This window comes from Commensalibacter sp. Nvir (assembly GCF_963921845.1).
Taxonomy (GTDB): domain Bacteria; phylum Pseudomonadota; class Alphaproteobacteria; order Acetobacterales; family Acetobacteraceae; genus Commensalibacter.
Window position 1 is genome coordinate 1 of the sequence record NZ_CAWUGZ010000080.1, and the last position, 40,982, is coordinate 40,982.

General features: G+C 36.3%; 35 protein-coding genes. 16 read left to right on the forward strand and 19 right to left on the reverse strand.

The window, feature by feature from the left end:
* Positions 1-232 precede the first annotated feature (232 nt).
* The 4 genes from gmk to AABE15_RS05430 are packed head-to-tail and all read left to right on the forward strand — an operon-like array spanning position 233 to position 5,074.
* Entirely contained in the window at positions 233-862 is a 630-nt protein-coding gene (gene gmk, locus AABE15_RS05415; protein ID WP_338330266.1) for a guanylate kinase, read from the forward strand.
* A gap of 27 nt (positions 863-889) precedes the next feature.
* Positions 890-2,341, forward strand: coding sequence for a D-glycero-beta-D-manno-heptose-7-phosphate kinase (gene rfaE1 / locus AABE15_RS05420; RefSeq protein ID WP_338330267.1), 1,452 nt, complete (start codon positions 890-892; stop codon positions 2,339-2,341).
* A gap of 14 nt (positions 2,342-2,355) precedes the next feature.
* The gene (locus tag AABE15_RS05425; protein WP_338330268.1) at positions 2,356-3,582 is read left to right on the forward strand and encodes an AGE family epimerase/isomerase; all 1,227 of its coding nucleotides are present in this window, start codon (positions 2,356-2,358) and stop codon (positions 3,580-3,582) included.
* Positions 3,572-5,074 (forward strand): replicative DNA helicase, encoded by a 1,503-nt coding sequence (locus AABE15_RS05430; RefSeq protein WP_338330269.1) that lies wholly within the window; start codon positions 3,572-3,574, stop codon positions 5,072-5,074. Before AABE15_RS05425 ends, AABE15_RS05430 begins: the two co-directional genes overlap by 11 nt.
* 586 nt (positions 5,075-5,660) lie before the next feature.
* Here the strand turns inward: AABE15_RS05430 and purH are convergent.
* The 13 genes from purH to AABE15_RS05495 all read right to left on the reverse strand — a co-directional run bounded on the left by purH (position 5,661) and on the right by AABE15_RS05495 (position 20,230).
* Positions 5,661-7,235, reverse strand: a complete 1,575-nt coding sequence (gene purH, locus AABE15_RS05435; RefSeq protein ID WP_338330270.1) for a bifunctional phosphoribosylaminoimidazolecarboxamide formyltransferase/IMP cyclohydrolase — start codon at positions 7,233-7,235, stop codon at positions 5,661-5,663.
* A gap of 44 nt (positions 7,236-7,279) precedes the next feature.
* On the reverse strand, positions 7,280-8,215 hold the full coding sequence (rapZ, locus tag AABE15_RS05440) for an RNase adapter RapZ (protein WP_338330271.1): 936 nt from the start codon (positions 8,213-8,215) through the stop codon (positions 7,280-7,282).
* 75 nt (positions 8,216-8,290) lie between these two features.
* Positions 8,291-9,109: a metal ABC transporter permease gene (locus AABE15_RS05445; protein WP_338330272.1), complete on the reverse strand. Its 819-nt coding sequence runs from the start codon at positions 9,107-9,109 to the stop codon at positions 8,291-8,293.
* Between the two features lie 85 nt (positions 9,110-9,194).
* Positions 9,195-9,950, reverse strand: coding sequence for an ATP-binding cassette domain-containing protein (locus AABE15_RS05450; RefSeq protein WP_338330273.1), 756 nt, complete (start codon positions 9,948-9,950; stop codon positions 9,195-9,197).
* Positions 9,947-10,828: a metal ABC transporter solute-binding protein, Zn/Mn family gene (locus AABE15_RS05455; protein WP_338330274.1), complete on the reverse strand. Its 882-nt coding sequence runs from the start codon at positions 10,826-10,828 to the stop codon at positions 9,947-9,949. Before AABE15_RS05455 ends, AABE15_RS05450 begins: the two co-directional genes overlap by 4 nt.
* Positions 10,829-11,080: 252 nt before the next feature.
* A complete protein-coding gene (locus AABE15_RS05460; protein WP_338330275.1) occupies positions 11,081-12,034 on the reverse strand; it encodes an FAD-binding protein in 954 nt (317 codons plus the stop codon).
* Positions 12,035-12,036: 2 nt separating this feature from the next.
* Positions 12,037-12,786 carry an electron transfer flavoprotein subunit beta/FixA family protein gene (locus tag AABE15_RS05465; protein ID WP_338330276.1) on the reverse strand — a complete coding sequence of 250 codons (750 nt, stop codon included), beginning with the start codon at positions 12,784-12,786 and terminating at the stop codon, positions 12,037-12,039.
* A gap of 32 nt (positions 12,787-12,818) precedes the next feature.
* Positions 12,819-14,456 carry an electron transfer flavoprotein-ubiquinone oxidoreductase gene (locus AABE15_RS05470; protein ID WP_338330277.1) on the reverse strand — a complete coding sequence of 546 codons (1,638 nt, stop codon included), beginning with the start codon at positions 14,454-14,456 and terminating at the stop codon, positions 12,819-12,821.
* A gap of 105 nt (positions 14,457-14,561) precedes the next feature.
* Entirely contained in the window at positions 14,562-15,221 is a 660-nt protein-coding gene (locus tag AABE15_RS05475; protein WP_338330278.1) for a 2OG-Fe(II) oxygenase, read from the reverse strand.
* A 14-nt stretch (positions 15,222-15,235) separates the two neighbouring features.
* A complete protein-coding gene (gene hemN, locus AABE15_RS05480; RefSeq protein WP_338330279.1) occupies positions 15,236-16,597 on the reverse strand; it encodes an oxygen-independent coproporphyrinogen III oxidase in 1,362 nt (453 codons plus the stop codon).
* A gap of 16 nt (positions 16,598-16,613) precedes the next feature.
* Positions 16,614-17,417 (reverse strand): OmpW family outer membrane protein, encoded by an 804-nt coding sequence (locus AABE15_RS05485; protein WP_338330280.1) that lies wholly within the window; start codon positions 17,415-17,417, stop codon positions 16,614-16,616.
* A gap of 272 nt (positions 17,418-17,689) precedes the next feature.
* Positions 17,690-19,402, reverse strand: a complete 1,713-nt coding sequence (locus AABE15_RS05490) for an ATP-binding protein (RefSeq protein ID WP_408870253.1) — start codon at positions 19,400-19,402, stop codon at positions 17,690-17,692.
* A 114-nt stretch (positions 19,403-19,516) separates the two neighbouring features.
* On the reverse strand, positions 19,517-20,230 hold the full coding sequence (locus tag AABE15_RS05495) for a response regulator transcription factor (protein ID WP_338330282.1): 714 nt from the start codon (positions 20,228-20,230) through the stop codon (positions 19,517-19,519).
* 276 nt (positions 20,231-20,506) lie between these two features.
* On the opposite strand from AABE15_RS05495, the gene AABE15_RS05500 reads away from it, so the two are divergent.
* From AABE15_RS05500 to AABE15_RS05525, 6 genes are all read left to right on the forward strand, one after another.
* Positions 20,507-21,139 carry a nucleotide exchange factor GrpE gene (locus AABE15_RS05500; protein WP_338330283.1) on the forward strand — a complete coding sequence of 211 codons (633 nt, stop codon included), beginning with the start codon at positions 20,507-20,509 and terminating at the stop codon, positions 21,137-21,139.
* A gap of 227 nt (positions 21,140-21,366) precedes the next feature.
* A complete protein-coding gene (gene dnaK / locus AABE15_RS05505) occupies positions 21,367-23,280 on the forward strand; it encodes a molecular chaperone DnaK (protein ID WP_338330284.1) in 1,914 nt (637 codons plus the stop codon).
* Between the two features lie 134 nt (positions 23,281-23,414).
* On the forward strand, positions 23,415-24,542 hold the full coding sequence (gene dnaJ / locus AABE15_RS05510; RefSeq protein ID WP_338330285.1) for a molecular chaperone DnaJ: 1,128 nt from the start codon (positions 23,415-23,417) through the stop codon (positions 24,540-24,542).
* Positions 24,543-24,571: 29 nt separating this feature from the next.
* Positions 24,572-25,363: a 4-hydroxy-tetrahydrodipicolinate reductase gene (gene dapB / locus AABE15_RS05515; protein WP_338330286.1), complete on the forward strand. Its 792-nt coding sequence runs from the start codon at positions 24,572-24,574 to the stop codon at positions 25,361-25,363.
* 92 nt (positions 25,364-25,455) lie between these two features.
* Positions 25,456-26,643 carry a methionine adenosyltransferase gene (gene metK, locus AABE15_RS05520; RefSeq protein WP_338330287.1) on the forward strand — a complete coding sequence of 396 codons (1,188 nt, stop codon included), beginning with the start codon at positions 25,456-25,458 and terminating at the stop codon, positions 26,641-26,643.
* Between the two features lie 3 nt (positions 26,644-26,646).
* On the forward strand, positions 26,647-27,405 hold the full coding sequence (locus AABE15_RS05525) for a tRNA (guanine(46)-N(7))-methyltransferase TrmB (RefSeq protein WP_338330288.1): 759 nt from the start codon (positions 26,647-26,649) through the stop codon (positions 27,403-27,405).
* Here the strand turns inward: AABE15_RS05525 and AABE15_RS05530 are convergent.
* Both AABE15_RS05530 and AABE15_RS09260 read right to left on the reverse strand, forming a co-directional pair.
* Positions 27,398-27,979 (reverse strand): DedA family protein, encoded by a 582-nt coding sequence (locus AABE15_RS05530; RefSeq protein WP_338330289.1) that lies wholly within the window; start codon positions 27,977-27,979, stop codon positions 27,398-27,400. The genes AABE15_RS05525 and AABE15_RS05530 overlap by 8 nt on opposite strands.
* 1,049 nt (positions 27,980-29,028) lie before the next feature.
* The gene (locus AABE15_RS09260) at positions 29,029-29,157 is read right to left on the reverse strand and encodes a DUF333 domain-containing protein (RefSeq protein ID WP_408870254.1); all 129 of its coding nucleotides are present in this window, start codon (positions 29,155-29,157) and stop codon (positions 29,029-29,031) included.
* On the opposite strand from AABE15_RS09260, the gene AABE15_RS05535 reads away from it, so the two are divergent.
* On the forward strand, positions 29,102-29,326 hold the full coding sequence (locus AABE15_RS05535) for a hypothetical protein (RefSeq protein WP_338330290.1): 225 nt from the start codon (positions 29,102-29,104) through the stop codon (positions 29,324-29,326). The two genes, AABE15_RS09260 and AABE15_RS05535, sit on opposite strands and share 56 nt — an antisense overlap.
* A gap of 15 nt (positions 29,327-29,341) precedes the next feature.
* On the opposite strand, the gene AABE15_RS05540 is transcribed toward AABE15_RS05535, so the two are convergent.
* Together AABE15_RS05540 and AABE15_RS05545 are read right to left on the reverse strand one after the other, a co-directional pair.
* Positions 29,342-30,247, reverse strand: coding sequence for a glycosyltransferase (locus tag AABE15_RS05540; protein ID WP_338330291.1), 906 nt, complete (start codon positions 30,245-30,247; stop codon positions 29,342-29,344).
* A gap of 196 nt (positions 30,248-30,443) precedes the next feature.
* The gene (locus AABE15_RS05545; protein ID WP_338330292.1) at positions 30,444-31,751 is read right to left on the reverse strand and encodes an MFS transporter; all 1,308 of its coding nucleotides are present in this window, start codon (positions 31,749-31,751) and stop codon (positions 30,444-30,446) included.
* A 284-nt stretch (positions 31,752-32,035) separates the two neighbouring features.
* On the opposite strand from AABE15_RS05545, the gene AABE15_RS05550 reads away from it, so the two are divergent.
* The 3 genes from AABE15_RS05550 to AABE15_RS05560 are packed head-to-tail and all read left to right on the forward strand — an operon-like array spanning position 32,036 to position 35,093.
* Positions 32,036-32,812 carry an L-iditol 2-dehydrogenase gene (locus tag AABE15_RS05550; RefSeq protein WP_338330293.1) on the forward strand — a complete coding sequence of 259 codons (777 nt, stop codon included), beginning with the start codon at positions 32,036-32,038 and terminating at the stop codon, positions 32,810-32,812.
* A gap of 2 nt (positions 32,813-32,814) precedes the next feature.
* Positions 32,815-33,750, forward strand: coding sequence for a sugar kinase (locus tag AABE15_RS05555; protein WP_338330294.1), 936 nt, complete (start codon positions 32,815-32,817; stop codon positions 33,748-33,750).
* A 26-nt stretch (positions 33,751-33,776) separates the two neighbouring features.
* Positions 33,777-35,093 carry a D-tagatose-bisphosphate aldolase, class II, non-catalytic subunit gene (locus tag AABE15_RS05560; RefSeq protein ID WP_338330295.1) on the forward strand — a complete coding sequence of 439 codons (1,317 nt, stop codon included), beginning with the start codon at positions 33,777-33,779 and terminating at the stop codon, positions 35,091-35,093.
* A gap of 167 nt (positions 35,094-35,260) precedes the next feature.
* Here AABE15_RS05560 and dalD read toward each other — a convergent pair whose 3' ends face one another.
* Complete coding sequence (gene dalD, locus AABE15_RS05565; protein ID WP_338330296.1) at positions 35,261-36,640, reverse strand: D-arabinitol 4-dehydrogenase; 1,380 nt, start codon at positions 36,638-36,640, stop codon at positions 35,261-35,263.
* A gap of 618 nt (positions 36,641-37,258) precedes the next feature.
* On the opposite strand from dalD, the gene AABE15_RS05570 reads away from it, so the two are divergent.
* Entirely contained in the window at positions 37,259-37,993 is a 735-nt protein-coding gene (locus tag AABE15_RS05570; RefSeq protein WP_338330297.1) for a helix-turn-helix domain-containing protein, read from the forward strand.
* Positions 37,994-38,493: 500 nt separating this feature from the next.
* On the forward strand, positions 38,494-39,753 hold the full coding sequence (dctA, locus tag AABE15_RS05575) for a C4-dicarboxylate transporter DctA (RefSeq protein WP_338330298.1): 1,260 nt from the start codon (positions 38,494-38,496) through the stop codon (positions 39,751-39,753).
* Between the two features lie 490 nt (positions 39,754-40,243).
* On the opposite strand, the gene AABE15_RS05580 is transcribed toward dctA, so the two are convergent.
* A complete protein-coding gene (locus AABE15_RS05580; protein ID WP_338330299.1) occupies positions 40,244-40,810 on the reverse strand; it encodes a hypothetical protein in 567 nt (188 codons plus the stop codon).
* Between the last annotated feature and the right edge of the window lie 172 nt (positions 40,811-40,982).

A 40,982-nucleotide genomic window follows, 5' to 3' on the forward strand; every position in this document is an offset into this window, starting at 1 on the left:
AACGTTGGTTTTTTAGAGAATGTTTACCCATCTATGGTATTAAATTCGATAGGATTTAGTAATTTATTTGTAAATTATTATGGTTTTTCGTTTGTGAAAAAATTGTATTTAATGTTGATCTTTTTTATAAAATTATTTCGTAGCTAATTGCTAATATAAGTATTTTCTTTATTTTGACGATATCAAAAAAATTTCAAATAATAATAACTTTGCTCTGTAAAAGGATTTGACAATGTCTTTAATTAAAACAAACCCTGTTCAGTTTAGTCAAAGACGGGGAATATGTTTTGTTCTTTCTGCTCCATCTGGAGCGGGTAAATCGACCATTGCCAATGCATTAAGAGCCTCCCAAAAAAATTTATTTCCGTCAGTATCTGTAACAACGCGTTCTCCTAGGCCAGGGGAAAAAAATGGTGTACATTACCATTTTTTAACAAAGGAGAAATTTGAGAAACAGTCAACAAATGGTGAGTTGCTTGAATGGGCGACGGTTTTTGGAAAAAGTTACGGTACTCCTAGGGGACCTGTTGAAAAGCAACTGTCTGAGGGTAAAGATATTGTGTTTGATATTGATTGGCAAGGACATCAATTGATACGAAATGCCCTTCCTAATGATGTGGTAGGAATTTTTATCTTACCCCCTTCTATTGAAGAGTTAGAACGCCGTTTACGTAGTCGAGCCTTAGACAATGGTGAAGAAATTGATAAACGTATGTCCTTAGCAATACATGAAATATCTCATTGGAATGAATTTGATTACATTATTGTTAATAATCGTTTGGATGAAGCAATTGCGCAAGCAGAAGCTATTTTAACTAGCGAACGTTTGAAAACTTCGAGACAACAATTAAAAAATGTATAAGAGGCTTGAGCAATGAAAGCTGGGGCGATGAATTTTTCCCATATAACTATTCTGTGTATAGGTGATATCATGCTTGACCGTTATATTTATGCTCAAGTACAACGCATATCTCCTGAAGCTCCCGTCCCTATTTTAAAGTTGACCCATACGAAAGAAATGGTAGGGGGTGCGGGTAATGTAACTAATAATATTTTATCCTTGGGCGGTAAGGTTATTATTGTTGGATTGGTAGGTGAAGATAGTAATGCAGAGAAAATTAAGACGTTGATGGAGAAACAACGTATTAGTACTCATCATCTTATCTCATCTTCGCAACGTCCCACAATTTGTAAATCAAGGTTTATTGCGGCGAGTCAACAAGTTATACGGGCAGATGAAGAAAACCTTATAGCACTCAACCAACAAGAAATAAAAAAAATATTAGTCCATATTGACCAAACTATTTCTTTGGCTAATGCTGTTATTGTATCCGATTATAATAAAGGAATGTGCCATCCAACAGTTATTCATTATATAATTAAAAAAGCTAAAGAGCTTGATATACCGGTTTTTGTGGATCCTAAATCAAAAGATTTTTCTCTTTATAAATATGCTACATGCATTACACCTAATTTAAAAGAAGCGATGGCGGTTATCCAAAGACCTCTTGTCATTGAAAAAGATTTTGAACAAGCAGGCCAACAATTGTTAAAAATCACTCAAGGACAGGCAGTTTTAATTACACGTTCAGAAAAAGGAATGACATTAATTGAGCGTGATAAGCCAGCAATGACTATACCTTCTCGTGCTCGAGAAATTTATGATGTTTCCGGGGCAGGGGATACCGTCATTGCAGCTTTAAGTTTAAGTTATGCATCAGGCTATAGTTTTACAGAAGCGGTGCACATAGCTAACGCAGCCGCTGGTGTCGTGGTTGGTAAAGCTGGCACCTCTACAGCGACTATAAAAGAAGTTATAGCAGAACTGCAAGCGCAGCAGGAACATAGTGTTCATACGGTTTTATCTCCTGAGCTTTTTTCTTTGAATGAAGTTATTGAACAAATTAACACGTGGAGGAACCAAAATTTAAAAATTGGTTTTACGAATGGATGTTTTGATATTTTGCATCCAGGTCATGTTGATCTTTTAAAAATTGCTCGTGATCATTGTGATCGGTTAATTGTTGCTTTAAATACCGATAAAAGCGTGCAACTCCTCAAATCAGCTAAAAGACCTATTAACACCCTTTCAAATAGAGCACAAATTATCGCGGCTGTGCGTTATGTTGACTGTGTAGTTTCTTTTGACGAAGAAACCCCTTTTAATTTAATAGCTGCTCTTAAGCCAGACGTTTTAATTAAAGGGGCTGATTATTTTGGGAAAAAAGTCATTGGTAGAGAGATTGTCGAGAAAAATGGTGGTAAAGTCATACTAGCTGATTTAAAGAAAGGTTTTTCTACCACTTCAATTATTGATAAAATCAAATGTCAATGTATTTGAATGCATAAAATAGTATGATGAAATACCCCTCTTATGTAATTAGGAAATATGAGCAATTTTCACATTGGTTATTTAATTATGCTTTTCCTTATTGGGGAGAAATAGGATGCGACGGCCCAAAAAATAATCCTCATCTATGGGGAGCTCATGAGCAATTAAAATTAGATGGAAGTCCAGACTTTCCAGGCTATAAACGGATGCGTGTGCAGGCTAGACAGCTTTATAGTTTTACACAAGCTGCAATGTTAGGTTGGTCCCAGGGTAATAAAATTGCCGAGTATCTTTATCAATTTATAAAAAAAGGATTGATAGGAGAGGGGCAGTGGGCAAAAACCTTGACACGAGAAGGTCAGGTTTTAGATAATTCTTCCGATTTATATGATTTGGCTTTTATTATTTTTTCGTTGTCTTGGTATGCACGTCTCAGTGGGGATATTGAACCTATACGAAAAGCTAGACAAACGGTACGTTGGATAAAACAATATATGGCTTGTCCTAGAGGAGGTTTTAAAAACGTTTATCCGAGCGTTCAAGGGTATAGGCAGCAAAATCCACATATGCATTTACTCGAAGCAGCATTAGCGTTATACGAAACAACACAATGTGAAAAGGATTTGCAATTGATCGACGATTTGGTTCGGTTATTTTGCACTGTTTTTTTTGATAGACGTACGAATATTGTGCATGAATATTATGAAGAAGATTGGCGACTTCCCCCTTCTCATCTTAAAATTAATATTGAACCTGGGCATCAATATGAGTGGATATGGTTGCTTTCAGAGTGTGAACGTCTAACAGGCAAAAACCATTTCAAAGAAATTCAATTATTATATTCATTTAATATGCGACATGCAATTGATGTAATAACAGGACTAGTGTGTGATGAAGTTTCAGTAGATGGCATTATAACAAATAAATCCTCTCGTTTGTGGGTACAAACGGAAGCAATACGCGCATCAAGTCTAATGAGGGATGAAAAAAGTCATATTCATTTGACAAAGATCATCCATAATCTGTTAAATCGCTATTTTGTTTGTTGCCCAAAAGGCACTTGGCAGGATCAATTGGACGAAAATTGTGCTTACAAAAATAAAATAATTCCTACAAGTTCTTTTTATCATATTGTAAGTAGTTATGCACAATTGCATCAGTCAATAACTTATCCACGTTATCCACAGCTTTCCCCACAATACACAGCCCCTTTAACGATTAAAAATGATATAATAAATTGTGAATATTAAAGAATCGAGTTCAGAACATTCCCCTTTATTAGGTTTATCCCAGCGTTTGCCTCCTAGTAATATACAGGCAGAACAATCTTTGCTGGGTGCTTTAATGACCAATAATAAAGCTTATGATAAAGTTTCAGATTTTTTATTGGGCGAACATTTTGCAGATCCTGTTAACAAAATAATTTACGAAGCTATTGTTAAGCGTATTGATGCAGGGCAAATTGCCGATGCAGTGACCTTAAAAGCTGAATTTGAACATTCCGGTGTATTGGACGAAGTTGGTGGTATCACCTATCTTGCACATCTATTACAATCCATGGTGGGTATTATTAATGCCAGAGATTATGGTAAAGCCATTCATGATTCGTGGGTTAGAAGGCAGCTCATTGATATAGGTGAGGATATTGTTAACGGTGCATTTCAATCCAATACAACGTCAACAGGTACTGATCAAATTACGATTGGAGAAGAAAAGCTTTTTCAACTTGCGACGCACAAAGGGCAAGAAAATGGTTTTGTTCCTTTTGAGAATGCCTTAGCTGAGGCCATTAATATCGCTAACCGAGCGTTTATGAATTCCAGTGGTGTCGCGGGATTGACCACCGGATTAAGAGATTTAGACAAAAGGACAGGCGGTCTGCATTCTTCCGACTTAGTGATTCTTGCGGGTCGTCCTGCTATGGGGAAAACGGCTTTAGCGACTAAAATTGCTTTTAATGCAGCTCGGTCCATTCTGCGAGCAACAGATGAGCAAGTCGATAATACTAAACTTGCGGGAACCGTTGCATTTTTTTCTTTAGAAATGTCTGCCGAACAGCTGGCTACACGTCTTTTATCAGAAGAATCAAGAGTTTCTAGTGAGCGAATTCGTAGAGGCGAAATAGGTCAAAAAGATTTTGATCGTTTCGTGCAAGTAAGTCGAGAATTATCTAAGATTCCTTTATATATTGACGATACCCCCGCTATTAGTCTTTCCGTTATGCGGACAAGATGTCGACGATTATTAAGGACCAAAGGCTTAAAATTAGTTGTGGTGGATTACCTTCAGCTTATGCGCCCTTCTTTAGGGAGTAGGCCAGAAAGTCGTGTTCTTGAAATTTCTCAAATTACCCAAGGATTAAAAGCACTTGCTAAAGAATTTGAGATACCTGTGATTGCGCTCTCACAACTGTCTCGCCAAGTTGAAAGTCGTGAAGACAAACGTCCTCAGCTTGCTGATTTGCGTGAATCGGGATCAATTGAACAAGATGCAGATTCTGTCATGTTTGTTTATCGTGATGAATATTATTTGCAACAAAGAATGCCAAAACCTATTGCTTTTGACGGTGAAGATAAATATCGTATTGCCCTTGAAAAATGGCAGTCTGACATGAACAGGGTTCATAATAAAGCAGAATTAATTTTAGAAAAGCAGCGTCACGGTCCAACGTGTAAAATTGATCTATTTTTCGAAGGTGAGTTTACTCGTTTTAGTGATCTTGATAATGTGCATGATTATTAACAATAGATAGGGATTATTTTATTGTTAATCGGTGTTAAGAATACACATTATTAATTTTTAGTAATAAAAATAATCAAGTGACGCCTTCTATTTTTATAGTGAAAATACGATAACAAATACGGATATTTTTCCCTGAAAAATTTATCTTACATTCTTATGAGGTCAGAAGATGGCCATCTTCTTATCATGATTGATAGAGATTGTTAACAACGAGTATCCTCCGTTACTATCTTGAAAATATAGTCTTAATTTTAATTTCAGTATTGGGGTGGAATAAAAAGCAATATGGTTTTTTAAATCGGTTTAATTTTTTCTTAGTTGTAGTTTTGGCTTTAAGGCGATTTTAAAGTGTGAATAACCTTGAAGATTAGAATAAATTATCTGCTTTACACAATTATAATTAATTTTTGGCACACACTTGCGATAAAAATCTGCACTAGAGCTTGATTGTCATTGATGGTTAAGTATTCGATTGTGCAAAAATTAAAACATTGCTCAATTTACGACTTTAGCCTGTGAAAATTATGGTGTTACGAAGGCTATAATTACGCAAGAAAAGCAATGTCTTTAAAAGGAAATTTAAAGTTTAATGTCGAAAGTGACGCATAGAGGTAAATATCATAGCAATTCCTGCTCGGTTTGCTGCATCTATTACTTCATCGTCGCGCATAGAGCCGCCAGGTTGTATAACTGCAGTTGCGCCTGCTTTGATAGCAGCTTCTAATCCATCAGCAAAGGGGAAAAATGCATCTGAAGCAACAACGCTGCCTTGACTTAAGGAGCTTGTTAATTTAGCAGCTTTTGTAGCCTCATCGCTTTTGTGCGCTGCAATGCGAGAGGAGTCAATTCGACTCATTTGTCCAGCACCAATACCTACGGTTGCTTTATTTTTTACGTAAACGATTGCGTTAGATTTAACATGCTTGGCCACGCGAAAAGCAAAAATCAGATCCTTCATTTCTTGTTGATTTGGTTGTCTTTTAGTTACCACTCTAAATTCTGAAGGCCTTCCATTATCGCGATTTTGCACCAGAAAGCCGCCAGACAAAGATTTTATGGTTATTCCTTCAGCTAGAGGGTTGGGCATCCCCTTGGTTTCTAATACACGTAGATTTTTTTTCTTTGATAAAATTGTCAGAGCTTCAGCTTCGATTGTGGGGGCAATGATGACTTCGCTGAAGATTTGAATAATTTTTTCTGCCGATTCAGGATCTAACGGCCTATTTATGGCAATTATACCGCCGAAGGCAGACACGGGATCGCAACGTAATGCCAGATCCCAAGCTTTGGAAATTGAATCTGCACTTGCTACACCGCAAGGATTAGCGTGTTTAACAATAACAACAGAAGGTTCATCAAATTCAGCAACGGCCTCAAATGCAGCATCGGTGTCGTTGAAATTGTTGTAGGAAAGTTCTTTGCCTTGTAATTGTTTGGCAGTTGCTATTCCAATGCGATGATCGGTTCCCGTATAAAAAGCAGCTTTTTGATGAGGGTTTTCCCCATAACGTAACATTTGTTTACGTTGTCCAGAACATACGAAAGTTTCTGGAAACAATTCATCTTGCTCTTTTGCAAACCAATTAGTAATGGCGGCATCGTAAGCTGCCGTTTTTGCATAAGCAATCTTTGCCCATGATTGACGTTGTTCAAGAGTTGATCCACTGGTTACGGAAAAATTGTTTATAAATAATGTATATTGAGAGACATCGGTTAGTACGGCGACGTGACGGTAGTTTTTGGAAGCAGCTCTTATTAAGGCGGGACCACCAATATCAATATTTTCAATAATTTTTTCTTTATCTGCTCCGGCGTTAACCGTTGCTTCAAAAGGATATAAATTAACGCATAAAAGATCAATGGGGAGAATATGATGTTTTTTCATTTGCTCTTGATGAGCAGGTAAGTCTCTACGACCTAATAATCCTCCATGGATTTGTGGAACTAACGTTTTAACTCTACCGTCTAAAATTTCTGGAAAACCAGTAAAGTCAGAAACCTCAATAACTGGGAATCCTGCTGCTTTGATAACGGTAGCTGTACCTCCTGTAGAAAGAATTTCTACATTTTTATTAATTAATGCTTTTACTAATCCTATAAGTCCCGTTTTGTCAGAGACTGAAATTAGGGCGCGGTGAATAGGTGTGGTCTTTTGATCCATTAGATATATTTCCTGAAATTGGTATAAATAGAACGATCTTAATTTTAAGGATGAGCTAGCCAACGCCAGTTTTGAATTCCTTGTTTTGCTAGCTCACGATGCATAATTAATACGGACGTTGGTTTTTGGGTTTTTCGCGGACAAATAAGACGTTTTGCCAAATCTTCAATAATGGTGACGGATCGGTGTCTGCCGCCCGAGCAACCTACCGCAATGGTCGCATATTTTTTTCCTTCAAGAACGAAACGAGGAAATACCAATTGCATCATTTGTTCTATTTGATCAACATATTTTTTATAATCAGGATCTTTTTCAACATAATTTTGAACTGTTTTGTCTAAGCCCGTTAATGACGAAAGTTCTGGTATATAATATGGATTATGCAAAAAACGTGCATCGAAGATCATATCGGCTTCTCTAGGAATACCACTAGGGAAAGCAAAGGACATTAAGGTTAGCGTAAAGCAATTTTTGTTTATGTTATTATCTTGTGAATATCGTGTTTCAACGAGAAGGCGTAATTCTGATAAAGGTAACTCAGAAGTGTCAATGACCAAATCAGCAACTTGTTTAAGAGGTGTCATCAAATATTTTTCATTTTTGATACCTTCTTTTACGGTACCTCCTTCTGCCATGGGATGTCTTCGTCGGGTTGCAGTGTATCGTCTAAGAAGGACATCTGTTTCAGCAGTCGTATAAATAAGTTGAATTTGTAACGAAGGGTCTGATTTTAGTCTAGCCAATAATGCGATAACTGAATCAACATTGAAACCGCTTGTTCTTGAATCGATGCCAATAGCAATGGAACCTTCGATTTTATTAACAATATCGTTAATAACTTGTAAAGGAGCATTATCAATTAATTCGTATCCCAAGTCTTCTAATACACGCAATATAGAAGTTCTGCCTGCTCCGGATAAACCTGTCACGAATATAACGTGTCGTTTGGAAGGTATTTTATTTTCAGTTAAATCTTGCATTCAACATTAGATCATTTTTTTATAAATTGAATAGTTTCTTTCATCTTAAGTAGGATCACTGCTTTATTCAAGGGTCTAGTTTTGAGGAGAAGACATTTCAAACCAAACAAGGGTCTTAATCAGTAAAAATGATGAGATATAAATAGAAAAACTTAAAAAACTTATCCAAAAAGAGACGGGCCAATCGGTGAACCATGCAAGTGCAATGCCTCCCCATGCTTCAAGCAGAGCAAACAGAATTGACAATAAAATTCCTTTATAAATTGTTTTGCAAGAATGTATTGCTACAGCAGCAGGTCCTATCATTAAAGAAAAAGTTAGTAAAATTCCAGTAACTTGGACACAAGCTGCAGTTACACAAGCAACCAGTCCTAGAAAAATGACACTTATTAATTTTAAAGAAAGCCCTTTTGCTTCAGCCAAGTCGGGTTGAAGAGAAGAAAATAATAAGGGTCTAGTAAGAAAGAACATAACACCGTAACAAAAAATACTCAAAAAAGCTAAGCTATATAAAGTTTTTTGATCAACAGCGAATATATTGCCAAAAAGCAAACTGGTTATTTGCGCTGCATATCGTGTATAAAAATGCAGAAATAAAAGTCCTAATCCCATGGAAGCAGATAAAACCAAGCCAATGGCTATGTCTTTATTTTTCAGTTCTGGACCAATTATTCCAATAAGTATTCCTGCCATTAGGCTAAATATCAAAAGTCCTATCAAAGGGGATATGCCCATAAGGCTTGCCCCCGTTGCTCCAGCGAAACCGACATGCGACAAGGCGTGGCCAGCAAAGGCTTCTCTTCTTAAAAGAAGAAAATAACCTATAGGTCCAGTGATAAGGGCTACAATACCAGAAGCCATAAAAGCGATGCGCATAAATTCAAGAGAAAACATTTTTAAACTAACTTTCTATTTAAATTTATGGTTTCAAAATAATTAACCTTAGCCGCAAGATGATAAAGGGTGATTTTATTTAAAATCAGAAGGAAGGTATAACAAAGAGGTTTTCTTTAGTACGAATAACGTTTAAAGGAAACTCATATAAATCGCTTAGGACAGAAGAAGTCATTATCGAGTCAATCGTACCTAAAACAGCACGTTTATTGCCTATGCAAAGCACGTAATCTATAATGGGTAAAAGAGGATTTAGATCGTGTGTTGCTAATAATACACTCAGCGAGCGTTGTCGTTGTATGGTTTTGATGGAATTTAAGATGGATAAAGTCCATTTGGGATCAAGATTGCTAAAGGGTTCGTCCAATATAATTAATTTTGGGTTTTCTATTAAAGCTTGGGCTAATAATAATCTTTGTCTTTGTCCACCAGAGAGTTCTTCTAAAGGTTTTTCTGCTAATTTTTTGGCTTGGAGTTGATCCAGGGCTTCGTCAATTCGGCTGCTGTCCTGCTTGTTAAGAAAAGGTAATCCAAATTTATAACCTCGAATACCAGCGGAAAGAAAATTTCTCCCAGTTAAACGAAACGTATTAATGTCTCTTGCTTGGGGTATGTAACCAATGAATTGGCGTGCTTTTGAGGGACTTAAACCAAAGACATTCAGCTGTCCTTGATGGATAGGTATAATACCCATAATTGTTTTTATGAAGGTGGTTTTCCCTGAACCATTGGGGCCAAAGATACCAATAAATTGGTTTTTTCCAATTTCTAAATTAAGTTGTGAAAGAATGAGCTTTGAGCCACGTTTAATGTCGAGATCATGACATTCGATGACGTTCATTTGGAATTTTTTTTCAAAACATTTTCCACTTCATCGAGTACTTGGTTCATCCAACTTTGGTAAGTTAGAGAGGCTGGCATTAATTCTGAAACACCAATAACCGGAATGTTAGTTTGTTCGGCCAGTTTCTTTAACTGTTCAGTGGCAGGTGTAACGACTTGGTTATTATAAAACAAAATTTTAACTGAGTGGGATTTAAGATCTTGTTGGAATTGAGCCATCTGTTTAGCCGTAGGTTCTCCATTATTCATAACGGTCCATTGATAAGGCTCTTCTTTTACAATAAAACCGAGCTGTTTAGCCATCAATCCAAATACAGGTTCAGTGGCAGCAATTGGAACTTTAGAAGAGAAAGATTTGATTTTTTTTATACGCTCATTTAATTGTACAAGTTGATTTATAAAGTTGCTGTGTTGTTTGGTAAAAAAAGATTTATGTTCAGGTTGTAACGTTTTATATATGAGGGTGAGTTGGTTAGATAGAGCCTCAATACTGGCAATATTGTACCATAAATGGGGATTCCCTCCATCTTTATCCTTTAAAAGTTGTTGAACAGAAATAACGTGTTTTTGTTTAACATTGTATTTATTTAATAAGCGGTCTATCCAAGAATCATACCCTAATCCGTTTTTAATTATAACTTCGGCTTGGGAAAGGGTTTTCCCTACATTAGGTGTCAATTCAAATAAATGAGGATCTTCATCCGGATTATTTAAAATTATATCAATCTGTACGTGTTGACCACCAAGTTGTTGAGCAACGTTTCCATACATATTCTCCGCTGCAACGACTTGTATTATGCTAGCGTTGGCATATATCGGGGCAAATAAACCGCTAAAAAGGACAATCGTTAAAAGTAAAAAATGATTTAATTTCATTGAAATTACTTCAGCTTTAAAAAACTAATAGAGATTGCTTAGAAGTACCATGCTCCAGTAATCATTAGCCCTAAGAGCATAATAAGCCCTAAGTGAAGTATAATTAGCCATTTGATGGTTATAACGGGTGTGTAAAATTTATCTTTTGGTAATTCCAGTTCCCATTTCATTTATATTCTCACAATTGGTTTCGATAGTAAAAGGCTAACAAAAGAAGTGGCTAATTACAATGGAAACTTTTGGGTAAAAAAATCAAATTCTGTTTTTAAGGCCTTCTTCTAACCTAGGTAATATTTCAAATATATCACCAACAATGCCGTAGTCTGAAGCTTTAAAGATAGGGGCGTCAGGGTCTTTATTAATGGCCACAACAATTTTACTATCTTTCATTCCAGCTAAATGCTGTGTAGCTCCTGAAAGAGCAACGGCGATGTAAAGTTCTGGTGCAACGATTTTACCTGTTTGCCCGACTTGAAAATCATTGCTCACAAATCCAGAGTCAACCGCTGCTCTTGATGCACCAATAGCAGCATTTAACAGGTCAGCTATTTTTTCTAGTAAGGTAAAATTATCGCTGCTTTGCATCCCTCTTCCTCCCGAGATAATTATTTTAGCAGCTTCCAATTCAGGCCTATTGGATTGAGATAATTTTAAATTAAGGAAAATAGATTTTTGATTTTCAGGTAGCGGAGAAGGTAAAGTAACTTCTTTTATTTCTGCATTTCCACCTATAGTTTTTATAGGAGTAAAGGCTATTCCTCTTATAGATAAAAGTTTTTTCTTATCCTTTGAGCATACGGTGGCCAGCAAACTTCCTGCATAAATTGGTCTGACAAACGTAGATTTATCAATAATTTTGGTTACTTCAGAAATGGGTTGAACGTCGAGTAATCCAGCCAATCGAGGTAAAATATTTTTACCTTCTGCGTTAGCCGGTGCTAAAATAAATTCGTAGTCACTTGCTAAAGAAGCCATCAAATTGGCTACAGATTCTGCTTGCATGTGTGCAAAAGAAGGATCTTTTGCCGCTAAAACTCTACGCACACCGTTTAAATGGATGGCTTGGTCTAAGCGTTCGTTTAATGTTTCCCCGACAAGCAGAACATCTACTTCCTTTTCAAGCTGCAAGGCAGCGGTGATAGTTGAAAGGCTGGTAGAACGAAGTGTGTTTCCTTGCTCATAACTTAGTAATACTAACGCAGCCATATCTAGATCACCTTTGCTTCATTTTGTAATTTATCTATCAGTTCTTCTACAGAATTGACAATTACTCCTTCCCTAATGGGTGAAGATTCATCGAGTCTCTGTATATATAAACGCGGGGTAATATCTACTCCTAATTCTGCCAGAACAAAAGTTTCAACTGGCTTTTTTCGTGCTTTCATAATATTGGGTAAAGACGCATAACGTGGCTCATTTAAACGTAAATCTGTCGTTACAATAGCAGGCAGAGGAAGTTTTAGAGTTTCTTGTCCGTCGTCAATTTCCCTAATAATTTCTACGTAGTTTGAATAAAGCTCCAGCTTACTGACAAAAGTACCTTGAGGCCATCCTAGTCTTGCCGCCAAAATTTGCCCTGTTGCATTCATATCGTCGTCAGAAGCTTGTTTGCCCATTAGCACTAAGTTAGGTTTTTCTTTTATGACAAAATATTCTAAGACTTTGGCAACGGCTAAGGATTCTAGCGTATGTTCCGTACTGACCAAAATAGCTTTATCTGCCCCCATGGCCAATGCCGTGCGCAGTGTATCTTGAGATTTTGGTTCACCAATGGAGATCGCTACAATTTCGTCAACTTTTCCTTGTTCTTTAAGCTGAACAGCTTCTTCAATTGCATTTTCATCAAAAGGATTCATGGACATTTTAATGCCACTAATTTCAACACCCGAATGGTCTGTTTTGATAAGAGGTTTAATGTTCGAATCAACAACCCGTTTTACCGGAACCAATATTTTCATAAGTGTTTTTTCCGTTACCAATATTTTTAAGTTTACATTCCACTGGAATAGTTTGGTCCACTTCCGCCTTCTGGAGTTTCCCAGTCTATGTTTTGTGTGGGGTCTTTAATATCACAACTTTTACAATGAATGCAATTTTGTGAGTTAATTTGTAATTTAGGCTCATTATTGTCCATAAGCACCTCATAAACGCCTGCAGGACAGTATCGTGTTTCGGGTGCTTTAAAAACGTTCCAATTTACTGTTTTCCAAATTAAAGAATTTCGAAGTTTTAGATGAACAGGTTGAGTATCTCTATGGTCAATATTAGATAAAAATATAGAAGAAGTTTTATCAAAGGTGAGTTGATCATCAGGTTTTTTATATAAGGGTTTGTCGCATAAAGAAGCAGCTTTTAGCTTTTCATAATCTTCTAAACGATTATGCAACGTCCAGGGAACTTTTCCTCGAACCATTGAGTCAAACCCTGCATATAGGGTTGCTGCTTTGGTTCCAAATTTGGCAAAGGCGGGTCGAATATTACGCACTTGGTGCAATTCATGCCAAATCCATGAGTAGCGTATGCGCAAACAGTAGGAAATAGGTTCTATTTCCTGTGTTATTAATGCCTCTGCAATGGTCTCAGCAGCCAGCATTCCTGACTTCATCGCCGTATGAGTCCCTTTTATTTTCGGTACATTTAAAAAACCAGCAGCGTCACCAATAAGCAGCCCTCCCGGAAACGTTAGCTTGGGTATAGATTGTAAGCCCCCTTCTGACAAAGCACGGGCAGAAAAACCTATACGTCTCCCACCAATAATATGTTTCTTAATTACAGGATGTTTTTTTGCTCTTTGCATTTCTTCAAAAGGTGAAAGCCAAGGGTTTTTGTAATCTAAACCTAGAACAAATCCAAAAGAAACTAGGTTTTTACCAAAATGATAGAGCCAAGATCCCCCATACGTATGATCATCTAAAGGCCATCCAAAACTATGTTGTATATATCCAGGCATATGCTTGTTAGGAGGAATTTCCCATAATTCTTTAATTCCTAAGCCATAAGTTTGAGGATCCACATTAGAGCGTAAAGCATAATGTTTAAATAGTTTTTTAGTAAGTGAACCGCGACATCCTTCTGCAAATAATGTATATTTTGCTCTTAATTCTACTCCTGGGACATAATTAGATTCTTGGTTTCCGTCTTTGTTAACGCCCATATCTCCTGTAATAATGCCTTTGACACAGTTTTTTTCAATAATGACTTCTTGTCCAGCGAAACCAGGATAGATTTCAACGCCCAAATTTTCAGCTTCTAAAGCCAGCCAACGGCACAAATCCCCTAAACTAACGACAAAATTACCATTATTATTCATTTGTGGCATAAGGGATTTAAGAATTGGAATCGAAATAGATTTGTTGTCGTTTAACAAATAAAACATACGTTCATGGTGAACAGGTGTTTGAAAAACATCCGATTTTTTTTTCCAGTTATCAATAAGTTCATTCAAAGCAGTGGGTTCTAAAATAGCACCAGAAACAATATGGGCACCTATTTCTGATGCTTTTTCAATTAGACAAATTTGAGCAGAGGGTGTTAATTGTTTTAAACGAATTGCTGCACTTAATCCTGCTGGGCCAGCCCCGACAATTAGCACGTCAAATTCCATTTGCTCACGCTTGGTATCGCTCATTTTTTCTTTACCCTATTTAAATGGCATTGGTATAAATTGTCTTTAGTGATTATATTCGGCTTTATGAAGTGCTTTGCTATCGTTAAAGTTCAATTATGTTTAAAATTATTTAATAGGAAAAGCGAGTTCATTTTTTGCACGCCATGTAGAATCGACATAATTCATGATTAAAGTACGTCTTATTCCGTTCATAGGACGTTTTTGGTAACCATGCCAAGTATCTTTAGCAGGTATAAATAAAAATCCAGAATTAAATTTTCCAGAGCTCCTACCAAGTGATTCTCCTTGGGGATTCATAATATCGGTTCCCCAAGATTCCGCATCTTTTGCAGTAGATAAAGAAATAAGAAAGGTAAGTTTTTTTGCTTGTACATCCGTATGTGGCTCTAGCCAAAACCCTTCTTTATCGTGACAGAGTTCAAGACGAACTGAAGTATTATTTAAATTAGAACCTGTTACTTGAGCAAATAAAGTTCTAATACTTTTCATTTCAAAAACATTTGCCAGCAATGAAAATTGTAGACTATTTTGTTGCGTCTCAGGCGTGATGAAAACGCGATGCTGGTTATTATTTTCTCTTTTACCCTGCGTATTTCCAGCAATTGATTTCTCGTTTGGTTTCCATTGAACGAGTGCATTGCACAATTCTTCGGGGAAAACGTTATCCATTGACCAATGTGCATAAGGGGTACGGGTTATTTTAGCATGAGAGATAGCATGTTGAAGCTGAGTTTCAACATTTTTTAATTGTGTTGCTTTTTCCATTTCAAAATATCCGTTTAAATAGCCTGAGCATGGCGATGAGGCGATGACTGGTAATACACATCAAAAATATTGGCTATATTTCTCAGAAAGGGGCGCCCTTGCTCAGTAACTTTAATTTTATAATAATCTCGTAATATCAAACCATCTTCTTCAAATGATACTAAGTTTAACAGATCGTTGTCGAATATATTTTTAGGACGTTTGAATTTTTTGGCGAGTATTTCTAGATCAACGTATAAATCGCACATTAAATGTTCAATAACAGACCATCGTAATAAATCTTCTATAGTGCGACTAACCCCTTTAGCTATAGGAAGCCCTTCTAGCCTCATGGCTTTTTGATACGCTGCAGCCGAAAGTTGATTTTGCACTATTCCTTTAGGTAATATGGATACAGAAGAGGCCCCAATGCCAAGCAAAGCCACTGCATTATCTATAGTATATCCTTGGAAATTTCGATGTAGTTTTCCCTCTTTGGCAGCTTTGCTCATACTATCATGAGGTAAGGCATAGTGATCAAGGCCGATGATCTGATAATTGGCTATTCTTAAAAGGTCATCTATCAATTGCCTTTGTTTAAAACGTTCTAAGGTATCGGGTAGAATTTCGCCGTTTAACAAATTTTGTCTTTTATGTTTCCAGGGCACATGCGCGTAACCAAATACAGCAAGTCGGTCTGGTTTTAGACGAATAATGGATTGTATAGTTTCGGATAAACTTTTGCAAGTTTGGTTGGGTAAACCATAAATGAGATCAATGTTAATAGAGGTAATATTTTGTTTTCTAGCAATTTCGATACAATTGGAGGTCATAGCCAGGCTTTGTACTCGTCCACAAGCTTCCTGTACCTTTGGATCAAGATCTTGTACTCCGATACTTATTCGGGTAAATCCAAGTTGGTTTAGTAGTAATATATATTGAGAAGAAGCGTGTCTTGGATCCAATTCAATGGAAATGTCGGCATTTTTTTCGATGTTGAAATACTGCCTAATAGTATTCATTATTTTTGTAATCGTAATAGGCGGTAAGGTTGTTGGTGTACCCCCACCAAAATGAATAAAGCCAACACGCCGTCTACTTTTGAGTAATGCTTTTAAACGGTAAAGTTCGTCACATAAAAGCTCACCATAAGCAATGCGTAAAGCTTCCTTATGAATTACTTGAGTGTTGCAAGCGCAAAATTTACATAATTCGTCACAAAAAGGGACATGCAGATATAATGAAACAGCCTCATTATCTTGAAGAGTTTGTAACCATTTTTTGTATGTATCAAAGCCAACCGATTCTGTAAATTGGACAGCGGTAGGATAGCTTGTATAGCGCGGGACGTTTCTTTCGTACCGCGCAAGACGGTTAAAAGAAACAGCCTGTTTCATCCCGAACTCCGCAAAATTAGAAACGATATCCGATACCTGCACTGACAGTGGTGGGATTTAAAGAGGTGCGAGCATCAATTCTATTAGGACTATCATTAATATGTGCACGTTCATTTAACAACATTTGTTTTGCATCAACATTAAAAAACCAATTACCAATAACTTGATAGTCAAAACCAATATTGAAAGAGGGACCTGCCGTTGTTTCTAGTCCTAGCTTTTGTACTGCGCCGCCACCTGGAGAGACATGATGCCAAAAAGCAACAGTAAGGCCAATTCCCGCATAAGGATTAAAAGCTTTATGAGGTAAAAAATGCCATTGCGCAGTAAGCGTTGGAGGTAATATCCAGCTGTTACCGACGTTAACGTCACCCAACGTTGTATTTTTGGCAGTAATTTTATGCTTTGTGCTGGCTGCGATGATTTCAAAAGCTAAATTGTCTGTTACGAAATAATTTGCGCTTAATTCCGGCATAACACGGTTAGAGGCCGTAATATGACCACCAATACTTGTTTTGCTGCTTGTGTTATTGGGAATAACTCCTAATGCGCTTAAACGGATAATAAAATCACCTTTACTCAAACCTATTTTGGTAACGCCAGGACACGTTTGAAAAATACTACAGTGTTTTTTAGGAGAAAAAGGTTGTTGAGTAGAAACGTAAACCTTTCCTGGTGCTTGGTTCGTAACTGTATTATTTGTTGCTGTAATGTGATTAGGATTGGGAACTAAAATAACGTTTGCAGGGGTTTGAGCGTAAACACTGGTTGAATATACCGTAAATGCATAGAGTGCAAAACTACTTAATAAATTTTTCATTATGAGAAAACCTTGAATTTATTTCATTAAAGGAATCTTAATATTTTTTCAGAAAATTGATTAAAAACGCTTAAATAAAATTAGTAAGGTCTATATTATGCGAATACCAGCAGTTAATGACAATATCCTTTCAACTTTTGTTTACAGTTGTTTAGAAGTGTATTGAAAGAATAAAAAAATTCAGTAATTTTTTAGAAAAAAATTATATTAAATATTAACTAATGTCTTATATTTTGTTGTCTTAATAGTTTTGAGAATGCATATTTTTTATATTATAATGCTCTTGGAAGTGTAATAACAAAACAAGCCCCTTTAATGTGTCCATCGTTATCTTGAATGTTATAAACTCTTATATTTCCCTTTAGAGCTTTGATAATTTGGCGACATATCGACAAACCTAATCCAGAATGACGACCAAAATTTTCCCCTTGCGGTCTTTCTGAATAAAAACGTTCAAATATACTATCCAATTTGCTAGGGGGTATACCGGGACCTTCGTCGCTGACTTTAAGCTCAACTTTGTCGTTCACCGCCTCTACAGAAAGTGTTATGGTGCCGCCTGGAGGTGAAAACGAAATTGCATTGCCTATAAGATTACGTAAGACTTGAACAAGTCGATCTTCAATAGCTAATACTTGTAAAGGTTGATTGGAAACATCTTTGCTGAGGTCAACAACAATATGTATATCTTCAGGTTTTGCAGTTGCTTCATGCATCTCTGCTAATAATTGGAAAATTGGTTTTACAGCAACAGCTCTTGGCGTCAGTCTTGACATCTCAGATTCAATTCGGCTAGAACTAGCAATATCCGTAATTAGACGGTCTAAACGATAAACATCTTCCTTTACAATGTTGAATAACCGTTTTTTATGTTCTTTATCTTCTATTCTAGGTAAAAGTTCTATGGCAGAACGTATAGAAGACAAGGGGTTTTTGAGTTCGTGACTAACGTCTGCTGCAAACCCTTCAATAGCATCCATTCTCATCCATAAGGCCTTGGCGCTATCTTGTAAAACTCTTGCCAAATCGCCTATTTCATCTTTTCTTTCTAAAAGATTGTCGGGTACTGTTCCAGTCCGGCCGATAGTCTCGCGCATTTTGTGCGCAGCGATTGCTAGACCTAACAAGGGTCTCGCAATGGTTAACGACAGATACCAAGAAAGCAATACGGTAATAATGAGGGCAAGTAAAAAAAGAATTAAAATTGAAGATCGTACTGAAAATAGTGCTCTATCTATACTTTTAGCTTCTCTAGTGAGTTGAATAACCCCTATAGCTTGATTATGATGAAAAATAGGCTCCGTAATGGTGATTAATAAATGATGATCAGCAGTTCTTCGAATATAGGCTGGTTTTTTTTTATCGTGTAAACTGTTTAAAAATTCTGCATACCCAATAGGTAGTGTTTCTGAATCAGCATTAATAGATAAATTTTGAATTTTTGTTGCTCCAGTGTAGGGCATCCAACTTAATAGATGAGTGTATACTTGCTCTAAAACTGTATCGTAACGCGTATGTATGGTAGCCTCTCTGTTGATTTGATTTTCTATAACGTTGCGGAACAGTGCATTTTTAGGGTATTGAGTAGGGCTATTGCTCAAGTAATGGTGATTAAAATATGTGGAACTGTTTGTTTCTGCCCGACTATCTATAATTAATTGGCCATTTGGAGAATAAACTTGCGCTCGAACGTTAGGGCTTGGGTTTGTTAAACTAAATAAAAGAGGTTTAGCTAGGTTAATGGACAAAAAATAAACATCTGTAGATTTTTCACTTTCGTCTTGGTCTGTTCTTAAGCAATTCGTTGTAAGGCTACCTTGTTTATATATGGCGCTCTGACCAAGGGCTCCAGCATAAATTTTAGCCTGCTCGCGCAAGGAGTGAATTTCAGACTCAAGTAAACTGTTTTGAAACTGATTTAAATAAAGTAAAGTTGCGACAAGCACCACTAAAGGTAAAGCATTTACGAGTAAAATTCGCCTCATGAGTGGAGATGAAAAACTTGCCTTGAAACGGTTGTCGAATTTTAAACGTTTTTGACGTAATTTTGTAAACGAGGCGTTATGGTTCACCTTAATTATTACCTTAATTATATATAATTAGTTTTCTTTATAACGGTACCCTATGCCGTACAAAGTCTCAATTTTGTTAAATTCTGGATCAATTTGACGAAATTTTTTACGTATGCGTTTGATATGACTATCAATTGTGCGATCGTCCACATAAATATTTTCACCATACGCAGCGTCAATAAGTTGATCTCTTGATTTGACCAAGCCTGGGCGTAAGGCAAGGGCCTTAGTTAGTAAAAATTCTGTGACCGTTAATTGGATATCTTTATTATTCCATCGACATTGATGTCTTAAATCATCTAAAGATAAATTGCCTCGCACAAGCATATTGGTGGCAGAACTTGTTTCGGTATCAGTTTTATTGCTCACTTCATTTCGTCTTAATAAGGCGCGAATTCGTTCCAGTAATAGACGTTGAGAAAAAGGCTTGGTTATATAGTCGTCTGCACCAAGACGTAATCCCATTAACTGATCAATTTCCTCATCTTTAGACGATAAAATAATGACTGGCATTTGTGAACGATTTCTTAACCGTTGTAATAATTCGATCCCATCCATTCGTGGCATTTTAATGTCTAAAACGGCAAGATCAACGGGTTTGGTTAACAAACCCTGCAACGCACTTTCTCCATCTGTATACGTTTGCACAATAAAACCATCAGCTTCTAACATCATAAAAACAGAAGTTAAAATATTGCGATCGTCATCGATAAGTGCAATGACGTATTTCCCTGCTTCCATAAGTGTTCCTTTCAAATTGATAGTGATGAAATTCATTAGATACTATTGTATAATCAAATCAAAGACTAGGGGATACAAAGAACTCAATGAATAAGGTACAGTATTGTTTGGCTTATCTTGTTTAATATTAATTTTGTTAGAATTTCTTGTAACTTTGATAATTTTTATTAAAATATAAATGTCTAAACTTATAAGTAAGACATAAAGCGTTCTTGCTTGAAAGCGAGAATTTGGTTTTTATAAAATTAAAATTAACGACAAAGTAAGCTGAACATCATGACTCAACCAGAACATTCGACTAAAGATTCAGAACATAACTCTTCTTCCGAGCAGGGGCAATTTTCTCAGGAAAATAAGAATTTTACTGAGGATAATAGTTCGTCAGATTCAGAATCTTCTAAATTGGTAATTGAATCTGAACCAGAAGTCGATTCTATTAGTCGTCTTAAAGCTGAATTACAACAGGCAAAGGACCAATGGCTTCGTTCTGAAGCAGAAAGTCAGAATCTTCGTAATCGACATAAAAAAGAACTCGAAGATACACGTTTGTATGCTGTTCACAAATTCGCTCGCGATATTGTTGAAGCAGCGGAAAATCTTCGTAGAGGAATCGATAGTTTGCCAAAACCGAGCGAAAATGAAGATCCCATTATTACGAAAATGCGAGAGGGTTTGGAAAGCATAGAGCGCTCTTTTTTGCAAATTTTGGAAAAAAATGGTATTAAATCTGAAGATCCGACAGGAATAGCATTTGATGCGAATAAACATCAGGCTATGGCAGAGCATCCTTCTGACGAGCATCCACCTGGAACGGTTATGCAAAGCTGGACACCTACTTGGACGCTTAATAACCGTTTGTTAAAACCAGCTATGGTAATTGTAACAAAAACGCCTGAAAATAAATCTTAAAGAAAATAAATGTCGATGAATTATACTGCTGACTTAACGCATTGTTTTGTGTATAATGTAGTATAAAATAAAAAATGTTTAACTTAGTTAACTAAACATATATTAAATTAGTCTTTCTATAGGATCTTAGCCGAATGTTGGGGGAAACTATAGAATTGCAATATCAGAAAGGACTTTTGCTTGACGCTTCGGGTCTTGTCGAAAGTTGCTATTAGGAGAAACTATACATGAGTAAAGTAATTGGTATTGATTTAGGTACAACCAATTCTTGTGTTGCGATTAGAGAAGGTAAAGAAACCAAAGTTATTGAAAATAGTGAGGGTGCTCGTACAACGCCTTCTATGGTTGCTTTTGCTGAAAATGACGAAATGTTAGTAGGCCAATCGGCCAAAAGACAAGCTGTTACTAATCCAAATAACACTTTATACGCTGTTAAGCGTCTTATTGGACGTCGTTATGACGATCAAATGGTTGCCCGTGATAAAAAACTCGTTCCTTATGCCATTGTTAAAGGGGATAATGGAGACGCTTGGGTTGAAGCACGAGGGAAAAAATATGCACCTTCGCAGATTTCCGCTTTTATCTTAGGTAAAATGAAGGAAACAGCAGAGTCCTACCTCGGGGAAAAGGTAACGCAAGCGGTTATTACGGTACCTGCTTATTTTAATGATGCACAACGTCAAGCCACAAAAGATGCTGGTAAGATTGCAGGGCTTGAAGTTCTTCGTATCATTAATGAACCTACGGCTGCGGCGCTGGCTTATGGGTTAGAAAAGAAAAACAGTGGTACAATCGCTGTCTATGACTTAGGTGGTGGTACCTTTGATATTTCAGTTTTAGAAATTTCTGATGGTGTAATTGAAGTCAAATCGACGAATGGGGATACGTTCCTCGGAGGTGAAGATTTCGATTCTCGTATTATTGATTTTCTTGCAGATGAATTTAAAAAAGAACAGGGAATTGACCTGCGCAGTGACAAATTAGCACTGCAACGCCTTAAAGAAGCTGCAGAAAAAGCTAAAATTGAGCTGTCTTCTTCTAAAGAGACAGAAATTAATTTACCATTTATTACAGCAGACGCTACCGGTCCTAAACATCTAGTCATCAAGTTAAGCCGTGCTAAGCTAGAAAGTTTGGTAGATGATTTAATTCAAAGAACTTTAGAACCTTGCCGTTCGGCGTTAAAAGATGCAGCTCTATCCGCGAGTGGAATTGACGAAGTTATTCTGGTTGGCGGAATGACTCGCATGCCAAAAGTTATTGAAGCCGTTAAAGAATTTTTTGGTAAGGAACCAGCCCGTAACGTTAACCCAGATGAAGTGGTTGCGGTCGGTGCTGCCATTCAGGGTGCAGTGCTAAAAGGTGATGTCAAAGATGTGCTTTTATTGGATGTTACGCCTTTATCGTTAGGTATTGAAACGTTAGGCGGTGTATTTACTCGCCTTATTGAAAGAAATACGACCATTCCTACTAAGAAAAGCCAAACTTTCTCAACTGCTGAAGATAATCAAAATGCAGTAACCATTAAAGTTTATCAAGGTGAACGAGAAATGGCGGCTGACAATAAATTATTAGGAAATTTCGATTTAACCGGTATTGCGCCTGCTCCTAGAGGTGTTCCTCAAATTGAAGTGACCTTTGATATTGATGCCAATGGTATTGTTTCGGTATCTGCTAAAGATAAGGCAACGGGTAAAGAACAGCAAATACGTATCCAAGCTTCAGGCGGATTATCAGATGCTGACGTGGAGCAGATGGTGAAAGAAGCTGAAGCGAACGCAGAAGCAGATAAAAACAAGAGAGAAATGGTAGAGAATCGTAATCAAGCCGATATGCTGATTGCGCAAGTAGAGAAAAATATGCAAGAGCATAGTGATAAAATTGACCCGTCTACCAAATCCGATATTGAAATGGCTCTTAATGATATAAAGAGTAAAAAAGACGGGAACGATTTATCTGCTTTAAAAGAATCGATAGATAAACTTTCGCAGCTTGCTATGAAAATTGGTGAAACAATTTATAAGGCAAATGCAGAAACAGAAGCAGAAAACACGAGTGCCCAAGCAGGTTCTGAAAAACCTGCTGCTGATGATGTCGTCGACGCTGATTTTGAAGATGTCAACCAAAACGATAAGAAATAAAACTGTTTTTTGGCAGGTTATTTCTGAAGTAAAATACGTTTCAACGGTTAACGTGTTTTAAAATTAACTGAGCCCGTCTTCCATTGATGAAGGCGGGCTGATTTATTATTCTAATTATAGACGGTTCGAGAATATTGATGTCTAAACGTGATTATTATGAAATTTTAGAGGTTAGTCGTAACGCCACCAGCGCAGAAATCAAAAAAGCTTATCGTTTAAAAGCAATGCAGTTTCATCCTGATCGAAATTCAAGTAATAAGGAAGCTGAAGCCAAATTTAAAGAAATTAACGAAGCTTACGATGTTTTGAAAGATGAACAAAAAAAAGCTGCTTATGATCGTTTTGGTCATGATGCCTTTAAAAATGGTGCTGCAGGGGCTAACGGATTTAGTGCTGGTGGATTCAGTGACATATTTGACATGTTCGGCGATATGATGGGAATGCGTCGAGGTGAAAGCCAACGGCGTTCGGGTGCAGACATACAAATTCAAGCTGAGATTTTATTAACCGAAGCGTTTTCCGGTGTCAAAAAGAAAGTTAAATTTCAGACTAAACGTCCTTGCAAAACATGTAATGGATCGGGATCTGCAGACAAAAGTCATGGCAGTCGAGTTTGTTCAGCGTGTCATGGCACAGGAAAAATTCGTTCTCAGCAAGGATTTTTTCTTGTAGAAAGACCTTGTCCAACTTGTCATGGTACTGGAAAAGTAATCAGCAATCCGTGTAAAAAATGTCATGGGACCGGTCTTGAAACGCAAGACAAGGAGCTTGAAATACAGATACCTGCTGGTATAGAAGATGGAACACGTATGCGTATTCCACATGAAGGTGAATTTGGTCCAAATGGTTTGCCTGCCGGGGATTTATATGTACATGTGTCTGTCTTACATCATGAGTTGTTTCAAAGAGATGGGGCAACTATTTTTTGCCGAATACCTCTTCGTATGACTCAGGCTACCCTCGGTACAGAAATTGAAGTTCCATTGATTGATGGTGGGAGAACAAAAGTAAAAATACCAACAGGGACACAATCGGGTAAGCAGTTTCGCTTGCGGGGAAAGGGATTTTCTGTTCTTCGATCCCCTGCTAGAGGTGATATGTACTTAGAAGTTAAAGTAGAGACACCTCAACATTTAACAAAACGTCAACGAGAACTTCTGGAGGAATTTGAATCAGAAGAGCAAGAAGGCCAAAATCGTGGTAGCCCAGAAACCTCAGGATTTTTTGCCAAGGTAAGAGATTTTTTTGAAGGAAAATCTTAATTGAATTTTTAAAGTAGAAAGTAGAGTAAATGAATTTATCCCCTTTGAGAATAGGAATTGCAGGTATTGCTGGTCGCGTTGGCCGTCTTTTGTGCGAAGAAATTTCGTCCACCCACGCAACGATTTCGGGGGGCACATCACTGTCCAAAGATCTGCTGAACTTAACTTGTCAAGTCCCCGTTTTTGACGAAATTGAAGCGTTAATTAATGTAAGTGATGTTATCATTGATTTTACAAATGCATCCATTACCGGTCGACATGCCAAGGCACTTCAAAATAGCCAAACCGCTTGGATACTTGGTACGACAGGAATATCGGATGAAGATCAAAATTTAATTGAAGAAACCTCAAAAACGATACCCATAGTACAAGCCGCCAATTTTTCTCCTGGAGTAGCGCTCATGATACGTTTAGCCAGTGAAATGGCTAAAGCATTACCTGCTGAAAATTACGATGTTGAAATTCTTGAGGCTCATCATCGGCAAAAAGTTGATGCCCCTTCAGGAACGGCTATAGCAATTGGCGAAGCGATTGCAAAAGGTAGGCAGGTTGATCTTAAACAAGTACAAGAAGTAGGACGTTATGGAGTAACGGGAGCTCGCAAAAAAAATGCGATCGGCTTTGCTTCTTTACGTGGTGGCCAGATTGTAGGCGAACACAGTGCATTTTTTATTTCTGATGTTGAAGAGATTTCTTTAACTCATAAAGCTTTCGATAGACGTATTTTTGCCAGAGGGGCCGTGCGCTCAGCATTTTGGAGTGTGGATAAGCCTGCAGGATTATATGGACTGTCGCATGTGCTTGGATTAGACTCCATTTAATTTTTGAAATTAAGTCTTGACGTATGAATCTTAAAGAGGTTTGTTTACATATTCATATTTTTTCACTTTTAGGATGAGATAGCAAAAAATTTATGCGAAATAACAGCGATTTTCTGTTCGCTTCTGAATCAGTATCTGAGGGTCATCCCGATAAAGTTGCTGATTGCATTAGCGACACCGTATTAGATACTTACCTAGCAGCAGATCCAGAAGCTCGTGTGGCTTGTGAGACAATGGTTACGACCAATCAAATTATCTTGGCAGGTGAAGTTCGAGGCCCTGAAAGCATTACTAAAGAATTACTGATAGAAAAAGCGAGAGAAACAGTTAAAGAAATTGGATACGACCAAGAGGGATTTTCTTGGAAAAATGCAAAATCTTTAAATTTTATGCATTCTCAATCGGTGAATATTGCTGTGGGTGTTGATGGTGGTTTAGGGAAAGACGAAGGGGCAGGTGATCAAGGGATTATGTTTGGTTATGCTACTTCTGAAACAGAAAGCTTAATGCCAGCGCCCATCTACTATGCCCATAAAATTCTTAAAAATCTTAATGATTTACGCAAGTCAGGGGATATAAAAGGCAAAGGGTTTCTTCCCGATGCTAAAAGTCAAGTTACGTTGCGCTACGTTCAAGGGAAACCTATAGAAGCGACGTCTATTGTGTTGTCTACTCAACATGAAGAATGGATGAGTCAAAAAGAGATTAAAGAAATTCTTGGAGAACTGGTTACGAACACGTTGCCACAAGGATGGATGTGTCCAGAGCAAGAATTTTACGTTAATCCAACAGGCATTTTCATTATTGGTGGTCCTGATGGGGATTGCGGGTTAACCGGTCGTAAAATTATTGTTGATACGTATGGCGGTGCAGCCCCGCATGGTGGTGGTGCTTTTTCTGGTAAAGATCCAACAAAAGTTGACCGTTCTGCTGCCTATGCTTGCCGTTATCTTGCCAAAAATATTGTGGCCGCCGGTTTGGCAGATTCGTGCACGCTACAAATTTCGTATGCAATTGGTGTTTCTCATCCATTATCGGTTTACGTTGACCTACATGATACTGGCAAAGATGTGAATGAAAAGGAGCTGGAAAAGGTATTACGTGAAATTATGGATCTTAGCCCAAAAGGGATACGTAAACATTTGCGTTTAAATCGGCCGATTTATAAAGAAACAGCGGCGTATGGTCATTTTGGACGCCAGCCAGACGTTGTTAAAGACAATTTTACCTGGGAGCAGACGGATTTAGTGGATACGTTACGTCTCGCTTTTAAACGTTAAGTAATGGCAAATGTTGCTTGTAGAGAAAAAGGAGATTCAGATAACTATGAGTCTTCTCTTACTCTAAAAAATAACTTTTTTAAAGAACGTCTGTATGGGCGAAAAAAAGGACATGCTTTTAGTCGCCGACAAACCCAATTAATGAACGAATTTTTACCTAAAATTCAGTTTTCATCTTCTAGTTTTACCAATCCCAATTTGGCCTTCGGTAAAAAACCTGAACAATTGTGGTTAGAAATAGGTTTCGGTAACGGTGAGCATAGCTTAGAACGCCATAAGCGTAATCCTGAAGTAGGTTACATCGCTTGTGAAGTATTTGAAAATGGTATTTGTTCCTTACTTTCAAATTTAGTTAAAGAATATGCTATAAATGCGTTGGATTTCGTTCCTGATATGATCCGTATTTGGAACAAAGATGCTCGTGTGTTGCTTAAGCATCTACCTCCTCAATCTATAGATAAATTGTTTTTGCTTTTTCCAGATCCATGGCCTAAGGCCAGGCACGTTAAAAGACGTTTTGTACATCCAAAAAGATTAGCTTTGGTACATAATTTACTTAAAAAATCGGGACAATGGTACATTGCGAGTGACGATCCCACGTATCAGGAATGGGTAAGAGAAACAATGGATCGTCAATTGTTTTTTCGAAAAATATTAGAAACGCAGGAAAGACCGCATGATTGGCCTTCTACGCGTTATGAGCAAAAAGCTTATCTTAATAATAGAGAGCCTATTTTTTGGATATTTGAAAAAATTATTTAATGTAGTCTGAATTAGGCGCATTGGCTTCACGGTTTGCTTCTTGTTGCGCATGTGCTATAAGTTTTGCCTCATTTTTGTGTATAAGCCACGCACAAATAATGATAAAAGTTAACCCTACCCCTCCTAAGATAAGCCCGACTGTACCCTCTAATTTTAAAATTTGTTTTCCTAAAAAATAGGCGACATAACTGTATCCGCCAGCCCAGAATAAGCCTCCTAGAGCATTGTAAAATAAAAAATATTTCCAAGGCATACGGTTCGCACCAGCCAATAAAGCAGTGAATAAGCGTAAAAAAACTATGAATCTTCCAAAAAATACAACTTTTCCGCCATGATGACGAAACAAATATTGACCCAATAAAATGCGATCAGTGGTTAGTTTAAATTTTGGACCATATTTTATTAATATACGATACCCTACGTTATTGCCGATAATATAACCAAAATTATCACCGATGATGGCTCCTAAAATAGCAGCAAAAGCAACAAGATGTATATCTAAGCCACTATGGGATGAGGCTGCATAAATAGAAGTGGCTACCAGTAAAGTTTCAGCGGGAAGAAGAACTCCCATGCTCTCTAACATAATAATTAAGAATATTATAAAATATCCGTAATAACTATAACTTTGTATGAGATTTATGAAATGTTCTAGCAGTTTCTTAGATCCATTTTTAAAATAGTTGTTGTCTTGTTCTATCTTTTATCTGGTTTTTCTCAAGAACAGAAGCCTTCTTCAGAATAAAACTTCATTATTTGAGGTTTTGAAGGAATATTATGTTAAAAAAGTGTTGTGTAAATATGAAGTTTTATCTTTTATTACGACAGGAGAGTTAAAAACAATTTAATATTGACTGAATTGCAAGGAAATAGAGGCTTTGTGTATTAGTTCGGAAAATATTTGGAAAAAAATAAAAATATTTCATCATATTAAATCATATTCGAAGGGCTCAATGATATTGTTCCTACTTTTCAGTAGATAATTGTATACATAAATTATGGACGGAAATCTTATAAAATTAGTCATAAATATGTTGTCTAGTGATCAAGCTCACCATCTTTTTATGGTTCGCTAGGCAATTGGCGTAGTAATAAACAAATAATGTTATAAAGCCATGATTTTTGTCTTCAGAAATGTAATCAACATAAGGCGAAAAGTAGTATCATATTTTTGATAGAAAAATTTTTTAAAACATAGAGTTGTAAAGAGATAATTCTTTATAGTCATCCTCAGAGCATTAAAGGAGAATATATTATTGATTTGGGTAGGGTGGGATCAATTTTTAAGTTCTAGAAGTTGACATAAATTGGCCATGATAAAATTTGGTTTCTTTTCAGACTTTTCCAAGAAAATAATAGTAGGTTTGAATAAAAAATATCGTTGATGGAAGACGATTGCACTCCAGCTAAAATGTATCGATATGGTTAGATAGAAGTAGTTTTGGGAAACTGTAGAAAACACATTATTTATTTCAACCAATACGTTTTGTAGAAATGTTAATTTTGGCGTCAAGGTAAGCGTGTTTTCGTGGATATTTGGTCAGCAATTATTAGCATAAAGTTGTCAAAGAAAGTTTATTACGAGAAAGAATAAATAAAAGTATTGCCAAGATTGATAAGTAATCAATTTTCAAAATTATGATGTTGAACGTTATTATTGTTCATATGAGTTTTACGATATAAGGTCCATTCTTCGATGATTTGTCCATTGGGTAAAAGACAGTTGGAATATTCTCCTTCGGAATTGTGCATTGGAATGAGTTGGCCGTTTATTTGTTCGCAATATACAGCAGCGGGATTGGCCAGCCCGATAAGTTTTCGTGTTGGTTTTTTTGGAGCATGGCAAGCTGTTATAAGGCAAAAAAAACCTAAAACGTATAGACGGGAAGGTATTATTCTCATCTTGTCGTTTTTATTATAATGTAAACTATGTCTATTAATCGGGTACACATTTGCGTTTTTCATATTGTCCATACAAATAATAATGCGTTACAGGATCAACTCCTGCCGCTTTCACATCTGGATAAGTGGTTAAATAAAACGATTTGTCGAAATCCTCTAATATTTTCCATTGAGGTATCTTGGTAACATGGGATTTGTTTTTTAATTCGTCCAAAAATTCTATTTTTTGTTCTTCTGTAAACCAAGGTAGGCGAAAAAGGGGATCATTAGCAAGTTCGTGCAAGATAGGTTCATTGCGATTGGCCTCTTCTACACTTCCACAGGAGGGCACGGCTGTCAACGATAAACCGCTGTTCATTGTTGCAAAGAGTAAAGTCTGATCTTTTTTAAGAATACCCCCATATCCTGCTTTGACAAAGCGTGAGGAATAGTCCGTATGTTCGTGTCCATAACGATCAAAGCGATTGTCCATATAGCCAACGAGAGGAAAAACTTCGCGGCTTATGGCAATACTCGATCTTGCACATATAGGCAGTATGGCAGGATCCGTCGCTGTATTATTTCCAAAAATTTTTTGTTCATCCCATTGCTTAGGCGCATAAGATATATATCCGTGAAGTTGAGCCCCTTTGCCCCATTCAACATCCCACCCATACATCGTGGGATAAATATCGTCATCCAGTAAAAGAAATGCTTCTGATTGCGTATAATTTGCTAAGTAATAAAGACCTCGATTTTTATTCCAGGCAATCCCTTTGTTTGCACCTGAAATGTGGGGAATATTATGTTTTTTTAATTGTTCGAGCGTGTTATCGGTCGAACCGTCATCACAGACAACGAGAACGTAATCGCTCAAAGAGAATTTATTAATCAGTTGTATTTGTTCAAAGACAGTGTCCGTACGATTAAAAGTTGTAATAGCAATACCTAATTTCACCATAAGTAATCATCCTACTAAATTAAGCTTAATTTAGGCATAAAAAACTATTTCATAACGCCGTTAGCTAATGAAAAAATTATGATTTGATTAAAAAGGCAGAAATTTGAGTAAAAAATTATAATTAATTTTAGAGGTTCTTAACTTAATTTAACAGTAATGTTTTGAATGTTTATGTGCAAGTCTAATATGAAATTAATTAGGAATGTAATTCAGATTCGATAATGATAGGCTCCACTTCACTTATTGTAACTGTTCCAGGTCTTGGCTGCTCTACTTTAATAAATAAAGTGAGTGTAGCCGCGATAAGATATAAAATAATATAGGTCCATACTGCCCCAATAATACCAAACAGGGGAACCATAAGGGCGGCTATACCCGGTCCAACAAAGTTACTTAATCCTGCCGAAAGATTATAAATAGAGATAGCTGCCCCTTTGTGATTGGGTTCCAAGGTTGCAAAAACCGCGGTCATAGGAACAAACGCTGCAACGGTAATACCAAATATGACGGCGGGGATCATTGTGAGCATTAAATTATGGCCAAAAATTATGGGTATATAATAAAATAAAGAACAAGCTAGTGCGCCTCCGACACAACCAAACCAACGGGCTTGACGTAACCAGCCGATGTATTCTCCCAATATCCCCCACATAACGTTGGTAAAAATTGTAACGAACATAAAAACCGTCCATATGTACTGCCATTCGCTTTTCGAAAAGCCTAAACCGTGATCGTTAACGGTTTTTCCGACTAAAAGCCAAGGCATAATAACGGCAAATCCGAATATTGGTGTTGTATTCGCAATCCTAACAACTGCAGACATAAAAACATGTTTATTCGAAAATAAAATCGTAACGGCACGGGATAACTCTTTTGTTTTTTCTTTAAAGGGGAGATTAGCTTTGGAACGATCGGCTTTGGCGTGTCTTAAGGCAATTGAGGCAATAATTCCACCCGCAATTACCCAGGCTAATGACATCCACAACGTATGGTATTCGCCAATAATGGGATTGACAATTCCAGGCAAAAACCCTCCTATAACGCCAAATCCAATAGAATAAGCGGCCCAAAACAAACCCATTGCCGTGGATACTTTACTTTTTGGGACATTTTGAACGATAAGAATAACAAAAGAATAAAGAAATAAAGGATATCCTAATCCACGTATGCCATAAAATAAGAGCATTAGAGGATAGTTGTGAAACCCTATTCCAAAAACCATAAAGAGAATATGCATAGCGGACCAATTTAGGAAACCAAAACACATTGCTTTCTGCGGGGTGATGATTTCAGCGACAACGCCCGAACACCATGCTGCAACTGCGACCAATAGACCGTAAACGGTGAAGGTTAATGACGATTGCGTTTGTGAAAAGCCAATATCCGTTAAATATTTTGATAAAAAGGCGGCTTCAAATCCATCACCTGCCATAAACATAGCAATAGCGATATAGCCCCAGATTAAAGGAACAGGCAGTCCAAATATTTGTTTTGGTTCGTTCACAGAAATTATCCTCGAATTTAGCTCTTACGTAAATAGAGGAAATAATTAAACTTAATTTAAGAGCAATTATTTTTTCATGGAGAAAGTCGTGCAATCAAAGATAGGTAAATTTTGATAAAGAGTTTGTATAAATGTCAATTTATATTTGCAATATAGTAGAACTTACAATTTTCAATTTTTAATATAACTAAGCAAATCAAATATTTGTGAATTTTTTTCTACTCATAATTTGTTAGGATAAGTTGTGTAGATTTAATTTAATTGCAAAATAACGGATGTAAATAATGAGATTAGAAAATAAGACTGCCATTGTTACCGGCGCAGGCAGTGGAATTAGTGAAGAGGTCGCTAAAACTTATCTTAAAGAGGGAGCAAATTGCGTACTGGTAGATTTGAAAAATTTAGATGAACAATTTGCACCGTTAGCAGAAAAATACAAGAATAAAATCGCGGTTGTTCGTGCCGATATCAGCAAAAAAGACGATATCGCCCATGTCGTAGAAACGGCGGTAAACAAGTTTAATCAAGTTGATATTTTGTTTAATGGTGCGGGTATTTTTGATATGCGCTCTATTTTAGAGGAATCATGGGAAGTGTTTGATCGTTTGTTTACAGTCAATGTAAAAGGCACATTTTTTTTAATGCAAGCCGTAGCTCAGCAAATGGTCAAGCAAGGTAAGGGTGGAAAAATTATCAACGTATCTTCGCAAGCGGGAAGAAGAGGTGAAGCGCTCGTTTCTCACTATTGTGCGACGAAGGCCGCTGTTATCAGTTATACTCAATCTGCTGCGTTAGCGCTTGCGTCTTATCATATTAATGTAAACGCTATTGTTCCTGGTGTTATTGATACGCCTATGTGGGACCAAGTTGATGCTTTGTTTGCGCGTTATGAAAATCGTCCTTTAGGCGAAAAGAAAAAGTTGGTGGGTGAAGCGGTACCCTTAGGACGTATGGGACTTCCTTCTGATTTTTCTGGTGCAGCTGTTTTTTTTGCATCTTCGGAATCAGATTATATCACCGCTCAGGCTTTGAATGTTGATGGCGGCAATTGGATGAGTTAAGTATGGTTGATATTGTTGTTGCGGGTGAGCTTATCACTGAATTCGTTGCTGTTGATAAAGGGCAAAGCTTTGCTGTACCAGGTAGTTTCAAAGGGCCTTTCCCTAGTGGTGCGCCGGCTATTTTTGCTGATCAAGCGGCTCAAATGGGTGTATCAGTATCCTATATTGGATGCGTTGGAAACGACGCTTTTGGTGAGGCTATTGTAGAACGCTTAAAAAATCATAATGTTAATGTTGAACATATTCGATACTCAAATAGGCCTACAGCCTTAGCGTTTGTTGCGTATAAAGAAGATGGAAGTAGGCAGTTTGTTTACAGTATAGAGGGCAGTGCGACGTCTACACTGGGTCCTAGTGATGTAGACGCTTCTATTTTTTCGGGGTGTCGTTACCTTCACGTTATGGGTTCAAGCCTGAATAACGAAAGTTCTATAGCAACCATACGCAAGGCAATGCTTGAAGCACAAAAAGTAGGGGCTAAAATTTCATTTGATCCTAATATTCGACAAGAAATGCTTTCTTTTGCGCCCATGCACGTTGCTTTAAATGAAGTTTTAGAGCAATGCCATTTATTTTTACCTAGTGAAGCAGATTTAGCTTTCTTTTGTGGCAATCAATCGACTGAAAAATCAATTCATTCTTTGCTACATTCAAAAGCAAATCTCGAGCGTATTGTGTTAAAATTGGGTGATAAAGGCAGTGTTTATTTTGATAAAGATAAAACATGGTCAGCCCCTAGTTTTAACGTAACAGAAATTGACCCCACAGGGGCTGGCGATTGTTTTGGGGGTACTTTGGTTGCTTGTTTGGTAAAGAATGAACCTATAGAAAAAGCATTACGTTATGCAAATGCAGCAGGAGCAATGGCTGTTTCGAAAATTGGTCCTATGGAAGGAAACAGTTCGTATAATGAAATAAAAAATTTCATAAATCAATAATAAAAAACTGGAGTAGATAAATTACAATGATGCAGCCGATTGGGATAGCTAATACTCTTTTACTTTCTATTGTTAAAGAAAATCGTGAAGGTCATGCTTGCGGTATATACTCAGTTTGTAGTGCTCACCCTTTAGTTATTGAGGCGGCCTTAGAGTATGCAAAACATGCAAACTCTCCTTTGTTAATTGAAGCAACCTGCAATCAAGTTAATCATCTTGGCGGTTACACCGGTATGAAGCCTCAAGATTATTATCAATACGTTGTTGGTATGGCTAAAAGCAAAAATTTCCCTATGGATAAACTTATTTTAGGAGGAGATCATCTTGGCCCTAACCCTTGGCGGCATTTGCCCGTCAAAGAGGCTATGGAGCAGGCAAAAAAAATGGTCGTTGCATATGTTGAGGCTGGGTTTTCTAAAATTCATCTGGATGCAAGTATGTCTTGCTTAGGAGATCAGGAACCGTTGACCGATGAAACGATTGCCGATCGCGCTGCGGAATTGTGTAAAGTGGCTGAAGAGGCTGCCTTAAAAGTAGGATCCAGTCCTCTTTATATTATTGGGACAGAAGTTCCTGTTCCAGGTGGGGAAGTTAGCCGTGGAGAGAAGACATCATTAAAAGACCGAATTGTGGTAACACAAAAAGATGCTGTAAAAAAAACACTGAGTGCTCATTGCTCTGCATTCGAGAAATATGGATTAAAACAGGCTTGGAACAGAACCATAGGGATCGTTACGCAGCCAGGTGTTGATTTTGATGACCAACATGTGCTGGATTATAGTCCGCAAAAAGCCAGTCAACTTTCTTCGTGCATATTGACGGTTCCTCGTTTTGTTTTTGAAGCGCATTCAACGGACTATCAAACGCAAACCTCTTTGAGTTGTTTGGTCAAAGATCATTTTGCTATATTGAAGGTAGGGCCAGAATTAACGTTTGCATTTCGTGAAGCCTTATTTTCATTAAGTTATATAGAAGATATTTTGTATGAACGGAAAGATCGGTCGCAGATTCGAGATGTAATTGAGACGGTTATGGTCCAGAATCCTCAATATTGGCAAGACTATTATAAGGGTGATAGTTCTGAGCAAAAAATAGCGCGTTTCTATAGTTATAGTGATCGAATTCGTTATTATTGGCCTGAGCCAAAAATTGTAAGCGCCTATAATTGTTTGATCAAAAATATAAGAAATAAGCTACCATCTGAAACGTTGCTTTCTCAGTTTCTTCCAGAAGTTTATCATGCTTGCCGAGCTGGACAACTTGAAAAAGACCCGGAAGTTTGGCTGAAATATAAGGTTGGTTTGGTTTTAAAAAAATATTCTAAAGCCTGTTCTTTGAATTAAATAAAAGAATGTTCGTCTTGAATTTAATTTATCCTTTGGTTTTCAAAACCCCAACGGTGAAGATTTGATTTTCTATTTATTAAGTTATAAAGATTTTTTTAATTTAAAAATATTTAACTTTATAAATTTTCAGCCTGTTTTATGCTGTAAGAACAGGCTGAATTTAGTTAAGTTTTATTGTTATATTGCTCTACCCATGTTTTTAAGCTGTCAATAGTACTACGCATACGTTCGATAAAATCGGGTTTGCCAGCGATTTCACCGAATAAGGTTTTGTCACCAGCAAATTCAGCCACAGGATCTTTTTTTTCGAAAAGCGCGTGCATGGTTTTTTCGTCTAGTATACCGTCTTGATATTGATAAGGCAGATTTCCTTTATGCCATTCTTCCATAAAAACGAAAAACAAAGCGGGCAACACAATCGTTGCGTTGGGTTCTTTGTGATCTTTATAGCATTCAATCAAAGTCGGAGAAATAAAACCAGGTATTTTTGATAGGCTATCTGCAGACACACGTTGGTTTGTATCTTTAATGTAAGGATTGCTAAAGCGGTCAATGACAACGTCACGATAATTTTCTAAATTAAGTGGGCTTGGCGTTAAGCAAGGAATAACATCCTGGGTAACATAATCCCAAACCATTTTTTTGATCTCTTTAACCTGGATTCCTTCATGTATAAATGATAATCCGATTAGCGTTCCCGCCCAAGCGACGCAACTATGACTGGCATTTAAGATACGGATTTTGGCTTCTTCCCAAGGTTGCACGGAACTAACCATTTCAACACCTACTTTTTCTAAGGCAGGTCTTCCGTTTATAAAGTGATCCTCAATCACCCATTGGATAAACGCTTCGCCCATAACCGGGGCACAATCATTTTCGCCAGTTTTTTCTAAGATACGTTTTGGTAGATCAGCAGGGGGTCTTGGCACAATACGATCCACCATATCGTTTGGGGACGTTGTATTTTTTTTTACCCACTCTATCAAATCATGGTCTTTATGTAATTCTAAAAATTGTAAAAAACCATGGCGGAAACGATCGCCATTATGTCTTAAATTATCGCAACTCAATAGGGTAACGGGTCTGCCGTTTTCTTTAATTCTTTCCTTAAGGATAACGCGTAATGCACCATAAATTGTACAAATTCTTCCTTCCAATTCTGCTTTGATATCAGCGCTTGAAGAATCTAACTCATGGTTTGTATCCAGATAATATCCGCCTTCTGTAACGGTAAAGGCAATCACTTTAGTTTCAGATTTTTTTCCCTGTTCAATTAAAGAACTCATTTTATCATCCCAGGGAAGAATCTTTTTAATAGAGGTAATTTTTTCGTACTGTCTTTCTCCTTGAGGAGTAACGGTTTCTAAAACAAACCCGTTTCTTTGTTTTGTTAAAGCGTTAAGCAAAGGAACAACGTCCTGGCGAACCCCACCTAGGGCAATATGCCACTGTTCTTGCGATATTTGATTTACCCTTTGTATATACCAGGCTTGATGCGCACGATGAAATGATCCTGCACCAATATGCATCCATACGTTAATCATTAATTTCATCTTTTCCAAAATTATTAACTGTTAAGAGTATAATTGCTATTTTTATAAGTGGTAAAAGCTATTCTAGAAGTCACGACATTTTTACTTTTAAGAGGTTATCATATTTAAATCGTGATGAAATATAGGTGATGTTTAATGTTAATCCTAACCTTGTTCAGCTATTTTTTCATTAAATTTATTTACTTTTTTATTTTTTTTTAAGTAGGAATAATTGAGGTGGCTATAGCTGTTATTGTTTTTGATGAGTTAATTAAAATGCAACTTAGAAACTGCATTAATCAACATATCGATAGAATATTAATAAATTTATAGAAATGTTTAGAGGAAAGTTTATTTTACTGAGTTTTTCTATTGGTACGGGTATAGTGGTTTATAAAGAATGTATTTAAAGAAATAATAAACTTAAATTTTAGAGCATGGATTTGTAATTTTACTAACCCTAATTCTATCGAGTTGGACTAAAAAAATAGTAATCTTCATCGTAATTTAACAATTAATTTGTCATATAACAATTTATTACAATTTCTCCTTACCTAAAAAAGAAAAACCTACTCATTTTTACAATTAAAAAAGTAGAGATTTTTTTTTGAAATTGAATAAATTACGATTATGAGCAAAAAAGAGGTTACACCAACAATTGGTGAAAATTTAAAAAGATACAGAAAAAGAATGGGTCTTAGTCAGACTGAACTTGCAAAACTTGTAAAAGAGATGACGGATGGGCGCTGTTCGCAACAAACTATTGGAAACATAGAAACGGGAAAAATACAAGAAAGTAAATTACTACCTTATATAGCATTCATTTTAGGAGTTAAATTAAGTGCTTTAAACCCAATTATCAAAGAAAACACAGACTTATTAGCCGTAGAAGAGAGAATATCTCCTTTGCTGAGGTCCTCAGTAAAAAATGTTTCCTCTAATTTTTTTCAATCTTCTTTTATCGACAATTTAGCTCCTCTGCGTGATGAAATACCGATTTATGAAACACTCGGTATGGCGCAGGAAGGGTTTCATATAACAGATACCCCTGTAGAATATATGCCCAGGCCACATGTGGTCAAACTCGAAAAAAATGCATTTGGGATTACAATAGGGATACGTAATTTAGAACCCGCTTTGAGAATCGGTGATGTAATTATTGTGCATCCTAGAAAAATCGTTAAACCTACAAAACTTTGTTTATTAGTTAATAACTCTGGTGAACGAAATGTGTATAATTTAGGAGAATTCGTTGATGAGAACCCATTAAACTGGATTATTAAGCAATATAATCCCTTTGAAAAAAAGATTTTGTCTAAAAGTGATTGGCAAAAATGTTACGCAATTGTTGCTAAATTTTTTTAATATTATTTTATTAAAACATTTAAATACGCATTATTGAGTTGACATAGGTCAAAAAAATGGTAATTTTATTTTTGGTAAGAAGTTAACCCATAACTTCTTATTTGTGCAAAGATTGCCCTTCTTATATCGATGATCTTAAGCATGAATTATCTGTGCTTTTTTCAATTGTAAAAACAGAATGAAGTTAAATTTCATTCTGTTTTTATTTATGGCATTTAAAAAAATGTAGATATTGATTAGGAATCGAAACATATCATTTTCTTGTGTAGATTCTGGGCATTGTATTGGTTTGCAGTGCTTCTAAGGATTAACAGATTATCAGTACATATTAATTATTTATCCAATTTTTTATATTATTAACGAAGAATTGTTGTATAACTTTAATCGCATTTAGAATAGTAAATCAAAACTTATACTATAATCGTGTTTAAATTGTTAACGATAGACCTTTAATAAATATTTTGTGTCGGAGACCCAATAAAAATTGGGAATAATTTTTAATGAATAAAAAACCATTCTATAGAGTACTTTATATTCAAGTTATTTTCGCCATTTTATTAGGAATTGCGTTGGGATACTTTTTCCCAAACATAGGTCTATCCTGTAAACCATTAGGGGACGGTTTTATTAAAATTGTTAAAATGATCATTGCTCCAGTTATTTTTTTGACAGTCGTTATCGGCATTGCTGGTATGAGCGATATGAAAAAAGTAGGCAGTGTTGTGGTGAAATCCATGGTTTATTTTTTTGTATTTTCAACGTTTGCTTTGATTATCGGTTTGCTCATTGGCAATATAGTTCGACCTGGTGAGGGATTAATTTTACATTCAACGAACATGCAACTTAATGATGTTGCAATTTATGTTAAGCAAGCTCAACAGAGTTCGATCGTTGATTTCTTTATGAATATTATTCCGGATACTGCGTTAAGTCCCATGGTAAATGGAAATATTTTACAAATTCTTTTTATTTCTATTATTTTTGGTATTTCAGTTTCATCCATTGGGGAAAAAGGGAAACCCCTACTAGAATTTTTACAAAATTTAGCTATACCTGTTTTCAAAATGATTGACATATTAATGCGTTTAGCCCCTATAGGTGCTTTTGGAGCAATGGCTTTTACCATAAATCGGTATGGAATCGGTTCTATGGAAAATTTAATAGTATTGATTGTCACGTTTTACTTAACTTCTCTTTTTTTTACTGTTGGAATATTGGGGATTGTTGCTAAATACAACGGGTTTTCTATTTTTAAATTAATGAATTACATTAAAAGTGAAATTCTTCTAGTCCTTGGCACTTCTTTTTCTGAAGCGGCATTACCTCTATTAATGGAAAAAATGGAAAGAGCTGGTTGTCAAAAGTCAGTTGTAGGTTTGGTTATACCTATTGGATATTCATTTAATTTAAGTGGTACCAATATTTATATGACGTTATGTGCTTTATTTGTTGCGCAGATTAGTCAAGTCCACCTATCTTTATCACAGCAATTAACCTTATTATTTGTTGCTGTATTGAGTTCTAAGGGGGCGGCTGGAGTAACGGGGGCAGGTTTCGTTACTCTAGCTGCAACTTTATCTGTTATTCCTACCATTCCTATTGGTGGTATGGCATTTATCTTGGGAATTGACAGAATAATGTCTGAATGTCGATCTGTGACTAATGTGATTGGAAACGCCTGCGCTAGTCTAGTCGTTGCGCGTTGGGAAAAAGCCTTAGATGTTCAGGAAATGAATAAAGCTTTTAAAGTTATTTCTTGATACATTCAAAGTTATTTATGGGTGATTAGGCATATGTAAGTTAAGGAAATGTTTAACTAATAATATTTATTAAAACGTGAAACTATCGATTAATAAGCACGTTTAATATACAATATTAAGGGAGTGTACTGAATTGTTTGTTGTAATACAGCGATACGATTTGCATGAAAATTTATTTAAAAATTAATTGAATACAATGCTATTCATGAGATGTACAATACGGGTCATAAAAAAATAATGCTGAATTTAATTGAAGATAAACCTAGCATGTATATTTCATTGGGTATCCTAAAATAAAAATTATTTTTTAGTTTAAAAGAAAAAAACAAATATCAAATAGATTATAACGAAAGTTAAGTAACTTAATTATACAAAGTTTGCGTTAAACTTAAAACGAACAAAACTTATCTGGATTTAATTGAGTTTGTAAAACCTGGATAGTAAAAGAATGGATTTTGTAATATTTTAAAATGTCCTATCTCACTCACGACTAAGCTCGTAATCCTTGGTGCTTTTGTATAGAATGCTTTAATTCTTTTAATTTTGGTTCTTTTTGTAATTCTTGATATGATTTTCCGTTCCAAATCCATATCGAATTACCGACCAGGAGATCGTGCATTGTTTTATGTGCTTTTTTTTGAATTTCAATATTGCCAGTAACGGAGTCAAGTATTTTTATCCATTTATTATTGTTTTTATAATAGGCGGTAGTTGTACAACCTCCTGACCCGCAAAGGCTGGAAGACTGCAATTGAATAAATAATACTTGTCGTATATTATTGTTGGCTGTCAGATTGGCCGTGCCAATTAAAATTAAAGGAATATCATTATGTTGTTCAGCGAAATCGAGGTCATGTTTGCTAAGTTCTAGTGCAACTTGATAGAGAGGATGGTTAGGTTGTGTAGTAAACACTATAGTATTTAAGTGGGTTTTGTTGTTAGAACGGTCAGAACCGTTGGCAATAGTGTTAGTTACAGATAAAAAATTGAAATTAATGATACTAACGATAGTAAAAAAAAGCGAGCGTTTAAAATATTTAAAATAGGCAAAACGCATAATAACCTCTTTTATACAAAAATTGACTTCTAATCACTTAAAAAATAATAAATATATCTTAAGTTCAAGGTTTTATTTATTTTTTAAGAGAAACAGTACCACAACGTTTTTTAACGTAATAAAATAATTTATTGATTATAACATATTATTTTAGTCTATTTTATACAGTTTG

What these genes read in the sequence shown, in the direction of transcription:
- gmk (WP_338330266.1), top strand. Translation starts at nt 233, where the DNA reads ATGTCTTTAATTAAAACAAACCCTGTTCAGTTTAGTCAAAGACGGGGA.
- rfaE1 (WP_338330267.1), top strand. Translation starts at nt 890, where the DNA reads ATGAATTTTTCCCATATAACTATTCTGTGTATAGGTGATATCATGCTT.
- AABE15_RS05425 (WP_338330268.1), top strand. Translation starts at nt 2,356, where the DNA reads ATGATGAAATACCCCTCTTATGTAATTAGGAAATATGAGCAATTTTCA.
- purH (WP_338330270.1), bottom strand. Translation starts at nt 7,235, where the DNA reads ATGGATCAAAAGACCACACCTATTCACCGCGCCCTAATTTCAGTCTCT.
- rapZ (WP_338330271.1), bottom strand. Translation starts at nt 8,215, where the DNA reads ATGCAAGATTTAACTGAAAATAAAATACCTTCCAAACGACACGTTATA.
- AABE15_RS05445 (WP_338330272.1), bottom strand. Translation starts at nt 9,109, where the DNA reads ATGTTTTCTCTTGAATTTATGCGCATCGCTTTTATGGCTTCTGGTATT.
- AABE15_RS05450 (WP_338330273.1), bottom strand. Translation starts at nt 9,950, where the DNA reads ATGAACGTCATCGAATGTCATGATCTCGACATTAAACGTGGCTCAAAG.
- AABE15_RS05455 (WP_338330274.1), bottom strand. Translation starts at nt 10,828, where the DNA reads ATGAAATTAAATCATTTTTTACTTTTAACGATTGTCCTTTTTAGCGGT.
- AABE15_RS05460 (WP_338330275.1), bottom strand. Translation starts at nt 12,034, where the DNA reads ATGGCTGCGTTAGTATTACTAAGTTATGAGCAAGGAAACACACTTCGT.
- AABE15_RS05465 (WP_338330276.1), bottom strand. Translation starts at nt 12,786, where the DNA reads ATGAAAATATTGGTTCCGGTAAAACGGGTTGTTGATTCGAACATTAAA.
- AABE15_RS05470 (WP_338330277.1), bottom strand. Translation starts at nt 14,456, where the DNA reads ATGAGCGATACCAAGCGTGAGCAAATGGAATTTGACGTGCTAATTGTC.
- AABE15_RS05475 (WP_338330278.1), bottom strand. Translation starts at nt 15,221, where the DNA reads ATGGAAAAAGCAACACAATTAAAAAATGTTGAAACTCAGCTTCAACAT.
- hemN (WP_338330279.1), bottom strand. Translation starts at nt 16,597, where the DNA reads ATGAAACAGGCTGTTTCTTTTAACCGTCTTGCGCGGTACGAAAGAAAC.
- AABE15_RS05485 (WP_338330280.1), bottom strand. Translation starts at nt 17,417, where the DNA reads ATGAAAAATTTATTAAGTAGTTTTGCACTCTATGCATTTACGGTATAT.
- AABE15_RS05490 (WP_408870253.1), bottom strand. Translation starts at nt 19,402, where the DNA reads ATGAGGCGAATTTTACTCGTAAATGCTTTACCTTTAGTGGTGCTTGTC.
- AABE15_RS05495 (WP_338330282.1), bottom strand. Translation starts at nt 20,230, where the DNA reads ATGGAAGCAGGGAAATACGTCATTGCACTTATCGATGACGATCGCAAT.
- AABE15_RS05500 (WP_338330283.1), top strand. Translation starts at nt 20,507, where the DNA reads ATGACTCAACCAGAACATTCGACTAAAGATTCAGAACATAACTCTTCT.
- dnaK (WP_338330284.1), top strand. Translation starts at nt 21,367, where the DNA reads ATGAGTAAAGTAATTGGTATTGATTTAGGTACAACCAATTCTTGTGTT.
- dapB (WP_338330286.1), top strand. Translation starts at nt 24,572, where the DNA reads ATGAATTTATCCCCTTTGAGAATAGGAATTGCAGGTATTGCTGGTCGC.
- metK (WP_338330287.1), top strand. Translation starts at nt 25,456, where the DNA reads ATGCGAAATAACAGCGATTTTCTGTTCGCTTCTGAATCAGTATCTGAG.
- AABE15_RS05525 (WP_338330288.1), top strand. Translation starts at nt 26,647, where the DNA reads ATGGCAAATGTTGCTTGTAGAGAAAAAGGAGATTCAGATAACTATGAG.
- AABE15_RS05530 (WP_338330289.1), bottom strand. Translation starts at nt 27,979, where the DNA reads ATGGGAGTTCTTCTTCCCGCTGAAACTTTACTGGTAGCCACTTCTATT.
- AABE15_RS05535 (WP_338330290.1), top strand. Translation starts at nt 29,102, where the DNA reads ATGATTTGTCCATTGGGTAAAAGACAGTTGGAATATTCTCCTTCGGAA.
- AABE15_RS09260 (WP_408870254.1), bottom strand. Translation starts at nt 29,157, where the DNA reads ATGCACAATTCCGAAGGAGAATATTCCAACTGTCTTTTACCCAATGGA.
- AABE15_RS05540 (WP_338330291.1), bottom strand. Translation starts at nt 30,247, where the DNA reads ATGGTGAAATTAGGTATTGCTATTACAACTTTTAATCGTACGGACACT.
- AABE15_RS05550 (WP_338330293.1), top strand. Translation starts at nt 32,036, where the DNA reads ATGAGATTAGAAAATAAGACTGCCATTGTTACCGGCGCAGGCAGTGGA.
- AABE15_RS05555 (WP_338330294.1), top strand. Translation starts at nt 32,815, where the DNA reads ATGGTTGATATTGTTGTTGCGGGTGAGCTTATCACTGAATTCGTTGCT.
- AABE15_RS05560 (WP_338330295.1), top strand. Translation starts at nt 33,777, where the DNA reads ATGATGCAGCCGATTGGGATAGCTAATACTCTTTTACTTTCTATTGTT.
- dalD (WP_338330296.1), bottom strand. Translation starts at nt 36,640, where the DNA reads ATGATTAACGTATGGATGCATATTGGTGCAGGATCATTTCATCGTGCG.
- AABE15_RS05570 (WP_338330297.1), top strand. Translation starts at nt 37,259, where the DNA reads ATGAGCAAAAAAGAGGTTACACCAACAATTGGTGAAAATTTAAAAAGA.
- dctA (WP_338330298.1), top strand. Translation starts at nt 38,494, where the DNA reads ATGAATAAAAAACCATTCTATAGAGTACTTTATATTCAAGTTATTTTC.
- AABE15_RS05580 (WP_338330299.1), bottom strand. Translation starts at nt 40,810, where the DNA reads ATGCGTTTTGCCTATTTTAAATATTTTAAACGCTCGCTTTTTTTTACT.